The 57671-nt window shown below is 42.2% G+C and carries 64 protein-coding genes and 1 riboswitch (1 of these 65 running past the window's edge); of the genes, 22 read left to right on the plus strand and 42 right to left on the minus strand.

Annotated elements, in window-relative coordinates; translation table 11 throughout:
- Positions 1-210 precede the first annotated feature (210 nt).
- The 9 genes from KQI39_RS11620 to KQI39_RS11665 form a co-directional block, all read right to left on the minus strand.
- Positions 211-513: a hypothetical protein gene (locus KQI39_RS11620; RefSeq protein ID WP_216418524.1), complete on the minus strand. Its 303-nt coding sequence runs from the start codon at positions 511-513 to the stop codon at positions 211-213.
- 87 nt (positions 514-600) lie between these two features.
- A complete protein-coding gene (locus KQI39_RS11625; RefSeq protein WP_216418526.1) occupies positions 601-951 on the minus strand; it encodes a hypothetical protein in 351 nt (116 codons plus the stop codon).
- 81 nt (positions 952-1032) lie between these two features.
- Entirely contained in the window at positions 1033-2094 is a 1062-nt protein-coding gene (locus tag KQI39_RS11630; RefSeq protein WP_216418528.1) for a winged helix-turn-helix domain-containing protein, read from the minus strand.
- A gap of 32 nt (positions 2095-2126) precedes the next feature.
- Positions 2127-2345, minus strand: coding sequence for a hypothetical protein (locus KQI39_RS11635; RefSeq protein ID WP_015525872.1), 219 nt, complete (start codon positions 2343-2345; stop codon positions 2127-2129).
- Between the two features lie 22 nt (positions 2346-2367).
- Positions 2368-2526 (minus strand): hypothetical protein, encoded by a 159-nt coding sequence (locus tag KQI39_RS11640; protein WP_173775658.1) that lies wholly within the window; start codon positions 2524-2526, stop codon positions 2368-2370.
- 1742 nt (positions 2527-4268) lie between these two features.
- Entirely contained in the window at positions 4269-5480 is a 1212-nt protein-coding gene (locus KQI39_RS11650) for a hypothetical protein (protein WP_216418532.1), read from the minus strand.
- 213 nt (positions 5481-5693) lie between these two features.
- Positions 5694-6077 (minus strand): BRO-N domain-containing protein, encoded by a 384-nt coding sequence (locus KQI39_RS11655; protein WP_330654042.1) that lies wholly within the window; start codon positions 6075-6077, stop codon positions 5694-5696.
- A 1454-nt stretch (positions 6078-7531) separates the two neighbouring features.
- Positions 7532-8383, minus strand: coding sequence for an ArdC family protein (locus KQI39_RS11660; RefSeq protein WP_216418535.1), 852 nt, complete (start codon positions 8381-8383; stop codon positions 7532-7534).
- Positions 8384-8567: 184 nt separating this feature from the next.
- Positions 8568-8774 carry an antitoxin gene (locus KQI39_RS11665; protein ID WP_253293161.1) on the minus strand — a complete coding sequence of 69 codons (207 nt, stop codon included), beginning with the start codon at positions 8772-8774 and terminating at the stop codon, positions 8568-8570.
- 335 nt (positions 8775-9109) lie between these two features.
- Here KQI39_RS11665 and KQI39_RS11670 point away from each other — a divergent pair, with 335 nt between their 5' ends.
- The 12 genes from KQI39_RS11670 (at position 9110) to KQI39_RS11725 (ending at position 13523) form a co-directional block, all read left to right on the plus strand.
- Positions 9110-9388, plus strand: a complete 279-nt coding sequence (locus KQI39_RS11670) for a hypothetical protein (protein WP_216418536.1) — start codon at positions 9110-9112, stop codon at positions 9386-9388.
- A 45-nt stretch (positions 9389-9433) separates the two neighbouring features.
- Positions 9434-9622, plus strand: coding sequence for a hypothetical protein (locus KQI39_RS11675; protein WP_216418537.1), 189 nt, complete (start codon positions 9434-9436; stop codon positions 9620-9622).
- A 99-nt stretch (positions 9623-9721) separates the two neighbouring features.
- Complete coding sequence (locus KQI39_RS11680) at positions 9722-9859, plus strand: hypothetical protein (protein ID WP_216418538.1); 138 nt, start codon at positions 9722-9724, stop codon at positions 9857-9859.
- Between the two features lie 166 nt (positions 9860-10025).
- Positions 10026-10214 (plus strand): hypothetical protein, encoded by a 189-nt coding sequence (locus tag KQI39_RS11685; protein ID WP_173775663.1) that lies wholly within the window; start codon positions 10026-10028, stop codon positions 10212-10214.
- Positions 10215-10238: 24 nt separating this feature from the next.
- The gene (locus KQI39_RS11690; RefSeq protein ID WP_216418541.1) at positions 10239-10589 is read left to right on the plus strand and encodes a hypothetical protein; all 351 of its coding nucleotides are present in this window, start codon (positions 10239-10241) and stop codon (positions 10587-10589) included.
- Positions 10586-10759: a hypothetical protein gene (locus tag KQI39_RS11695; RefSeq protein WP_173760832.1), complete on the plus strand. Its 174-nt coding sequence runs from the start codon at positions 10586-10588 to the stop codon at positions 10757-10759. Before KQI39_RS11690 ends, KQI39_RS11695 begins: the two co-directional genes overlap by 4 nt.
- Before the next feature lie 3 nt (positions 10760-10762).
- Complete coding sequence (locus tag KQI39_RS11700) at positions 10763-11128, plus strand: hypothetical protein (protein ID WP_216418543.1); 366 nt, start codon at positions 10763-10765, stop codon at positions 11126-11128.
- A gap of 17 nt (positions 11129-11145) precedes the next feature.
- The gene (locus tag KQI39_RS11705) at positions 11146-11481 is read left to right on the plus strand and encodes a hypothetical protein (protein WP_216418545.1); all 336 of its coding nucleotides are present in this window, start codon (positions 11146-11148) and stop codon (positions 11479-11481) included.
- 4 nt (positions 11482-11485) lie between these two features.
- Positions 11486-11821 carry a hypothetical protein gene (locus KQI39_RS11710; protein WP_118608290.1) on the plus strand — a complete coding sequence of 112 codons (336 nt, stop codon included), beginning with the start codon at positions 11486-11488 and terminating at the stop codon, positions 11819-11821.
- An 81-nt stretch (positions 11822-11902) separates the two neighbouring features.
- Complete coding sequence (locus tag KQI39_RS11715) at positions 11903-12118, plus strand: hypothetical protein (RefSeq protein ID WP_216418547.1); 216 nt, start codon at positions 11903-11905, stop codon at positions 12116-12118.
- Positions 12119-12237: 119 nt separating this feature from the next.
- Complete coding sequence (locus KQI39_RS11720) at positions 12238-12945, plus strand: recombinase family protein (protein ID WP_216418549.1); 708 nt, start codon at positions 12238-12240, stop codon at positions 12943-12945.
- Between the two features lie 65 nt (positions 12946-13010).
- Positions 13011-13523, plus strand: coding sequence for a Uma2 family endonuclease (locus KQI39_RS11725; RefSeq protein WP_216418552.1), 513 nt, complete (start codon positions 13011-13013; stop codon positions 13521-13523).
- A gap of 892 nt (positions 13524-14415) precedes the next feature.
- Here the strand turns inward: KQI39_RS11725 and KQI39_RS11730 are convergent.
- Both KQI39_RS11730 and KQI39_RS11735 read right to left on the minus strand, forming a co-directional pair.
- Positions 14416-15876, minus strand: coding sequence for a peptidoglycan-binding domain-containing protein (locus tag KQI39_RS11730; RefSeq protein WP_216418554.1), 1461 nt, complete (start codon positions 15874-15876; stop codon positions 14416-14418).
- Between the two features lie 98 nt (positions 15877-15974).
- Positions 15975-16055, minus strand: a riboswitch (cyclic di-GMP riboswitch).
- A 135-nt stretch (positions 16056-16190) separates the two neighbouring features.
- Positions 16191-16406, minus strand: a complete 216-nt coding sequence (locus tag KQI39_RS11735) for a hypothetical protein (RefSeq protein WP_216418555.1) — start codon at positions 16404-16406, stop codon at positions 16191-16193.
- 150 nt (positions 16407-16556) lie between these two features.
- On the opposite strand from KQI39_RS11735, the gene KQI39_RS11740 reads away from it, so the two are divergent.
- Positions 16557-16784: a helix-turn-helix domain-containing protein gene (locus KQI39_RS11740; protein ID WP_216418558.1), complete on the plus strand. Its 228-nt coding sequence runs from the start codon at positions 16557-16559 to the stop codon at positions 16782-16784.
- Positions 16785-17285: 501 nt separating this feature from the next.
- Here KQI39_RS11740 and KQI39_RS11745 read toward each other — a convergent pair.
- The gene (locus KQI39_RS11745; RefSeq protein WP_021650856.1) at positions 17286-17516 is read right to left on the minus strand and encodes a helix-turn-helix domain-containing protein; all 231 of its coding nucleotides are present in this window, start codon (positions 17514-17516) and stop codon (positions 17286-17288) included.
- Positions 17517-17625: 109 nt separating this feature from the next.
- Between KQI39_RS11745 and KQI39_RS11750 the strand changes: the two genes are divergently transcribed.
- The 3 genes from KQI39_RS11750 to KQI39_RS11760 are packed head-to-tail and all read left to right on the plus strand — an operon-like array spanning position 17626 to position 19003.
- Complete coding sequence (locus KQI39_RS11750; RefSeq protein WP_216418560.1) at positions 17626-17889, plus strand: DUF6809 family protein; 264 nt, start codon at positions 17626-17628, stop codon at positions 17887-17889.
- A gap of 50 nt (positions 17890-17939) precedes the next feature.
- Entirely contained in the window at positions 17940-18362 is a 423-nt protein-coding gene (locus tag KQI39_RS11755; RefSeq protein ID WP_216418562.1) for a BRO-N domain-containing protein, read from the plus strand.
- Between the two features lie 14 nt (positions 18363-18376).
- Positions 18377-19003 carry a hypothetical protein gene (locus KQI39_RS11760; RefSeq protein WP_118064058.1) on the plus strand — a complete coding sequence of 209 codons (627 nt, stop codon included), beginning with the start codon at positions 18377-18379 and terminating at the stop codon, positions 19001-19003.
- A 692-nt stretch (positions 19004-19695) separates the two neighbouring features.
- On the opposite strand, the gene leuS is transcribed toward KQI39_RS11760, so the two are convergent.
- Positions 19696-22113, minus strand: a complete 2418-nt coding sequence (gene leuS, locus KQI39_RS11765) for a leucine--tRNA ligase (protein WP_216418564.1) — start codon at positions 22111-22113, stop codon at positions 19696-19698.
- Between the two features lie 249 nt (positions 22114-22362).
- On the opposite strand from leuS, the gene KQI39_RS11770 reads away from it, so the two are divergent.
- Positions 22363-23592, plus strand: coding sequence for a dicarboxylate/amino acid:cation symporter (locus tag KQI39_RS11770; RefSeq protein ID WP_216418567.1), 1230 nt, complete (start codon positions 22363-22365; stop codon positions 23590-23592).
- Positions 23593-23755: 163 nt separating this feature from the next.
- On the opposite strand, the gene KQI39_RS11775 is transcribed toward KQI39_RS11770, so the two are convergent.
- The 6 genes from KQI39_RS11775 to KQI39_RS11800 form a co-directional block, all read right to left on the minus strand.
- Complete coding sequence (locus KQI39_RS11775) at positions 23756-25747, minus strand: TIM-barrel domain-containing protein (protein WP_216418569.1); 1992 nt, start codon at positions 25745-25747, stop codon at positions 23756-23758.
- Between the two features lie 14 nt (positions 25748-25761).
- On the minus strand, positions 25762-27438 hold the full coding sequence (locus KQI39_RS11780) for a glycoside hydrolase family 13 protein (RefSeq protein ID WP_216418571.1): 1677 nt from the start codon (positions 27436-27438) through the stop codon (positions 25762-25764).
- Between the two features lie 219 nt (positions 27439-27657).
- A complete protein-coding gene (locus KQI39_RS11785; RefSeq protein ID WP_216418573.1) occupies positions 27658-28665 on the minus strand; it encodes a LacI family DNA-binding transcriptional regulator in 1008 nt (335 codons plus the stop codon).
- Positions 28662-28832: a hypothetical protein gene (locus KQI39_RS11790; protein WP_015525206.1), complete on the minus strand. Its 171-nt coding sequence runs from the start codon at positions 28830-28832 to the stop codon at positions 28662-28664. Before KQI39_RS11790 ends, KQI39_RS11785 begins: the two co-directional genes overlap by 4 nt.
- Before the next feature lie 159 nt (positions 28833-28991).
- Complete coding sequence (locus KQI39_RS11795; RefSeq protein ID WP_021978085.1) at positions 28992-31082, minus strand: elongation factor G; 2091 nt, start codon at positions 31080-31082, stop codon at positions 28992-28994.
- Positions 31083-31232: 150 nt separating this feature from the next.
- Positions 31233-31955, minus strand: coding sequence for a phosphatase (locus KQI39_RS11800; RefSeq protein ID WP_148446997.1), 723 nt, complete (start codon positions 31953-31955; stop codon positions 31233-31235).
- A gap of 230 nt (positions 31956-32185) precedes the next feature.
- Here KQI39_RS11800 and KQI39_RS11805 point away from each other — a divergent pair, with 230 nt between their 5' ends.
- The 3 genes from KQI39_RS11805 (at position 32186) to KQI39_RS11815 (ending at position 35817) form a co-directional block, all read left to right on the plus strand.
- A complete protein-coding gene (locus KQI39_RS11805; protein ID WP_216418575.1) occupies positions 32186-33277 on the plus strand; it encodes a prephenate dehydrogenase in 1092 nt (363 codons plus the stop codon).
- A 21-nt stretch (positions 33278-33298) separates the two neighbouring features.
- Complete coding sequence (gene aroA, locus KQI39_RS11810) at positions 33299-34573, plus strand: 3-phosphoshikimate 1-carboxyvinyltransferase (RefSeq protein ID WP_216418577.1); 1275 nt, start codon at positions 33299-33301, stop codon at positions 34571-34573.
- Between the two features lie 257 nt (positions 34574-34830).
- A complete protein-coding gene (locus KQI39_RS11815; RefSeq protein ID WP_216418579.1) occupies positions 34831-35817 on the plus strand; it encodes a 2-hydroxyacid dehydrogenase in 987 nt (328 codons plus the stop codon).
- Positions 35818-35904: 87 nt separating this feature from the next.
- Here the strand turns inward: KQI39_RS11815 and KQI39_RS11820 are convergent, their stop codons facing one another.
- Entirely contained in the window at positions 35905-36429 is a 525-nt protein-coding gene (locus KQI39_RS11820) for a ribonuclease domain-containing protein (protein ID WP_173771505.1), read from the minus strand.
- 3 nt (positions 36430-36432) lie between these two features.
- Positions 36433-37278 carry a deoxyribonuclease IV gene (locus KQI39_RS11825; RefSeq protein WP_216418581.1) on the minus strand — a complete coding sequence of 282 codons (846 nt, stop codon included), beginning with the start codon at positions 37276-37278 and terminating at the stop codon, positions 36433-36435.
- 171 nt (positions 37279-37449) lie between these two features.
- Between KQI39_RS11825 and KQI39_RS11830 the strand changes: the two genes are divergently transcribed.
- A complete protein-coding gene (locus KQI39_RS11830) occupies positions 37450-38964 on the plus strand; it encodes a CapA family protein (protein WP_216418583.1) in 1515 nt (504 codons plus the stop codon).
- A gap of 82 nt (positions 38965-39046) precedes the next feature.
- Here KQI39_RS11830 and queA read toward each other — a convergent pair whose 3' ends face one another.
- The 8 genes from queA to KQI39_RS11870 form a co-directional block, all read right to left on the minus strand.
- The gene (queA, locus tag KQI39_RS11835) at positions 39047-40072 is read right to left on the minus strand and encodes a tRNA preQ1(34) S-adenosylmethionine ribosyltransferase-isomerase QueA (protein WP_216418585.1); all 1026 of its coding nucleotides are present in this window, start codon (positions 40070-40072) and stop codon (positions 39047-39049) included.
- A gap of 2 nt (positions 40073-40074) precedes the next feature.
- Positions 40075-40827, minus strand: coding sequence for a tRNA (guanosine(37)-N1)-methyltransferase TrmD (gene trmD / locus KQI39_RS11840; RefSeq protein WP_021978094.1), 753 nt, complete (start codon positions 40825-40827; stop codon positions 40075-40077).
- On the minus strand, positions 40828-41334 hold the full coding sequence (rimM, locus tag KQI39_RS11845) for a ribosome maturation factor RimM (protein ID WP_148447009.1): 507 nt from the start codon (positions 41332-41334) through the stop codon (positions 40828-40830).
- 60 nt (positions 41335-41394) lie between these two features.
- On the minus strand, positions 41395-41625 hold the full coding sequence (locus tag KQI39_RS11850) for a KH domain-containing protein (protein ID WP_015525219.1): 231 nt from the start codon (positions 41623-41625) through the stop codon (positions 41395-41397).
- Positions 41626-41681: 56 nt separating this feature from the next.
- Entirely contained in the window at positions 41682-41927 is a 246-nt protein-coding gene (rpsP, locus tag KQI39_RS11855) for a 30S ribosomal protein S16 (RefSeq protein WP_015525220.1), read from the minus strand.
- A 45-nt stretch (positions 41928-41972) separates the two neighbouring features.
- Positions 41973-43325 (minus strand): signal recognition particle protein, encoded by a 1353-nt coding sequence (gene ffh / locus KQI39_RS11860; protein WP_118369243.1) that lies wholly within the window; start codon positions 43323-43325, stop codon positions 41973-41975.
- Between the two features lie 3 nt (positions 43326-43328).
- Positions 43329-43652 (minus strand): YlxM family DNA-binding protein, encoded by a 324-nt coding sequence (gene ylxM, locus KQI39_RS11865; RefSeq protein ID WP_021978097.1) that lies wholly within the window; start codon positions 43650-43652, stop codon positions 43329-43331.
- Positions 43653-43835: 183 nt separating this feature from the next.
- On the minus strand, positions 43836-44831 hold the full coding sequence (locus KQI39_RS11870) for a uroporphyrinogen decarboxylase family protein (protein ID WP_216418587.1): 996 nt from the start codon (positions 44829-44831) through the stop codon (positions 43836-43838).
- A 200-nt stretch (positions 44832-45031) separates the two neighbouring features.
- Here KQI39_RS11870 and KQI39_RS11875 point away from each other — a divergent pair, with 200 nt between their 5' ends.
- Positions 45032-46570 carry a PucR family transcriptional regulator gene (locus KQI39_RS11875; RefSeq protein WP_216418589.1) on the plus strand — a complete coding sequence of 513 codons (1539 nt, stop codon included), beginning with the start codon at positions 45032-45034 and terminating at the stop codon, positions 46568-46570.
- A 77-nt stretch (positions 46571-46647) separates the two neighbouring features.
- On the opposite strand, the gene mscL is transcribed toward KQI39_RS11875, so the two are convergent.
- From mscL to KQI39_RS11940, 13 genes are all read right to left on the minus strand, one after another.
- Positions 46648-47064 carry a large conductance mechanosensitive channel protein MscL gene (gene mscL, locus KQI39_RS11880; RefSeq protein ID WP_216418590.1) on the minus strand — a complete coding sequence of 139 codons (417 nt, stop codon included), beginning with the start codon at positions 47062-47064 and terminating at the stop codon, positions 46648-46650.
- Between the two features lie 171 nt (positions 47065-47235).
- A complete protein-coding gene (locus tag KQI39_RS11885; RefSeq protein ID WP_216418592.1) occupies positions 47236-48060 on the minus strand; it encodes a TrmH family RNA methyltransferase in 825 nt (274 codons plus the stop codon).
- A 130-nt stretch (positions 48061-48190) separates the two neighbouring features.
- Complete coding sequence (locus KQI39_RS11890; protein WP_216418595.1) at positions 48191-48997, minus strand: alpha/beta hydrolase; 807 nt, start codon at positions 48995-48997, stop codon at positions 48191-48193.
- Between the two features lie 173 nt (positions 48998-49170).
- Positions 49171-50979, minus strand: a complete 1809-nt coding sequence (locus KQI39_RS11895) for a Na/Pi cotransporter family protein (RefSeq protein WP_216418596.1) — start codon at positions 50977-50979, stop codon at positions 49171-49173.
- Between the two features lie 81 nt (positions 50980-51060).
- Complete coding sequence (locus KQI39_RS11900; RefSeq protein ID WP_148447033.1) at positions 51061-51261, minus strand: hypothetical protein; 201 nt, start codon at positions 51259-51261, stop codon at positions 51061-51063.
- Positions 51262-51389: 128 nt separating this feature from the next.
- Positions 51390-51581 carry a hypothetical protein gene (locus KQI39_RS11905; protein ID WP_216418599.1) on the minus strand — a complete coding sequence of 64 codons (192 nt, stop codon included), beginning with the start codon at positions 51579-51581 and terminating at the stop codon, positions 51390-51392.
- A 285-nt stretch (positions 51582-51866) separates the two neighbouring features.
- On the minus strand, positions 51867-52544 hold the full coding sequence (locus KQI39_RS11910; protein WP_216418601.1) for a hypothetical protein: 678 nt from the start codon (positions 52542-52544) through the stop codon (positions 51867-51869).
- Positions 52541-52984, minus strand: coding sequence for a hypothetical protein (locus tag KQI39_RS11915; protein WP_148447074.1), 444 nt, complete (start codon positions 52982-52984; stop codon positions 52541-52543). Before KQI39_RS11915 ends, KQI39_RS11910 begins: the two co-directional genes overlap by 4 nt.
- A 4-nt stretch (positions 52985-52988) precedes the next feature.
- Entirely contained in the window at positions 52989-53411 is a 423-nt protein-coding gene (locus KQI39_RS11920; RefSeq protein WP_174096138.1) for a MarR family winged helix-turn-helix transcriptional regulator, read from the minus strand.
- Between the two features lie 173 nt (positions 53412-53584).
- Positions 53585-55558, minus strand: a complete 1974-nt coding sequence (locus KQI39_RS11925; RefSeq protein ID WP_216418604.1) for a bifunctional metallophosphatase/5'-nucleotidase — start codon at positions 55556-55558, stop codon at positions 53585-53587.
- Between the two features lie 13 nt (positions 55559-55571).
- On the minus strand, positions 55572-55985 hold the full coding sequence (locus tag KQI39_RS11930; RefSeq protein ID WP_148447080.1) for an EamA family transporter: 414 nt from the start codon (positions 55983-55985) through the stop codon (positions 55572-55574).
- A 58-nt stretch (positions 55986-56043) separates the two neighbouring features.
- Positions 56044-57258 (minus strand): AI-2E family transporter, encoded by a 1215-nt coding sequence (locus tag KQI39_RS11935; RefSeq protein WP_330654040.1) that lies wholly within the window; start codon positions 57256-57258, stop codon positions 56044-56046.
- A gap of 2 nt (positions 57259-57260) precedes the next feature.
- Positions 57261-57671: the 3' end of a cation-translocating P-type ATPase gene (locus KQI39_RS11940; RefSeq protein WP_216418608.1), read on the minus strand. Its footprint extends 2208 nt past the window's final position; 411 of the gene's 2619 nt are visible here — the last part of the coding sequence; the start codon falls outside the window, past its right edge; its stop codon occupies positions 57261-57263.

The following is a 57671-nucleotide window of genomic DNA, read 5'->3' on the forward strand; positions in this document are numbered from 1 at the left end:
TGCGAGAGACACCTTCTTTCGTAAATGTTGCAAATGTTTGTTTTGGCACTTTCATTATACAACACATGGAATCGAGGTGTCTTTCTTTTATGCAAAATCACGAACTTGCTCATTTATAGTAATAAGAAGGACTGCCACCACAGACAGTCCCTCGATCATAAATTCATTATTAATATTCATTATAATTCAATCGTAATTAATCAAAAATTTTTATATCAGATCAATCAGGTTGCAAACACATCTCTTTATATCTTCTTTCTTCTCGTAGTGTTCCTGTTCTTCCAGATCTTTTTCCATATCTGCAACATCCAGATCGTAACTCAGTCCATCCAGAATCTTATATAAAGCATACGCGTCCATCTGTTCCGCAAGAACCTTACATACACGCTTACGGTCTGTCTCCGTAAATTCATCCCAACGGTTCACCATATCCTTAAAGATTTCATCGGTGGCCATCTCAAGATCAAAGTATTTGTCTGCAATTTCATCCATAGTCATTAATTTGTTTGTCATTATTCTATTCTCCTTTAATTCTTATATAAAATCTGTAAAATTATCAGTTAAAATCTATGTAAAAAAATCAGTCCTACAATCCCAAAATCAGGAAAACCTGCTGCCGAAAGATTCCTGTATGTGCCGGGGAACCTGATCCATCGTCCGTGACCAGAATCCTCCATTACCAAGCAGCCCTCCATCCTCAGCATAGTTATAAATAGTCTGTGTATCTCTTCCAGAAGGAGAATATCTGTGCCCGGTATTCAGCCGGATCTCCCCGGAAGATACAGAACCTCCGCCAGAAAACTCACTCTCAGGAGACATACGCAATGTCCCGGTACGTGTATATCTTCCTTCTGAAGAACTGTAAAACTGATCTGTATTCATAAATAAATCATCCATAGAAGCGTCAATTACTTCTGCTGTAGCTTCCGCAACCTCCTGTTGAAGTGCCAAAACCAAACCACTCCAAGACGTAAATGTGTTACCCATAGTGGCAATACCTCCAATCATATGTAAAAACAAAAACCTGATCCATTATGCTGCATCACCCGGATTAGAGTCAGAAATATCCGTATTATCCTGATTAATAGGAACAATAGTATCAGAATCCTTCGTATCTGAAGGATCTGTAATATCTGTAGAAACCAGATCAGCAGAAGAATCAGTCAATCCAGAATCCTCAAGCTTGATCCCACAAACATAAGCACAAGCTTTTTTAACAGGAATCTCACTACATCTATAGAAACCACCAGTAAATTCCTTAACCATAGAATCGTAAATCTCTTCATTACTAAGATCATGATTCTTAATATGCTTTGCATAAGTTTTTTGAATGATATCCGGCATAGAATCATCAGATACAATTCCCTTATATTCCAGCATTAATTCTGAAGGCAAGCGCAAGCGCGCAGCGTCAGCGGAGTTACCAGGAGCGTTAGCGACCATATCAAGCGAAGCGTCCGAAGCGTCAGCGTCCATGTTGACCGTAACGGTGTTCCGGCTACCTACGGAGTGGTACTGGTACCGTTCGGTACTATTAATATTATTATTAGTATTATAATTATAATTAGTATTAGTACCTGTACCGTACTGCCCGTCAGTGCTTGATTCTGGCACGTTTTCATACTCACTTTCGCTCTCATCTGTGACGGTACTGCCATCAGGTTTGTACTCAGTACCGCCTATGATAATGTTAAAGTCAAACACCTCTTTGTACTTGCCTTCCCTAAAGTTTTTCAATGCGGTACTAACGGTACTCTTACTACAGTGTACCGCCGATGCGATCTTACTTTGTGATATGCCCGGGTTGTCACGTACCAGTTCGATGATTGCCTTGGTACGCTCTGTATTTTCTCCGAAACCTCTGGATCTTCTCTTCTGTGATGAATCAATCGTTTCCAGAAGAGTTTCACCAATTAATAGCATAAGCTCATCATCCGTGATAGGCTTCTGATCTAAACCATAATCTATGATTGCCTCATAATAATCTGCTGCCATTTTATCTCCATATTTCTCACGGATTCTTTTACCTTGTGTACGGTATGTATTGAAAAATGTGAAGCATTTGCTTCTATCAAACTGCTTATTATCACTCATAATGATTCTTTCCTCCGACTCTCTTTTTATTCCTACTTATTCCGTATGTTATCTTTGTTTTTGATATGTTCATTTAACGCAGCGCATAATTCTGGTGTTGCTTCAAATATGAACACATTCAGGTTTGGCATACATCTGTTTGGTCTTATATTTATAACCGGGAACCCTTCATTCCTTAACATCCACGCAATCCTCTGGCTACGTACTGCCTTTGTTTTGCATTGAGTTTTCTGCTCTTTCTGATTTTTCATTGTTTTTACCTCTGCTTTCTGATTATTTCATTTTTTTCAGCTTTTTCATGTCATTCTGCACTAATGCCAGGATGTAATCCTTTAATGTCATGTTACGTAATGCAGAAAACATCTTGATTTCTCTGTGGAGATCTTGGTCAACCTCTATAGAGATTCTTCTTTTCTTACTCTCTTCTGCCATGATTTTCACTCTCCTTTCTGCACATATTGTTCTAATCTATGGTAAAAGTTATTTCCCTCATATAGCACACAAAACTGCATTGCCCGAAAAGCCTTATTTTATCAGGGTTTCAGGCCAATATTTTTTTCGAATTTCTGCATTTTTGTTCATATGAACTTTTGCTTCCCTCATATACCGGACGCTAAACGATCTGCAAAAAAGCCAGTAACCACAAGGGTTAAATGAAGAAAAAAATATTGAAAGCGTGTAAATTCCGCCGGGAAATCAAAAGTTGATTCCCTCATATACCGGACGAATTTACATCTGCGATATTCCTTGTCTTTTAAGGTTTTTTCAGTGATATTTTTTTTGAAACCGTGTCGATTTGCTCTGAAAAGTTTTTTCTCTCATATAGCGGAGTAAATTGCACTTCTGATTTTTCCTTATTCTACAATGCTTTTCTGAGAATATTTTTCCAGATATTCTTACTTTTTCTGGTTCAAAAGTTCAACATCCCTCATATAGCACACGCTAAACGATCTTTAATTTTTGGTATTTTATATGGAATTTTTTATGATTTTTTTTCTGAATCCGTGTAAATCTGATCTCAAAAGTTATTTCCCTCATATAGCACACGAATTTGCAACTCGAATTTTTAGTATTTTATATGGATTTTTTAGCGATATTTTTTTTTAATTGGTGCATTTTTCGACCACAAAAGTTCATTCCCTCATATAGCGGACGAATTTGCAATCACGATATTCCGCATAAACAAAGGACTTTCTGCTGATTTTCCAGAAAAATTTCTGCCAAATTGGTGCATTTTTATCCAACCCAGCTCCCCTGACACCCACTCCCAACTCACCCTTCGCAGCATCCCGACCTTACCCGTCACAGTGGCCTTCAGAGCGTCTGACAGCTCGTACAGAGCATCCTGTACACTTCTCCGAACAAGTCTCCATACAGCACCTCTGATCTGTTCCTGGCTGTGTACGTGAGCTATAGTCCTATACTCTGATTCATTCATAAAGTCATTGAATATTTCGGTCTGATTTTTTTATATAAGGAAGCTTCTCTGTTTTTCTCCGATCACGGCGTAGATACTTAATATGACTGACGCTGCATATCTCTGGCTTTCTCTGGTGAATTATGCGGTCACGGTGGTTGTGAGAGATGTTGGGGAAGCGGATAAAGGGGGCGTTGAAATGACTACCCCCGGTTCGTGTGAAAGTAGCTAACACCCTCGGGTACCAAAACGGTAGTCGAGATATTAACCGCCATGTTGATTCAGAGGATAAAACACTCACCCCGTTTCAGGGTGGGTGCTCTACAGGAATTCAAGATACAATAATTATCAACGAATCCTCTCTATCTTCTCTCATTCCACTGCTGCCGATCTGTCTCTCTGCCCTCCGTCCGAACCGCCTCTGATCCGCACCTTACCCCACCCTCATTCTCACCCTGATCTGCTGACTGTAGCTCACCTGATAGCTCTGGAATCCATCCTAACTGATCCGGTGGAGAAGTTATCGTCTGACATAGAACCCGGCTTACAGGTCTATAGGACGCTCACAGGGCAGCACTTATTTACAGATCAGAAAACACTGCTGCACTCTCAAATTTTTCTGCTCGTTTTTTTGAATCGAGTTTCTTCCTATATAATGTAATCATTCTGTAAAGTTGGAAGCACCCCCGGAGACGGTCGGACATAAAAAAAGAACGTACAAGATCTGTGTCTCTCATACGTTCTGTGAACATCAAAATTATTTTTTCTTCTCTTCTTTAGATTCTGATTCGCGTATTTTAGCAAGTGCCTTTTCTCTTGCTTTTTCTTTTGCAATCCTCTCGTTCCGCTTCTTTATGAACTCTATTATTTCTTCATCGTCAGCATATGCCTCTTCAATCTGAGTTCTCAGTTGCTCCATCTTTTCTTTATATTCCTGCATTAATATCATTTTCTTAAGCATCTGTCTGAAGTAATTGAGCAATATCAACTTTTCCACAGGGGCCAGCTTTTGACTATATTCTTTCAGATCCAGGCATCTTCTTCGTACTGACTGATAAATGGATTCCACCACAACTCTGCGGAACTTTCTTTGCAACTGCCACTTTTTGTTAGCGTTCTTCTTAAAGGTCATGATATAATCCATGTTAATCTCTATCCGGTTATATCTTCTAACTCCATACAAGTCTTTCTCTTCAATAAATCTGTCCGTGATTGCGTCTGTGATTTCAAAATATAGTCCTCTCTTAATTGCCTGAATCTCAGATCTACACTCATACTCTCGTAAACATTCTCCCATGTATTCCTGATAAATCGGCATCAATTCATTGGCTGGCATCAGAATCGTGTTCTGGCTATTCAAATGTCTGAGTATTCCTTTAGGTAATGTATTCTTCTCACAGCCAAGAAGTCTGCATAATCTTGTAACTGTTGCTGATCTCGCTGCGCTCAGACATATATCTTGAAAAAGATTCTTTATCTTGTTAACTCTAGGGTTCCAGAAATCACCATAAAAAACTCCTGAGAAATATCCGTATATATCGAACCCAAACTCTTTATACAGCAGAGCATTTGATACATAGATTTCATTCATGATTCCTCGTTCAAAATAATAATTCCGCTGTACACCTCCTACCAGAATATACTTGAAAAGATACTCAAATTCATCCAGTGGAAAACTGCTCGCTGTGCCATTATTTTTTCTTCCATCTGAGATTACAGGTTCTTTCAGTTGTTCCGTAAAGATGTAACTCTTTTTAGGTTTGTGTGTCTTTTTGTTCTCTGGATGATAAAATTTATAGGATTCTTCTAAGACTTTAATCTGCTTTATCTTCTGTGCTCCCGAAGATACATTCCATCCAAGTTCTCTGCAAATTTCCTGATATGTATACTCATGATTTAACTCCAACATATTTTCTCCTGTTTTTGTATGAATTGTATATGTATATACGTTCGCAAGCTCACTCTCCATTTCGCAGCAAGCTGCTCAATAATTGCATTAATTATACTATTAAATTTATGTATAATGTATATCAGAGATTTCCAAAATTGTCAACTTCATGCCCTATATAATAACCTATATCTATATATGGGCATGATTCTGACAAAATTGGAAAGTTGAAATATTGCGTTCTCTTATTGAAAAATCGACATAACGTATAGTAATCTCTAGTATATATCGGAACTATATGTTCTCACCCACATTCTGTCCTACAACATATCCGCCAGTTTTCCGAATACTCTTCAGGATCTTCTTGACTTCTTTCTTGAACTCCTTAGCCTTCGGTTTCCGGGACTGCATGAGAACCTCGTAGAGACCGTCTTCGGTAAGAAACCATGCTTCAGTTTTATAATTTGAACCGTTCGGAATAATTTTCCGAGTGGTTTTTTCATCTTCATCCACATTAGCAAGCATTTTATTTACAGAAGAAACATTATAATCAATCCACTCTGCAACATCTCGTGCCAGGAACAGCGGATCTTCCGGTGTACCAAATACACGGATGCGCTTGTCAAGGAAGGATTCCCGACCGTATTCCCATTTTGGGAAGTCGGTAAATATTCGTATATTGCACTTTCATTCTGCATATGCTATAATGCCAATAGGCAAAAAAGATATGACAATGTTCCATGTGAACAAAGAACGAACCCCCGGATGTATTAGTGGTACATTCGGGGGTTCTTCTCTTTTAATTTCAGTGGTTGAGCATCCACTAGGCTATTCGTTGTCCTTATCGTGCCTGTCTAACCATTTGCAGATGAGATGGCAAGTAACACCTGCCGCAACAGTCACTAAAAAAGATATGACTAATTCCATGCGTTCACCTCCTCCCGTTGCCGGGTTTCGGTTGGACAACATGGTTAGTATAACACAGAATATACGTTCTGAGAATGCTAGAATTGAGAATATGTGTGTTCTGTTATGTGCATTTTGGGGCTTTCATTTTTCAGGTCAGTATAAAAACATACCACATCCCGGTAATACACAAAATAACAAGCCCCTTCTAAGTTGAAAGCACCCCCTGTCACCTGCTGCCCCTCTCCCCTCCTGCTGATCTGGTTCCGTCTGATCCGGTTCCGGTTCTCTTGCTACTCTCTGATCTTTCTTAAATAAAAATCATCTCAGGCAGTCCCATAGCTATAGAATAAAGCGTTTCTGTCCTTCAGTCCGTCCCCCTGTAAAAGCACTGTATTTCCTGCAACTGTAGCCCCTAAAGACTGATAAACAAGCCTTTTCTTGCGCTTTCTGCTCTGCTGTGATCTCTGTACCTGCTGCCTGATCCTGCACCGGAAAAGCACTTGTTTTCCTACTGTTCTGTATTGCGTCTATGTTGCTGCTCTATGGTGAGTATATCGAACTGTAACGGCTCTGAGATCATCCGGCCTGTACTTGTTTGACTGCATCCGGTAACGTCCGTTCCTGCTCTATCAGCTCTCATAAAGTCCTTAACTGTGAGGTAAGTCTGATTTGCTGCACCTGTAATCTTGTGGCCTGCTCCGGTGGCTCTCCTGCTGCCTGATCTGGTGGCCTGTGTGTGATCTGCTGCAAGCTCCCTGTACCTGCTACAAGCTTTCTTTGTATCAGGTTCCGGTCTGCTGTGGCTCTCTGGCTTCTCTTCTTTCTTCTTTGCTTCTTCTGCTGTCTGTTGGCTTCTCTGTGCTCTCTGATCCTCTCAAAGCTCTTTAAGCCTTATATGCTATGCTCTTTTAGATATAAGCTTGTGACCTTCTCTATAGCTCTGATCCCTGTGATCTGGTGTCCTGTATTCCTTATACTATCCCTGTGCTTTCTATGGCTCCTGTGGTTTGTTGTCAACTTTGCCAACTTCGTTATATTCTTAACAGTGTATAGAAACATCTTACAAGCCTTGTGCTTTTCTCAGTCTGGAAGTGTAACCTGCTGCCGATCCAAAACCAAACCGGAACACAAACCACACCGGAGATCAGGAACGCAGCCAGACACAACCAAACGGAATACAACGAACTAAAAAAGGAGGATCACTGCTGACCCTCCTGTTTCTATTACTCTGCCATTATGTAATTAACTGCTTTTTCTGCCTTGCTGCTTGCTGATACTATAAACTTGTTGTCGTTCCTGAGAACCTTCAACCAACTCTGGATATACGCTGCACTGTTACGGAATGTCTTAGGCGTTTCAATTCCTAACATATTCATGAGGGACGCGCTTCCGATCTCTGCAACCAACTCTTCCTTGCTGTAAGTCTCTGATCCGAAAGCTGCAACTGCTCCGGTCTGTAATCTGTTTAATCTGTTCTTGTGTCCGGTGCTGTGTGTCAGCTCATGAAATGTTGTGCTGTAATATTCGTTAATGTTCTTATACTGCTGTTTCATTGGAACCACAACTCTGTCAAATGACGGGCTGTAATATGCCTGATTGCTTGCACACTCTTCGAAATCAATGTTTTCTCTTTTCACATAATCAGCTATTACTCTGTCCGCTTCTTCGATCGGTTTCACCTCTTCAAAAGGTTTCGCTAGTGGCTCAACACCTTCAACCTGTGAAATATGAAATACATTGTAATATCTCAGCATTGGGATCTTCCTGATTTCTTTTTCTCCGGTGTCTTTGTCTGTCTCTTCTTTTTCTAATATCTTCCAGAAAACAACGATCTCTGATTTCTCACCTTTACGAACATGTCCGCCAAGGTCAGCCCACTGTTTAAATGTTGCATATTCTCCGGTATGAAGCAGAAGCATCTGATTGATAAGGCTGTAAGGTTTCTTGCTGATCCGGTTAAATGCTCCGGTCTGTGTTCCTGTCCACGGTTTCTCCCATGGGATGTTACCTTTTTCAAGCTCTGCAATGATTCTTGCTGTTACCATTTCATAAACATTTGCTTTTCCTGCTACCATAATCTTTTTTCCTCCATATAGAAAGTGTTTTCTTTTTGTGTTCCGTGTTGCTTTGTTTTTTCTTGTGTTTCTTTGTTCTGTTTGATTATGGCTTTATTATATTTTATGGGTACCCATATTTCAAGACGTAATAATATATAAAAATGGTACCCATATTTTGTTTATTTTTATGGGTACCATACAATTATTGTTTTTCACGCTCAATTTTTTCGTCTATAGCTTCATTAATAAAAGCATTTAAGCTTTTGCCTGTACTTGCTACGAATTTTTTTATTTCTTCTTTCTTACCTTTTGGAACTCTTACTCTTAAATCTTCATATTTTGTTTTCCGATATTCTTCTAATGTCACTCTCTGACCGTCAATAATATACGGCTTCTTTTCTTCTGGCACTATGTCACCTCCGCAACTCTTACTTAAAATTTGTTTTCTTATTATAACACAGCAACGGGGAATTGTACAGTTTAGTGGTACCCATACATTTTGCACAAAATTTCGCCTTTTAATGGTACCCATATTTAGTAAATATTCCGTCTTGTTTTATGGGTACCCATATCATATAATAAACTCAACAACAAAACAACAGCAACACACAAGCAACCGGATAGCCGAAAGCTTCCAATACTTGAATCCATATACCTGTGATGCTTCGCAATGGTCAAGCAAATAGTCAGGAAGATGATTCAAGGGTTGCAACATAAGAGATCAATTCACAGGAGGATAAACATATGTGTAGAACAATGAACGAACTTGAGAAGGTTGTAGCTGATTACAGAGGACTAAAAGCTATGAAAGAACAGCTTGACGAAGAATTAAAAGCTGTGGAACGTGAGATCATCGGTTATCTGGATTCCAATGAGAAGCTTTCCGAAACTGGTAACGACTTCGCAGTAAAGATTTCCACCTGTGAACGCCGTACAGTTGATACCAAACGACTTGAGGCAGATCTCGGCAGCCTTGCAGAGTATCAGAGAGTTAGCCAGTACCGCAGATTATACGTTAAATAAGAAGCTGATCCTTCCGGTGGAGGTTAACCGGAGAAAGGTGAGAACATGAAACTTAAAGATTTAATCTTTGAAAGAATCGAACATTATGATCCTTATAATTCAAGAGCCAAAAATAATGGCATGGTATCAGAATGGGTTGCAAGAAATGAGTGGGGAAATGCAGTGGCTTTCGGTGATACTAAAGCTGAATGTGTACAGGATGCACGAAGATATGTAGCTATCCAGAATATTTGATTAACAAGTGGTCGCAGCCACTATAAATAGGGCTTTAAGCTGTGAGCGTTGACCGTCACAACGGCGGTCAGGTAGTCAGAGAACAAGGAGGACAAGAGCATGTTATACAGAGTATCTTTTAACGCTTCAAATGCCAGTTATTCCAGATGCTTTACAGACAGATCGAAAGCTGAGAAGTTTTACAATGATCTTCTTCATTCCGGTATCTACAGGAACATTTCTTTTCAGGAAGGATGATCTTACCGCTGACCTATCGGCGTTACGGGGGCTTCTATCAAACTGTTTATTGCTGTGCTATCGGCATGACGGGCAAAGCTATATTTTTCCTTCGATTTTCAAGGGGTAAAATTTTACCCCTTGAGGATCACAAGAAAATCACATCATTTCACAGGAGGACAAAACCATGAAACACACTGATCCACAGCCACAGCGACTTATGACTTATAGCCAGTGGTGCACAATCTTTAAGTACCGTCTGAAAAAGTACATACGAAGAAAGCTGTACAACGGCTTACAGTGGCTGCTGTTCATCCTTTTCATGGTCGGGATTCCTTATGGAATGATCGTACACTGGCTGTTTTTCGGCTATTAATCACAGATCAAGGAGGTTTTCACTATGACACACGGCACAAGAATAGACATCAATGCCATTAAAAGCGTATTGACACGTTGGATCACAGAGGGACACATCACACCGCTGGCAGCGTTCAATCGCTTTTGGGGCTACACATTCCACCTAATGCAAGAGGACGAGATCACTAATGATGAATACAATCAGGTACAGCTTGAGTACCTTCAGGAGATCATCGATCGTTTTCTCCCTGGCACCACATATCCGCAGGACGTTATTCCAACATTGGAAGCTATGGAGCCACTGCACAGATGGGACACTCTGTTGAATTTTATCTTCAATGAGATACCTGTGCAATACGACATTGAAGATCAGGAAGGAGAACACAAATCATGAAGATCAACATTCAGGCAACTGTTACATTTTACAAGGTGATCGTTCTCTCTGTAGGCTTATGCGAATCAGAGATCATGAACGAACGGCACTTTGCAGATTATGTAAGTGCAGCAGCTTATAAGGCAGCAGTCACCAAGAACGGACTTGTTGCAGTTATTGTGGAGGTGTAGATCATGAGCTGGATGTATTACAACAAAGAAACTGAAGAAACCTGTCTCCGTGGCTACATTTCAGAACTTTCCTGCTTCCATGCTGTAGTCATGGCGGAGCAAACATGGAAGATCATCAGTAAGACCAGTACAAAGTCCGGCAGCAGCAAGACCAGACAGAAACAGTTCTTTGAGGATCTTACTACTCTTCTGAATGCTCAGGAGGAAAAGCGTCCGGTTATGGAACATCAGAACGACTATATCCTGCACATTGAACTTTCCGCAGACGAAACCAATGCAGTTATCGGCTTGCAGAGAAAAGGTAACTATGAGTTTGTTTTCAGGAATGAGATCATTTCTCTTAAGAAAATCGGCAATCAGAATAAATAATCAGGAGGTACTACACTATGAGTTGGAAACACTACGATCCTAAAACCAAAATCTGTGAATACAGAAGCCTGCCCCGTGTACTTTGTGACTTTGATACCGTAGTCATGGACGAAGATACATGGAACGCTATTAAAAAAGCATCTCTTCCGACATTTCTGGATAACCTTAAAAAGCTTCTGGACAGCTACTCAGATGAAGAATTTATGCTGACAATCAGATACTTTTACATCCTGCACATTGATCTTGCAGAAGCTTCCAATACTGCACTGGTCAGTTTGCAGAGAAACCGTGGCTATGAATTTGTCTTTAAAGATATTTCTGTTTCATTTGCAGAAGAGAAAAAGGAGGTATAACACTATGGGATGGATACATTACAATACAGAAGCTGGACGTTGTGAAGCTTGCGTAACTTTACCAAGCGAACTTGAAGGTTTTCATGTTGTCATGAAGGATCACACATGGTATGACGTAATCCGTAATCCCTACGAACGCCAGCACCGTGTAAATAAATTTCTGGATGGTCTGAAGGATCTTCTTGATACACTTGCTGAAAAGGAACCGGATATCTATTATCACAAAGCCTACATCCTGCATATTGATCTTACAGAGGATGAAAAAACAGCTCTTGTGAGTATACAGAGAACTCGTGCTTACGCTTTCATCTGTAAAAACATTCCGATTCCATTTGTATAATCTTCTCTCCTGCTGCCGGGTTCACTCTCTGGCAGCAGGATTTCCAAGGCAATAGAATCCATCAGAAAGGCGGTATCAATTATGAGGAACTACGTACTTGCGGAAAACAGACCTTATACAGTTTGTCCCATCTGGAAAAAAGATCTCAGAAAGCTGATGATTGATTTCTGTATACCGGAGCCAACCATTGACCAGATCATTTCTCAGGCTGAACAGGAAGCGAAGCCAACAGAAACAGCTCGACAGGTTTATAACCGTGCATGGCAGAAATTCCGTAAACATCTGCTGACAAATTAGTGGTAAAAGTAAGGTAGTATGCAAAAAGTAGTAAAACCATTACCATTTCAGGCTCCAAGGCAGTCTTATTACAGTGTCATTTTAAGGGAGCCTTAAATTTACTACAGGAAGGGAACATCATGAACAGATATTTTGGTTACGCAAGAATCAGCACACCACAACAAAGCATTGAAAGGCAGATCAGGAATATCCTTGCTGCATATCCACAGTCTGAGATCATTCGAGAAGTTTTTACCGGAACGAAATTTCAGGGACGAAGAGAATTTGAAAAGCTCCTGAAGAAGCTCAACGCAGGTGATACCATTATCTTTGATTCTGTTTCCAGAATGTCCCGTGATGCAGAAGAAGGTTTTACCATGTATGAGGATCTTTTCAGCAAAGGAATTAATCTTGTATTCCTGAAGGAACCACACATAAACACAGAAACCTATAAAAGTGCGCTGCAAGGTGGCATCCCAGCCACAGGCACAGATATTGACTGTATTCTGGAAGGGATCAATAAATATTTGCTCCTGCTTGCCAAGGAACAAATCAGGCTTGCTTTTGAACAGTCAGAAAAAGAGGTTCAGGATCTCAGGCAGCGTACCAAAGAAGGAATGCAGACCGCAAGGCTTTCCGGTAAACAGATCGGACAGACTTCCGGTTCAAAGCTTGTAACAAAGAAATCCATTGCAGCAAAAGAAATTATCCTGAAGCATAACAAAACGTTCGGCGGATCACTCAACGATCTGGAAACTATTACTCAGGCTGGGATCACAAGAAAGACATTCTATAAATATAAGAAGGAACTGCTCTCTGAGATGATAGAGCAAACGAATCAGCGTTGAATGTTTTGCTGCAATCCGTTATAATGAGAGCAGGAACCTTACTTATTAAGAAGGGAGTGTGAAATATGGACTGGGATCTTAAAATAACAGACATGGCAGGAGCCACACCGGAGCATTCTGCTGTAATCGTAAATTTCGTTGCAGCAGTCAGACATCAGTTGAGGAACAGTACTTGCTATGTATACTCTGATAATGTTCAATACCGTTTCAAAGACGAAGAAGGTAACAACAAGATTGTTATTCCTGATGCTTCCATTAATTGTCGTACAAAATCAAGACGAGGTAATACATTTACAGATGCACCACGTTTTGTTATGGAAGTTCTCTCACCTTCAACAGAAAATTATGATCGTACTGAAAAAATGCAGCTCTATTGTCAGCAGGAAATCGAGGAATACTGGATTGTTGACTGGCGAAAAAAAACTGTTGAAATCTACGAATTGGACTATGATGGAGAGATTCCGAAATACTATCTCTGGAAAACTATCACAGAAAAAAATAAAGACGAGCTGCATCTGATCCACTTTCCCAATATCAAGATTACTTTTGACGAGTTGTTCGAGGAAATTGATTATTAACGGTTATAGCACTGACCATTTTTAGTTTGTTAAGTTTTTAACATAGTCATGTGCTGACTATGCTCCAAAATTAACGCTTTTCTGAAAAATAAAAGTTGGCGTAAACCCTTGTTCTATATAGGGAATCGCCAACTTTTTTATTGTGTCTCTGTTGAAATTCTAAATTGCTACAGGCTGCATATGGAATAACGCTGGATCATACTGATCCGTCCTGATTGTAAAAGGATAATGTAATCCGGTCTGAAAAAGCTTTTATCTGGCAGCAGGAATTGTTTACAGCGAGGAATAATACTGTAATCTTCTGCTATAATGACAGCGCAGATTATTGGTTATCGTACTCATATTCTGTGGATGTATACATATGAACGCTTGCTCATATGTTAAGAGTTTGTCAATCTCACCAATCCATCACCAACCAGGCACATCTCATTCCGCTCACCTAGCACATCCACCACAGCCCCGATTCAACAATATTCATCTCGGATTCTTCTATCTTCCAGTCCTCAGATTTTACTCCAACCGTCCGACCCGATCCAGCATCTCACCACCACAACTCGGTCCCTGATCCACCGCAGCTCTATCTCACACTCAACACAACCATTCTCCTAGATCTGATCTACACTTTCTACAGATCCGACCTTCTTTTCATCCTCTCTGAATCGCCCTCACCGAAGCAACAACAGCTGCACGATAACTCAAGCTTAATCCAACCTGCTGCCGTTTGCTCTTTCCGGTGATTTTCGGGTCGATTCTGCGTAATTTCTATGATTGAATTTTGCATCACTCAGAACGAATAAACAGAGTGTTTCTACGGATCTTCCGATAGATTACATGATAAAAATTTTGAGTGTGATAATCGAAATAATCTGTGTGATTGTTGGGGGATTATCCATTACATTTCGATAATCGCAGCATGTAACCAAGGAAGTGTAATGGATGCACCGCTTACAGCTTCATAGCTGTATGTACCTAAATCCGATCCATAAACAGTTACAATATCATCATCCAGAAGTCTATATCCTAACAGATCTTTATCATAGGTCACAAATACTACAGTATTGTAATCAGAGTTCATGGCAATTCGAGCATAACATGTGTCTCCGCTAACATCTGCCTGTAAAACTTTACCTTTGATTTTTACTTTCTGCCCTTTATAAGTATCTGGATTTCTGGCAAGCTGATCGTATGTATAATCTGAGCTATACTCAGCTTTTGATCCTTCAGCTTTAACAGCTTCCTGTACTTGCTCTACAATATTAAGTGACTGTAATAATTCGTCTGTTACAAGTCCATTTACAGTGATTCCCTTATCTGTCTGATACTTTGTTATAGCTTCTGTTGTTTTACCACCTGGCACACCATCTGGATTTCCACAATTATAACCTACATTATTCAATGTCTGCTGTACAATTCTAACCGTAGTAGCATCTTTATACTCTACTACTGGCTGAGTAGCAGGGGCTTCTGCTTCAGTAGCAGGTTCCGGCGTTGTTGCTTCTGGTGTTGGTGTTGCTTCTGTTGGTTTTGGCGTTGGTGTCTCTTTTGATTTTTTCTGTTCTTTTTTCTTTTCTTCTTTTTCCTGTTTAGTTTTTTCTTTCTCAAGTTTCTTTACTTTTTCTTCCAGCTCTTTTTTCTCATTTTCTAGCTTTTTGTTCTTTTCCTCTAACTCTTTTGTATTATCTTCCAATGCGGACAATCTCGCTTCAATATCTGAAGTATTATCCTTTTCTTCCTCATCAGAATCTGTTTCAACATTTTCAGAATCATCTGTTTCTGTCATATCATTATTATCTTCGCTTTCACTGTTTTCAGATTCAGTCGTATCATTATCTTCATCCGCAAGAGATTTAAAAGCTTCTCTCTTAATAGTCACATTTTTTTCAAATAAGCTTGTTCCATCATTTAATGTTCCTTTTACAGTAAAAGTCATCTCTTTAAAATCTGTTAAACCGGCTGTCTGCAAAGTCTCTAATTCAATTCTCCAAGATGTCCATGCCCACTCTCCTGCCTTATATTCTCCAGAATTGGGCTGTAATTCCAATGCTGAACCGTCTACCTTCACGTTGTCAAAAGTAATTGTAAAAATATTAGGATAATTATTTTCCAAATTAATTGTAAACTGAGCATCTGAAGCATCCTTTGTATATGTACAATCACCAAAATCAGCAGATAATTTCTTATCTTTGTATAACACCATGTCTGCTCCATTTTTTGATATTGTAATATCGTCATTCTCATTTTTTTCACTTGCTTCTTTTTTACTATCTGCCGCAAAACTTGTAATTGGCATACTTACTGACAGTGCTGAAACCATACATATCATTAATACTTGTTTTACAATTCTGTTCTTCATATCCGTTTCCTCCACATTCTTCAGTATATAAAAAAGACATTCCTCACATCAAAGAAAGAACGCCTTAATTATTCATATCACTACATATCAAATTCACATCACACAACTGGCTATCTTACTTCTGCTTAGACCCTATAGTTTTGCGCCACCGGATTTCTCCGGTTTTGCCCGTATTCAGTTTTACATGCATTTCACAAGATTTTCACATAGTTTTCACATTTCTCATTATACTCTTTCACAATTCAAAATGCACTAACCAATTCTGCCTGTTATTCTTTTCAACATATTGCACAATTAAGATTGCCGGGAATACATTATTCTGCTGCCATTAATCCTTCTCTCTGCAAACGTTCTTTAAGCTGCTGCCAACCTCGTTTGTCCCCTTCTGGATCTTTCGGTATATCAGGAATTTCACACTCTTCATACTCTGGAAATGACGGCTCGGCAAAATCACTAAACCATCCTTCAGCAATCAGCACTTGCAGCAGTCCTTCTCTTATCTCAGGATCATCCAAGTAACTCTTATCCATCCTCTCTCCTTCCACCACATCTCTCTACATATAATACTGATTCCGTGGTCAGTTTTCTCTTCATTTTTAATTTTAGAGTTTATTACTCTAAATGTCAATAGAGTTTATTACTCTAGGATAGAATAAGAAAAACATCCCGGAGGTGTCTGCATGAATTATCTGGCTCGGATTCGCAATCTTCGGGAAGATCATGATTATACTCAGACTTACGTTGCTTCTGTCCTGAATGTCGGGCAGCGAACATATGCTGATTATGAACTGGGGAAAACTCGTATTCCTCTGGATTCCATGATTAAGCTGGCGAAACTGTATAACGTAGATATGAATTATATCTGTGATCTGACCGATTGTAAGAACGTATTTCCATCAAAGAAGTAAAGCACTGTTCAGTTTTATATGCTGTCAGTGCTTTTTTACTATCAGATTATAGCATATTTCAGTTAATTGTATTGTAAATCGGTAATATTCTGAATTTATTTTTTTGTGTAAAAAAAGATACACTATACTTGTGTATCAAACGATCACTTTATCTTTACTTTTGGTTGCCGTACTGGGAACCGGTGTTCTTCTATATGACATGGCTTAATAATTCTCAACGTGGCATATCACGAGCGCAATATACACTACTATCTTCACGAGCACAAAGATAAAATACGTTTACTGATTATTTTCCAAGACTTTGTAAGGTACGCTTACAGCACATTTCTTCTGTAATCGCTTTAACCATAGCACCGTTGATTGGAGTTGTAAAGAAAATTTATATATTTCAGCAATTAGTCTAAAAATGAATCGTAAATTTCGGTAATTATTGCCAAATGCCAAAGATGGGGTTTTATGTACTTTAGCTCATTTTGTTCTAGGGGGTAAAATTTTATCCTCTTAATCTTCAAAAAATTCCTCATAGTCTACAGCAAATAATTTCTGCAATGCTTTAAGATCACTGGCTTTTATGTTTCTTCTGCCCGATTCAATATTAGCAAGGGTACTTCTGGACATACTGCTTCCCATCAACTGTAACTGACCTACGACTTCAGCCTGTGTCATGTTCTTTTTCATCCGTATGTTCTGGATATTTCTGCCTATTGGAACATCCTGTAAAATCCACTGCATAAGATATACTCCTGTGACTAATTAGTAACTTTTGTATTGAGTATATCTGGAAAACATGATATTATTGTCACTAGATAGAAACAATCGTATTGGAGAGGAATATAGCATTATGGATATCATAGATCAGCTTTACAACTCACATGTAAGTGCAGCCACACTGGACGCTCTGGACAAGTACCGTATACATAAGGATCAGGCTTTACATGGTTATCATGCTCTTAAAGAACAGCTGACAGACGATCAGGCTGCTGCTCTGGATCAGGTTATGGATGAGAACCTTAATCTTCTGGCAGACGAGTTGGAGCAGAATTTCAGAAACGGCTTCTGTCTTGGAGTAAAGATGATGTGTGAAGTGTTTGGAAAAGATATGTAAGTATGCTATAATTATAAAAAGCTGAGCTGTCGATTTGACGGTGCAGGTCAATGACCACACCGACCACCCCATCTTCTTCCGCTTCTCAGTGTGAGATCTTCAATCATCCAGAATTCGGAAATCTGCGCTGTATTGAGATTGATGGAGAGCCATGGTTTGTGGGTAAAGATGTAGCAACGGCGTTGGGATATAAGAATCCAAGACAGGGTATTGTTACCAATGTTGATGAAACAGATAAGGGAGTCCATTCAGTGGACACCCCCTCTGGAGTCCAGAAAATGACCATCATTAACGAATCCGGTCTCTACTCTCTTATCCTTAGCAGTAAACTTGAATCCGCGAAACGCTTCAAACGCTGGGTGACATCAGAAGTATTGCCGTGCATCAGAAAACATGGTGGATACTTAGAAAATTATTTTTGCCTTGTTCTCCTTCATCATTTGCAGTATTCTTATGGTATCAAGAATCATTGAAGGAGGAAACATCTATGAAAAAGAAGCTCAAAAAATCACTTATCATTCTTTTGTCTGTTATCATGATCTTCTCACTCCCGATCTCAGCATCAGCAGCCACCAGAAAAGACGTAACAAAAACATACCGCAAATCGGTTACTAAGATGTTAGAAGGATTTGACAGTTATTTTGCTTACTGTTGTGGTAGAAGGCAATATTTCAAATTCGATGATTACGCCAGAACAACCATGGTGACTATGAAAAATTACAATTTGTGGGAGAAAAATATTTCTTACGTAAAGAAAAAAATTCAGCCACAACTGAAGCTTTACTTCAATACTTCTACCGTAAAATTTACGAAATTTACAAAATATGGTATCCCTAGAAATCCTTCTTACTTGCTTTGTAATAAAAATGGTAAGATTGTTTATACTGGCGGTAACTGGGGCGAAGATTCTCCAAATGGTGTCGTAAAAAAGATCATAAAAACAGGTTCCAAGACATACGAAGTAACATATAATCTTTACTTTTATAATTGGATGACCAAGAAAAACTATGGGTATATGGGAACATACAAAATATATTTAAAAAAAGCCAATAACAAAAACGGCTTCATTATTACCAATATCAAACAAACTGTAAATAAAAAGAACTCTCTTTAGTCTTTTCACAGATGGGCAGATTCCTAAATTTGGGATCTGCTCTTTTTCGCCTTCTAATTCGTCCTATAAGCCATTTTTACTCTTCAGATGGAGAAACTCTCGTCTCATTACTTTCAATCCCTTTACAGAGCAAATACGTGCTCACAGGCCAGCTATATATACAAGTTCCGGGCAAAGATGTGAATAATGGATAAATGACAGATAAACGATACGAAAATTCTGTGTAAAAATTCAAAATAAAAAGTAAAAAAAGGCTCATGACTTGTCCATAAACTGTACTACTACAGCCTCGACTTATCATGAGCCTTGAAATTCGTCTCTCATATACTACGGCAGATGGGTTATTTGCTGAAAAGGTTCTATCGTATATGCAGGATTTTTTCTACGCCATTTTTTAATATTTTGACACCATTTTTACACCATTTTGGTGTCAAGTTACGTGAATTTATAACATGTTACATCAGATTTCAAACTTAAAGAATGGCTTAAATACGCGAAAAATCAGTATTTTAAACACTTTATTTTTCATTTAGGCAAATCTGTTAAAATGCCTAAATATTATTGGCATTTATTCTAAATAACATTAGTTATTTTTGTGCATACTTACTTCACGATGTTTATCCATATAAAAAACACCCTGGCAAAGGCAGAAATATCTTCCGCCCTGCTTCGGGTGTTTTTGATTTATCTTATTACTTTACTACGATATTGATGATCTTCTTCGGTACGTAAATCTCTTTGATGATATTTCCGGAAATCTTATCTGCAACTGCCTTCTTTCCTTCGGCAATCGCATCTTCTTTGGAGATTTCTGCCGGAATACTGATAACAGCCTTGGTCTTGCCGTTGATCTGAACCGGAACCTCGATCTCATCATCCTTCATAAGCTCCTCATCGTGAGCCGGCCACTGTGCATGGAAAATGGAATCCTCATGACCAAGCTTCTCCCAGATCTCCTCTGCAATATGAGGAACAAACGGTGCAAGAAGAATGGTAACTGTCTCGATGGTTTCTTTGTCAACAGCGCCGTCGTTCTGCTTTGCGATAGCGATCAGCTTGTTTGTGTATTCCATAAATCCGGACACTACGGTATTCAGGCTGAAGGCCTCAAGTCTGCTGGTGATATCGTATACCATCTTATGACGGGTCTTCTCCATCTCTTTGGTAGCCGGGATATCTTTCTCAATGCTGTCAAGAGCCAGATTCCAGAAACGTTTCAGGAATCTGGATACACCATCGATTCCTCTGTCATCCCATTCTGCATCCAGTTCCGGCGGTCCTACGAACAGCTCATACATACGTAAGGAATCACATCCGTAATCATTTACAAGATCATCCGGTGAAATAACATTTCCTTTGGATTTACTCATCTTGATTCCGTTTTTACCTGTAATCATACCCTGGTTGAACAGCTTGACAAACGGCTCATCGAAATCAATAGCTCCGATATCATACAGGAACTTGGTGTAGAATCTGGAGTACAGAAGATGAAGAACCGCATGCTCTACACCACCGATGTACATATCTACCGGCAGATACTTGTCTGCTTTCTCTTTGGATACCAGTTCGTTGTTGTTCTTGTTATCTACATAACGGAGGAAATACCAGGAAGATCCTGCCCACTGAGGCATGGTATTTGTCTCACGTTTTGCAGGTGCACCACAGCATGGGCATGTGGTATTTACCCACTCGTCGATGGCAGCAAGCGGTGACTCTCCGGTTCCTGTCGGCTGGTAGCTTTCTACCTCCGGAAGTCTTAACGGAAGCTGATCCTCCGGTACCGGTACCGCACCGCATTTCGGGCAGTGTACGATCGGGATCGGCTCACCCCAGTAACGCTGGCGGGAAAATACCCAGTCTCTCAGTTTGTAGTTGACAGTCTTACGTCCGATACCCAGCTTCTCGATGATATGCGGTGCTTCCTTCTTCAGTACGGAAGATTCCATTCCATTCCACTCACCGGAGTTGATCATTGTTCCGGAAGCCTCTGTGTAAGCTTCTGTCATGTTCTCGATCTCTTTGCCATCTTTAGCGATAACCTGGATGATCGGAATGTCAAATTTCTTGGCGAACTCAAAGTCACGGTCATCATGAGCCGGTACACACATGATGGCACCTGTACCATAATCTGCAAGTACATAGTCAGAAAGCCAGATCGGAAGTTTCTCTCCGTTCAGCGGATTGATCGCATAAGTACCTGTGAACACGCCTGTTTTCTCTTTATCCTGGAGACGGTCTACATTGGACTTCATGGAAGCATCAAAGATATATTTCTCTACGGCTTCTCTTGTCTCGTCTGTAGCAAGAGATTTCGCAAGCGCATGCTCCGGTGCAAGTACCATAAAGGTTGCTCCGTGAAGAGTATCCGGTCTTGTTGTATAGACGGTGATCTTCTCATCTCTTCCTTCAACCGGGAAATCTACCTCTGCACCGTAGGATTTACCGATCCAGTCTGTCTGCATCTTCTTAACTTTTTCCGGCCAGTCCAGTTTGTCCAGGTCATTTAAAAGTCTGTCTGCATATTTTGTGATGCGGAGCATCCACTGACGAAGGTTCTTCTTGGTAACCGGTGTACCGCAACGCTCACAGCATCCGTTTACAACCTCTTCGTTTGCAAGACCTGTTTTACAGGAAGGACACCAGTTGATTGGGAACTCCTTCTCATATGCAAGGCCTTCTTTGAACATTTTTACAAAGATCCACTGTGTCCATTTATAGAAATCAGGGTCTGTTGTATTTACTTCCATATCCCAGTCATAGATTGCTGCGATATCGTTGATCTGACGTTTGATGTTCTTGATGTTTGCTGCTGTGGATACTGCCGGATGAACGCCCATCTTGATGGCATAGTTCTCAGCCGGAAGTCCAAAAGCGTCCCATCCCATCGGATGGATCAGGTAATAACCCTGAAGCATTTTATAACGGCTCCATACATCAGAGATAACATAACCTCTCCAGTGTCCTACGTGAAGACCGTTTCCGGACGGATACGGGAACATATCCAGGCAGTAATATTTCGGTTTCTTGCCGTCATTGACATTTACCGGCTTCTTTTCCCAGTTTGTGCGCCATTTCGCTTCGATGGCTCTATGGTTATAAGGTGCAGCCATTTTTTTATTCCTCCTGACAAATTACTCAGTATTAATACTTTAATGCTTTCACACACTGCTTTTAATTTTAACTACTTATGATGTATTTGTCAAACAGAAATCCAAAAACAGCTCTTTTCCATCAAAATACGCATAATCCGGCAGATTTGGCCCTGTTTTGTTGACGCTTCTTTTTCCACATGATATAATTTTTTTTATGTATTTTCCTATATTATACATACCACACATATTTTAGGAGGGAACACGTAAATGAAATCTTTTTATTCCTGGTACCGGAAGCATATTACCGGTGCGATCTTCACAGGACTGATCCTGGGTATCCTCACAGGACTTTTCCTGGCCGGACGGTTTGAACCCGTCCTCACTGTAACCAGCCTGATCGGAAGTATCTACATGAACGCCCTGAACATGATGATCTTTCCGATGGTCTTCTGCTCCATTGTCATTGGAATCTGTTCCATCGGAAACGCACGTACTACCGGTAAGATCACAGCTGCATCCATGATCTATTTCCTCTGCACAACGGCACTTGCCAGCCTGTGTGGACTGATCATCCCTCGCCTTATTCACCTCGGTGAAGGCGTAAAATTCGAGATGGCAACCTCAGATATCCAGGCTACTGAGATGAGCAGCATCCTGGACACACTGAAAAACCTGATCCCGTCCAACCCCATCGCTGCATTTGCCAACGGAAACATGCTTCAGGTTCTGGTATTTGCCCTGATCATCGGTTTCACACTGATCGCCGTTGGTGAAAAGGGAACTCCGTTCCTGAATCTGATCGATTCCGTCAACGAAGTCTGCCTGAAGATCATCACAACGATCATGTATTTTACCCCCATCGGTGTTTTCTGTACCATCGTACCGGTTGTGGAAGCCAACGGAACCGAGACTATTATTTCCCTTGCAACACAGCTTGTGATCCTGTATGCGGCATTCTTCGGTTTCGCTATCGTGGTGTACGGCCTGTCTGTAAAGATCATCGGAAAACAGAGCCCGTTTAAATTCCTGAAAGCGATCATGCCTGCAGCGCTGAACGCCTTCGGTACCTGTTCAAGCTCCGCTACTATTCCGCTCAGCAAACAGTGTATGGAAGAAGAAATGGGCGTATCCAACCAGATCACCAGCATCGCCATTCCTCTTGGTGCTACCGTTAACATGGATGCTGTATCTATCCTGATGTCCTTTATGATCATGTTCTTTGCAAACGCCTGCGGGATCCATGTAAGTATTTCTCTTATGATCATTATCCTTCTTGCAAACGTACTGCTTTCCGTTGGTACTCCTGGTGTTCCCGGCGGTGCTATCGCATCCTTCGCAGCGCTGGCAACTATGGCCGGACTTCCTGCAGGAGTTCTTGGTGTTTATATCAGCATCAATACCCTCTGTGATATGGGTGCCACCTGTGTCAATGTTATCGGTGATATGGCATGCTGCTCTGTACTGAAAAATGTTATCAGGATTGAGGAAGAAGCATAAACAAATCTTTCTGAAGTGTTATTTAAACAGAATGCGAATTACTTTACATAAAATATTTTATGTAAATCAATAATAGTAAAAGCCGTAAGATATATGTTTAAGAAACTTTTACATATACTTACGGCTTTTCTGTTTATCAGCTGTTCACATCCTGCTGTCTGCTTTATTTTTTCAGAACACGGTAATATTCTTCTCTGTCGTAATCCTTATGGATTCCATCGTCCTCATATAAGGTATACTCCGCACCTTCATATCCGAGAAGCTGCATATTATCTGTATCCAGAGCTGCCACACATTCTGCTGCTTCTGCAACCGGAATACATTTTCCCTTCCGGATAAACAGTGGGATCTCATTCAGTGCCACTTCCACATAATGTACACCTTTTTCCAGGATCTCCTCTGCAATGGTTCCGTCCGGAAGGAATTTCACAAACTTCATCTCCTCCGGAAGATATACGTAACGGCCTCTTGCGTTCTGCTCATAAACCGGAGCGATCATGATCTCATTTCCAAGGAGCAGCTGGTCCTCCACATGTACGGCAATCTTATCCTCCGGATAAACAAAGCCCAACGGCCGGAAATACATATCATCGTTCAGAGCTGCCTTCATATATTCACTGTAAAGATATGGGATAAGACGATATCTCACACCGATCACATGACGGAAATCTTCCACATTTTCAAACTGATAACACTCCTGCTCCCTGGTACCGATCGCTGTATGGTCACGCATCAGCGGTGTGAATACTCCAAGTGCCAGGAAACGGAGCAGCAGCTCTCTTGTGGTATCAGCGCCAAATCCCCCCAGATCTGCTCCTGCATACAGGAAACCACACATATTCAGAGAAGGCATCATCTTCAGGTTCAGGAGAATATGCGCCCACCAGGATTTATTGTCACCGGTCCAGATTCCACCATAGCGGTGCATACCAATGTAAGAAGATCTGGAGAACATCAGGAAACGTTTCTCCGGATCGATCCGTTCAAAAGCTTCCCCCGCTGCCCTGGTCATATTGTAGCCAAACAGGTTGTGCACTTTGTCATGGCGGATCTTTTTACCATCTACATTATGATAAAATCTCCGGTAATCTTCCGGATTGTTGGCAGCATCACGAAGGGCACTCTGCATCTTCCAGATATGGATCTTTCCCTCTGTATCTTTTGCAAATTCCCCGGCAAGCTCTTTGACCTCTTTCATTCCCTCTGTGGAATAAAAAATTGCCGGCTCGTTCATATCGTTCCAGAAACCGTCGATTCCCTTCTCAATCAGGAAACGGTATTTGTCACCGAACCATTTTCTGGCATCTTTGTTCAATACATCCGGAAAATGAGTATCTCCCGGCCATACAGCAGCCACAAAATCACTGCCATCCTCTCTCTGGCAGAAGTAACGGTTTTTGACACCTTCCTCATAAACATCGTATCCCGGCTCTACCTTGACACCGGCATCGATGATCGGGATCAGACGGATATCCTGATCCTTCAGTTCCTTTACAAACTCCGGGAAATCCTGAAAATTCTCTTCACTTAATGTAAAGTCCTTATAAGACTGCATATAATCGATATCCATATAGATCATATCAATAGGAATATGATTTTCACGATATCCGGCTGCAACCTTACGGAAATCTTCTTTTGTAGTATAGCCCCATCTGCTCTGGCCGAATCCAAAGGCAAATTTCGGCGGGATATAGCTTCTTCCGATCACATGGCGGAACTGCTTTACAATATCATAGGGACTCTCCCCCTCGATCACATAAAGCTTCAGGTCTGCATTTTCGCAGGTTACCTTCATGGTATCCATTCTGGTATAGCCAATGTCAAAGGTGATCGCTGCCGGATAATCAAAAAACATTCCAAAGGTTTCTTTTCCGGACACAATGATAAGATTATGTGCACCGTACAGGGAATGTTTATCCTCTGTATGCTCTGGATCATCGGTACAGTTACTGGTATAAATGAATCCTCTCTTGTTGATACCGCGGTTGGATTCTCCCAGTCCGTAAACGATATCCTCTTCATCCATGATATAAGTAAAAGAAAATCCATCTTCTGTGCAGATTTCTCCATATCCTGGCTTTCCTTCTGCTGTTTCAAGGGTTTCTGTCAGTGCCTCAGTTTCAAAGGGCTCTCCATATACATATTTTTTTATCATTTTTCACTCTCCTGTTACAGATTTCTGTAAAGAACAAATGCCTCATAAGGTTTCAGGATCACTTTCTTCCCAAAATCCTTTCTTCCAAGATTGGTGATCAGGCATTCTGCATTTTTCTGAAATTCTTCCGGGATTTCCATTTCTGCCACATGCTCACTGAAATTGCAGACTGTAAGAAGCTTCTCTCCCTCAAGGGTTCTGGTATATGCAAAAATCTGATCATGATCTCTGTAAAGTGCCTCAAATGCACCGTAAACGATCACCGGTTTTTCTTTTCTTAAACGGATCAGCTTCTGATAATAATGGAAAATGGAATCCGGATCCGAAAGCTGCTGCTTCGCATTGATCTCCTTATAATTGGAGTTTACCCTGATCCATGGCGTTCCCTCCGTAAAGCCAGCCTGATGGGAATCCGCCCACTGCATCGGTGTTCTGGCATTGTCACGTCCTCTCAGCATCAGGCACTTCATCATATATTCCGGTGTATAAATACCTGCTTCTGTGTATTCATGGAAATACTGAATGCTCTCGATATCACGGTAATCCTTAAGGTCTGTAAAATAAGCATTGGTCATTCCAAGCTCTTCTCCCTGATAAACATAAGGAGTTCCCTGCATCATATGAAGGCAGGTTGCCAGCATCTTGGCTGAAGTTTCCCTGTATGCAGGATTATCATTTCCAAATCTGGAAACACTTCTTGGCTGGTCATGATTTCCCAGAAACAGACTGTTCCATGCTTTTCCTGCAAGCTCTTCCTGCCATTTGATCATAACTTTTTTAAATTCCTGGAAATCGTATTTCTCGGTAGTCCATTTGCCATGGTCTGATCCCTGGCCCTCTACATGCTCAAACTGGAACACCATGTTCAGCTCATTTCTGTCCTCACCTGCGTATTTCTGTGCCTCTTCGATAGTCACACCAGATGTTTCTCCAACCGTCATCACATCATATCGGGATAAAACCTCTCTGTTCATTTCCTGGAGAAACTCATGGATCCTAGGGCCATGGACGCAGTAAGGACCGAAATCACCGTATAATCCTCCGTTCATTTCTCCATCCGGATATGACTGATCCTTGGAGATCATGCTGATCACGTCCATTCGGAAACCGTCGATTCCTTTTTCACACCAGAAATTCATCATATCGTAAACTTCCTGACGGACCTTTTCATTTTCCCAGTTCAGATCCGGCTGCTTTCTGGAAAACAGGTGAAGGTAATACATCTCTGTCTGAGGATCATACTCCCATGCAGGTCCTCCAAATACGCTTCCCCAGTTATTCGGTTCCTTTCCATTGACAGGATCCCTCCAGATATAGTAATCCCTGTAAGGATTGTCTTTGGATTTTCTGCTTTCAACAAACCAGTTGTGTTCATCGGAAGTATGGTTTACGACCAGATCCATGAGGATCTTAATATCCCGTTTATGCGCTTCCTTAAGAAGCTTTTCATAATCCTCCATGGTTCCATATTCATTATAGATCCTGCGGTAATCGGAAATATCATAGCCATTGTCATCCTGCGGAGATTCCAGCATGGGGGAGATCCAGAGAACATTTACTCCCAGCTCCTTCAGATAGTCCAGTTTTTCTATAATTCCGGGAATATCACCAATTCCGTCTCCGTTGCTGTCGTTAAAACTTCTCGGGTAGATCTGATATACCACGCTTTCTTTCCACCAGTTTTTTTTCATGGTAAATGGCCTCCTTTTTCTGTTTGATCCTGAAATCAGCATATCCTATCCACCCTTTAAAATCAACAGGTTTCTCGTGAAACTTAAATTACTGCCAAACTTTTCTGTTTTTTTTATGCAGTTTTAACAATAAAGCACTACTATCCGGTGAAAAAATTCCCACCGCATTCCGGGGATGCGCCTGAAAAAGTCATCACAATATAAAAAAAAGAGATCCTGCTACTCTTTTACAGAATCTCTTTTCACAAGCCAGACCGGACTTTTTACATTTTTTTCGGCAGGTTCTTTTCCTTCTGCCATAAGGAGCAGTTTTCTGAGAGCCAGAACTGCTTTCTGATGGATATCCTGATGGATGGTCGTCAGCTTCGGCCTGACGATCTGTGCGTAAAAATTATCATCAAATCCGGTAATGGAAATCTGCTCCGGAATCCGGATTCCCTGATCTGTAAAAAAATTGATGGCTTCCACCGCTGTGTAATCCGATGAGAAAGCCAGTGCTTTTGTCTCCAGAAAATGAGGCAGCAGCTCTTCATATTTTTTCAGTCTGCGCCGGGGTTCCTGGGGAACCACCACATAGCGGGAGCGGCTGCAGAAGCCGCCATTTTTTTCCATAGCCTGTTTGAATCCAAGCCATCTGGCATAATCACTGTCCTGCTCTGTTTCCGCAACAAAAAGTGCCCGGTGGTATCCACAGGAATGCAGATATTCCCCGATCTGATATCCACCGGAATAATCATCCACTCCTACATTCTGAAAGCTATATCCACCCTTCGGATAGGCATCGATCAATACCATTTTTTTATTCAGCTTTCTGGAAAGCTGATGATACTGTTCTTCATTATACCCTATAATGATAAGACCCTCCACATTCCAACGGGATGCCATATCTACCACATTATCGATCCGTTCACCGCCAATGAGCATAATATAATAGCCTCTGTTTTCTGCTTCGACCTGCAGCGTTCCGGTGATCTCTCCCACAAAAGAATCCTGCAGAGACTGCATACCATGAATGAAGGAAAAACCAAGAACCACTCCAATGATCCTTGAGCCGTGTCCGGATAGCATCACAGATCCCATGTGGGGAACATAATTCTGCTCCTTCAGGATCGCCGTGATCCGGTCAATGGTGCTCTGTGAAACCCGTTTTGTATTTCCATTGATCACATTGGATACGGTTGTACGACTGACACCTGCCATATCCGCGATATCCTGCAGCCTTATCATTTCATTGAATACTGCATCAGCTCATAATGAAGCTCACAGCCCTCATAGATTTCTGCCGGAAGTAATGCTCTGGCAACTACTTTCAGTTCCTCCTCCGGCTGATCCACACGCTTCAAATGTGCATAATCTCCGTCAATCTGTTCCACGATATAATCACATACTAACATTTTTTGTCCTCTCTCTTTTCTTTTTTGCTCATACTTCAATAACCTGTATGAGCGCAATTCGTTTCTCTGACTGCTTATTCACGAATGCATCTAAAAACAGGCTACAGCAAATGCTGCAGCCTGTCAACTCTTTATTCTGCCCTCAAAAAATATCTCTGTTTATTCGTCAGCACTGTCAACCTTACTTGCACGTGCTGCGATCTCTTTCTCCTGGATATCACTCGGAGCCTGCTCATAGCGTGCAAACTCATAGGAGAAATCTCCGCTTCCACCAGTCATGGAACGAAGGACTGTGGAATAACCATAAATCTCAAGCAGCGGAACATCTGCCTCAATGATGGTATTGCCCTCGTGATCCGGATTCATTCCAAGAACACGGCCACGTCTCTTGTTCAGATCTCCCATAACATCACCGGTATATTTATCCGGAACTGTAACCTTCATGGAGATGATCGGCTCAAGAAGTACCGGAGACGCTTCCATAAAGCCCTTCTTGAAGGCAAGGATCGTTGCCATCTTAAATGCCATCTCAGAAGAATCTACCGGATGATAAGATCCATCATAAAGGGTTGCTTTCACACCAACTACCGGATATGCAGCCAGAGGGCCTTTCAGAACGCATTCCTGAAGACCTTTTTCAACTGCAGGGAAGTAATTCTTCGGAACTGCACCACCTACAACTACCTGCTCAAATACATAAGGTGTTTCCAGATCGCCGGATGGCTCAAAGCGCATCTTAACATGACCATACTGTCCGTGTCCGCCGGACTGTTTCTTATGTTTGCCTTCTACATCTGACTTCTTGCGAAGTGTCTCACGGAACGGAACCTTCGGTTTGGAAAGTTCCACATCTACTTTATAGCGTTCTTTCAGCTTGCTGACAACGATATCCAGATGCTGATCGCCCATACCATAGATCAGGCTCTGACGGTTGGCACTGTCATTGACAACTTTAAGAGTTCTGTCCTCTGTCATCATCTTGGCGAGAGACTGTGCGATCTTATCCTCATCGCCCTTCTTCACTGCCTTAAATCTCTTATATGTATATGGTGTGGAAAGTACAGCCTTCGGATAAAGGATCGGGTTTGCCTTGGTCGCAAGGCTGTCACCGGTCTGTACGCTTCCAAGTTTGGCAATGGCACCGATATCACCTGCAAAAAGTTCCGGAACTTCGATCGGTTTGGAACCTTCCAGAACATAGAGTTTATTTACACGCTCTTCTGTTCCCTTCTCTACATTAAGAAGTGTATCATCGGATTTCAGCACACCGGAGCATACCTTGATCAGAGAATATTTACCAAGGAACGGATCTGCGATAGTCTTAAATACATAAGCGGATTTCGCCTTGGCAAAGTCATAATTCGCCTCAAAGATCTCGTTGGTCTTCTGTGCGATACCGTTGCAGGAACGTCCGCTCGGGCTCGGAAAATAACCGCAGATATCATCCAGAAGATTGGATACACCGCGAAGATTCACCGGTGAACCCATGCATACCGGAACAATGCTTCCATCCTGTACGTTGGTTGCAATAGCTGCTGAAACCTCTGCTACGGAGAAAGTATCTCCCTCAAAATAACGGTCCATAAACTCTTCACTTGTCTCTGCAACAGACTCCATCAGAGTTTCATGATATTTCTCAAGATATTCGGTCAGATAGTCCGGAACCGGGCATTCTTCCTTACCAGCCTTGTCAATGTATCTTCTTCCGGCCTGTTTCACAACATTGACATAACCTACAAACTTACCATCCTCACGGATTGGGAAATGAAGAGGAGCGATTCTCTTGCCGTACAGCTCTGTCAGCTCTTCCACGACCTCACGATAGCTGACATCATCCACGTCCATATCGGTAACAAAAATCATTCGCGGAAGTTTATATTTCTCGCAGAGATTCCATGCTTTCTGTGTTCCAACCTGAACACCGGCCTTACCGGAAACAACGATGATCGCTGCATCTGCTGCACTGACTGCCTCCTCAACTTCTCCCACAAAATCGAAATATCCGGGAGTATCCAGTACATTTACCTTCATCTTATCCCATGGTACCGGAATCAAAGAAGTTGTGATGGAAAAATGTCTCTTTATTTCTTCCTTGTCATAATCGCTGACAGTATTGCCATCCTCAACACGTCCGAGTCGGTTTGTCATACCTGCCAGATAAGCCATTGCCTCAGCCAGTGTTGTTTTACCTGCGCCACCATGACCTAATAGGACTACATTTCTGATTCGGTCTGTTCTGAAAACGTCCATATGTAATACCTCCCTGTTTGTCTTACTTAATATGTTCACATTTTACTAAATTTCCATGCAAATTTCAAGTATTTTATTCAATTTTGACAACTTTTTTTCAGAAAGTTTTCAGTTATACCGTCAATTGATACAGAACAACCTGTCCTCCTGTCAGAATTTCCGATTTACATACTTTTTCACAGCATCCACGGAATGGTTCAGTACCAGTTCTTCCGGAAAATCCAGTTTTGTGAGAAGCTCTCTGGCAAGATCAAATTCCCCGATCAGAAGGTCAAAATGAGCATCGCTGTCCATGATTACAGGTACCTGATATTTTTTGCAGTAGTTCAGCATAATGGTATCGTTCTCTACTGCATTCTCGCGGGTACAATCCGGGTCCATGGAGTGGTTGTTAAGCTCCAGAACTTTACCGTATTCTTTCGCTCCCTGTACAAGTGCTTCATAGTCGATATCGTATCTTCCGTCATCCGGATGTCCGATGATATTGACGTATGGATTTTTCATAACATTAAGATAAGCCTCTGTATTCTCCTGCCTGCTGCCCGGTTTGATACATGGCACATGAAGGCTAGCAATAACCACGTCCAGCTTTTCCAGGGTATTCTGCGCCAGATCCACGGTTCCTGCCGCATCCAGGATATTTACCTCCGAGCCCAGAAGCAGCTGGATCCCGTACATCTCACGGGGCACTACTTTTATATTCTGAAAGTAGAATTTGTGGCAGGTTCCCGGCATCTTCGGTGCATGTTCTGTAATTCCAAGAAGCTCAAGCCCTTTATCGGAAGCCGCCTTCGCCATCTCGCGAAGGGTACAGTATGCATGCCCGCTGGCTACAGTATGTGTGTGCAGATCCATTACTGACTGATATTTCATAATAAATTCTCCTCTGTATCTTACGTTGTTTTTTCTTATTATACGTCCGAAATCCCTGATTTCTCAAGCCCTTTTCTATTACTGTTTATTGTTTGCTGCTGCTCATTGGCAATATTTCTGTTTCCTCTAACATTTGTTGACATTTTTCGTACTTTCTTTTACAATATAGTCGTGATTTACACTATTAAAGAATAAAAGTAAAAAGTAACCGGAAAGGACTCTGAAGTACTATGAAAACCATAGGTTTTATCGGCCTTGGGCTGATCGGCGGCTCCATTGCCAGAACCATACGAAAATTTCACCCGGATTATCGCCTGCTTGCCTTTGACAAAGACAGAGACGCTCTGGCAGAGGCAGTCAGTTTAAATGTGATCGACGGGATCTGCGATATTGAAGACGAACGATTATACAACTGTGATTATCTTTTCCTCTGTGCCCCTGTAGAATTTAATGTGGAGTACATGGAAAAGATCAAGGATTCTCTTGGAGAAAACTGTATCCTCACAGATGTGGGCAGTGTAAAAAGCATCATCCACGAAAAAGTAACCGAACTTGGCCTGGAAGGAAAATTTATCGGCGGCCACCCAATGGCAGGGTCCGAGCGCAGCGGTTTTTCCAATTCCAGTGATCATCTTCTGGAAAATGCTTACTATATAATTACCCCCGGAGGAGAAGTTGCTCTGGAGAGGATTTCCGATTTCACAGAACTGGTCTCCTCGCTTGGTGCGATCCCTCTTGTTCTCACTGCGGAAGAACATGATTTTATCACAGCAGGAGTCAGCCACCTTCCTCATATCGTAGCCTCCGCTCTTGTGAATCTTGTAAACCTTCTGGACAACGATGCCCAGTATATGAAAATGATCGCAGCCGGTGGTTTCCGAGACATCACACGTATCGCCTCTTCCTCACCGATCATGTGGGAGCAGATCTGCCTGGAAAACCAGAAAAACATTTCCACAGTTCTGGATGAATTTATCCGTATGCTGATCCAGATCCGCTGTTCCATTGACAACAAAGAGGCTGACAATATTTTTGACATGTTCGCAAGTTCCAAGGATTACCGCGACTCCATTGACATTGTGGATAACAGCCTGATCCCACGCTCCTATGTCCTTTATATCGATGTGGCAGATGAGGCCGGCGCCATTGCAACCATCGCAACCATCCTTGCAACAGAAAAAGTCAACATCAAAAATATCGGCATCATCCACAACCGTGAATTTGAAGACGGCGTTCTGAAGATCGAATTTTATACAGATGCCGCTCTGGAGCAGGCAAAAGTGCTTCTTACCAAACGCAATTACAAAATCTGCGAACGCTGATATATAAACGAGGTATTTATTATGGAAATCAAAAAAGCAAAAAAATTATCCGGTTCTCTTGCCATACCCGGAGATAAATCCATTTCCCACAGAGCCATTATGTTCGGCTCTCTTGCAGAAGGCACTACCAGGATCACAAACTTTCTGGAAGGTGCTGATTGTCTCTCCACCATTTCCTGCTTCCAGAAAATGGGCATTGACATTAAAAATACAAACGGAGAGATCCTGGTCCACGGAAAAGGCCTCCATGGCCTCAGTGCTCCAACAAAGACTCTTGATGTAGGCAACAGCGGTACTACCACCCGTCTCATTTCCGGAATCCTGGCAGGCCAGGATTTTGTATCAGAGCTTACCGGCGATGCTTCCATCCAGAAACGTCCCATGAAACGGATCATGACTCCGCTTTCCCAGATGGGTGCAGATATCGTCAGCATCAACGGAAACGGATGTGCACCCCTTAAGATCTCCGGAAAAAAACTTCATGCCATCCATTACAATTCTCCGGTAGCTTCTGCCCAGGTAAAATCCTGCGTACTTCTTGCAGGAATGTACTCGGACGGCATCATCCGTGTAACAGAGCCGGTTCTCTCCAGAAACCACACAGAGATCATGCTGAATTACTTTGGTGCCGATGTAACATCAGAGGGAACAACTGCATCCATCAAACCGAATCCGTCTCTTTACGGACGTGAGATCCTGGTTCCTGGAGATATCTCTTCTGCTGCCTACTTTATCGCAGCCGGCCTCCTTGTTCCCAACAGCGAGATCCTTCTGAAAAATGTGGGAATCAACCCGACCCGTGACGGTATCCTCCGTGTATGTAAAGCCATGGGCGCAGATATCACCCTTCTCAATGAAACCACAGAAGGCGAGCCTACTGCAGATCTTCTGATCCGTTCTTCTGCTCTTCACGGAACCACCGTAGAAGGTGCTATCATTCCTACCCTGATTGATGAACTTCCGATGATCGCGGTTATGGCAGCTTTTGCAGAAGGAACCACTATTATCCGGGATGCCCAGGAACTCCGTGTCAAAGAATCCGACCGTATCCAGGTTATGACAGAAAACCTCCAGAAAATGGGGGCAGATATCCAGGCAACAGAAGATGGTATGATCATTCACGGCGGAAAGCCTCTCCATGGTGCAGAGATCGATTCTCATCTGGATCATCGTGTAGCCATGTCCTTTGCAGTAGCAGGACTTCTCTCGGAAGGAACACTTTCCATCAAAAACGGAGAATGTGTCAATATCTCCTATCCGGAATTCTATTCCGATCTATACAGTCTGGCAGAATAATTATCAGATATACAGACAGAGAGCATTTTTGTGCACGATTCATTGCATCTGTTCCATCAGATAGCAATGCATAAAAATGCTCTCTGTTTTTTGTATTTTTTTATATTTCGTATATTTTTTATTTATTATGGGTATTATAATTTCAAAACAAAATCATTTTTTTGATAAACTTTATCTATTTCCCCACTTTCCAAATTCCTACTATTATGGTATTATTTGTCCGGAAAATAAAATATTTCCAGAGAGGAGCAACGATTATGAAAATTTTGTTTTATGATACCAAGAGCTACGACAGAGAATTTTTTGAGAAGCTGCTTCCGTCCTATCCAGGTATTGAGATTAAATTCATTGAAGCAAATATCCATGAAGAAACCGCAGCTCTTGCCCACGGCTACGATGCTATCTGTGCATTTGTAAATGCAGATCTTGGCGCACCGGTCATCGAAGAACTTCACCGCCAGGGTGTAAAACTGATCCTGATGCGTTGTGCAGGATATAACAACGTTGATCTGGAAACTGCTGCCAAATGCGGAATCCAGGTAGCACGTGTTCCAGGTTATTCTCCGGAAGCAGTTGCCGAACACGCCATGGCACTTGCCCTTACCGCCAACCGCCACACCCACAAAGCATATATCAAATGCCGCGAAAACAACTTCGCACTAAACGGTCTCATGGGCGTAAACTTTTATCAGAAAACTGCCGGCATCATCGGTACCGGAAAGATCGGCCAGGCAATGGCAAAGATCTGCCGTGGCTTTGGTATGAAAGTAATCGCTTATGATCTTTTCCCAAATAAAAATCTTGACTTTCTGGAATATGTTTCACTGGACGAACTTCTTGCCGCCAGTGATCTGATCAGCCTCCACTGTCCGATGACTCCGGAAACTGAACATCTGATCAATTCCGAGACCATCGCAAAAATGAAAGATGGCGTAATCCTTGTAAACACCTCCAGAGGTGGACTGATCAAAACTGACGACCTGATCGCAGGTATCCGTGACCATAAATTCTTTGCCGTTGGTCTGGATGTTTACGAAGAAGAATCCGCTTATGTATATGAAGATATGTCCAGCAGCATTCTTCCTACTTCCACGATCCAGCGTCTTCTGTCCTTCCCGAATGTTACCATGACTTCCCATCAGGGATTTTTCACGGTAGAAGCACTGACCAATATTGCCGAGACAACTCTGGAAAATGCAAAAGCGTTTATGGATGGAGCTGAAATGAAAAATCTGGTTCACTGATAAAGTTCCATTTTCACAAAAAAATCCGAGTACAGAATTAAGCAAAGCGAATATCCGCAAGCAATTCTGTACCCGGATTTTTATTTTTTAATAGATTTCTTCAAAAGATTTTCCGTCATCTTCTGTATAATACACACGTTTTCCATCCTGTGTAAATATTATCTTCTGTTTTTCTTCAGAATCCAGGCTGCACTGCTGATAGGTAATTCCATCTTCTACCGGAAGCATTTTATCTGCATTATCGTAACTTTTTGCAGAAAGGTTTGACGGCGCATGCCCATACTCATAAATATACTGGGCAACTTCATCTTTATCTGTGTATGTCCCTTTTTCATCCAGCTTACTCTGCGTTTCTTCGTTACTGTCTGTACTTTCCGCATCTGCTTTCTCTGTGGAATCTTCCTGCTGCTGTGACTGCTCCAGTTCCGCATCATCTTCCACTATCATTTCATCGTCACTGTTTTCGTCCATGTCCTCCAGTTCATCATCTGTTAATGGTTCCAGATCATCCTGAAAGGCTGATTCGTCATATTTGGCTTTCTCCTTGCATCCTCCCAGCATCAAAACAGCAGCACCTGTCATTACCAAAAGAAAAATTCTGAATTTCTTCATGAATCAAGCTCCTTTCACTGTATACTGTTCTCTTAAAAGTGCAATCTCTCTTTTCCATCCCTCATCATCATTAGGCGTCTCCAAAATAAAGGGGATTCCTTTCAGTGCCGGATGGCACACCACATTAACCAGCGCATCCAGACCAATTTCTCCCTCGCCAATTTTTGCATGACGGTCTTTATGGCTTCCCAGGCCATTCATGCTGTCATTAAGATGAACGGCTTTTAATCTGGAAAGGCCGATCACCTGGTCAAATTCCGTCAGTACTCCATCCAGATCATGGACAATGTCATACCCGCCGTCCCAGACATGACATGTATCCAGGCAGACTCCCAGTTTGTGATTTTTTTCCACACGGTCAATGATCTCTCTTAGTTCCTGAAACGTTGCGCCCACCTCAGAGCCCTTGCCGGACATGGTTTCCAGAAGAACTGTGGTACTTTGTTGTTCGTTAAGAACATCGTTGAGAATTTCCGCAATTTTTGCAATTCCAGTTTCTGTTCCCTGTCCTACATGGCTACCCGGATGAAAGTTATAATAATTCCCCGGAGTATATTCCATGCGTTTCAGATCATCCGCCATAATCTCCCGGGCAAAATCTCTCAGATTTTCTTTTGCCGCGCAGGCATTCATTGTATACGGCGCATGAGCTACAAGCTTACCGAAATGATTTTCTTCTGCAAGTTCCAGAAATTTCTGCACATCTGCCGGATCAATCTCTTTCGCCTTACCGCCTCTTGGATTTCTGGTAAAAAAGGCAAACGTATTTCCTCCATTTTTTACCATCTGACGTCCCATGGCTGCATAGCCTTTGGATGAACTTGTATGATTTCCGATATATAATACCATTTTTTTATGATCTCCCTGTATTTTTTATTTGCGTTAACTTAAAGCCACGCTTGCATTACTTTGTACATTATAGCAAAAACTCTTTTTTCTGCAAAGTCCAGCATTCATTCTTTACATTACTTCCAATTCTTCCTATAATAAATGTATCTTTACATATGAAGGAGAAAAAGTATGGCAAATGATAATCGAAAGCCGCCACACAGACATGATCCGGAACTGGCGCGAAAAGAAGCACTTAAGGCCAAACAGGCACGCACACATCGTTCCGATCCGAAAGAAAGCGGCCATCGCCAAAGCACTTCACGGGTAAACAAACGCCCGTCCACACACAGCTCTGCCTCATCACGCAGAAAAACCATCAAAAAAAATTCCAGATATCAGCAAGTACGCCGTCAGAAAATGATGCTTACAGGAGGAGGAATTCTGCTCTTACTTCTTGTAATTATTTTTTCTGCCCGAGCCTGTATCTCTTCCAGAAAAGCGGCCGAAGCTGCGGCCCTCCAAAAAGCGCAGGAAGAAGCAGCGGCCAAAAAAGCCGAAGAAGCAGCGAAAGCGGCTGAGAAAGATCCTGTTTCACTGACCATCAGTGTTGTGGGTGACTGCACCCTTGGTACAGACGAAACCTTCGACTATGACACAAGTCTGAACGCCTACTACGACAACAACGGAAAAGATTACTTTTTCCAGAATGTAAAAAGTATTTTTGCAGCAGATGATCTGACTATTGCCAATTTCGAGGGAACACTCACAGATTCGAATGCCCGTGAAGATAAAACATTTGCATTTAAGGCACCTGCTGAATATGCCCAGATCCTAACCAGCGGTTCCATAGAAGCTGTAAATACTGCCAACAATCACAGCCATGATTACGGAGACCAGAGTTACACAGATACCCTGACTGCTCTGGATAATGAAGGGATCACCCATTTCGGCTACGATGATACTGCAGTTATGGACATCAAGGGAGTTAAAGTCGGACTTGTTGGAATTTATGAACTGAATGACCATCTTGGCCGCGAACAGCAGCTGAAAGATAATATTGCAAAAGTCAAAACTGACGGAGCAGAACTTGTTATTGTAATCTTCCACTGGGGCAATGAGACCGAAACCGTTCCAGATACCAATCAGATGACTCTCGGCCGTCTGGCTATCGACGAGGGTGCTGACCTTGTATGCGGACATCATCCACATGTACTTCAGGGAATTGAAACTTACAAAGGTAAAAATATCGTTTACAGCCTCGGAAACTTCTGCTTTGGCGGAAACAGTTCACCAAGTGATATGGACACCATGATCTTCCAGCAGACCTTTACCATCACTTCCGACGGTGTACAGGCCGATAATGTAACCAACATCATTCCCTGCTCCATTTCTTCCGCAGATGGTTATAACAATTATCAGCCAACTCCCGCTACCGGCGATGAAGCTGCCAGAATCAAGGCCAAAATCGATGAACGCAGTGCAGCGATTCCATCCGCTGATTCTACAGCCAAATCATCCGGCGATACAGGCAGTTCTGATACTGTTTCTGCAGATGAGGCATCCGGAAACACTGACACTTCTGATGAATCTAATACAAGCTCGGATTTTTCCGATGAATCTGACAGTTCGGATTATGATGCTTCAGATGAAGAAGATTACAGTTCCGACGAAGAAGCAGATTTCTCAGATAACAGCGAAGAATAGGTAAAATAAAAACCCTGGCAGATACCGCATGATCCATGCGAAAATCTGTCAGGATTTTTTAATGAAAGATAATTGTGTTTTGTTATTCGATCATCATGGCATCCCCAAAACTGAAGAATCGGTATCTTTCCTTCACCGCTTCCTCATAGGCAGCCATAATATGTTCTTTTCCTGCAAGGGCAGAAACCAGCATCAGCAACGTAGACTCCGGAAGATGAAAATTGGTGATCAGTCCGTCGATGGCTTTGAATTTATAGCCTGGATAGATAAAGATCTCTGTCCAGCCACTTCCGGCTTTTACGATTCCGTCTTCTCCGGTTGCGGACTCCAGGGTACGGCAGCTGGTAGTTCCCACGGAAATCACTCTTCCACCGTTTTTCTTTGTGTCATTGATCAGTTTCGCCTGATCTTCCTCCACAATATAAAATTCCGAATGCATATGATGTTTCTCCACATCATCCACTTTTACCGGACGGAACGTTCCAAGGCCTACATGCAAAGTTACATGGGCAATATTCACGCCCATTTCTTTTACCTTCTCAAGAAGTTCCGGTGTGAAATGCAGTCCTGCTGTCGGTGCGGCGGCAGATCCTTCATTTTTTGCATATACAGTCTGATAACGGTTTTTGTCTTTCAGCTTGTGGGTAATATACGGCGGCAGCGGCATTTCTCCCAGCTGATCCAGGATTTCCTCAAAGATTCCCTCATAATGGAACTGGATCAGGCGGTTTCCCTCATCTACGATATCGATGATCTCGCCCTTTAAAATGCCATCACCAAAAGTAATTTTAGCACCAGGACGGGCTTTTTTACCAGGTTTTACAAGGCACTCCCAGATATCATTCTCACGACGCTTCAGAAGCAGGATCTCGATCAGTGCTCCTGTCTCCTCCTTATGTCCGTAAAGACGTGCCGGAATAACTTTGGTGTCATTGATCACAAGGCAGTCTCCCCTATGCAGGTAATCCAGTATATCGGTAAAATGACGATGCTCGATACTTCCGTCTTTCAGGGACAGATGCATCAGTCTGGAAGAACTTCTGTCCTCCAGCGGGTCCTGAGCAATCAGTTCCTGCGGCAGGTCATAATAAAAATCTGATGTTTTCATAATTATTTTTCCACTTCCTCTTTCCACTGTTTGCGAAGTCTGCGGACCTCGTTCCACTCTTTGTTTGTAAGATCGGCCTTTGGCAGCAGATCCGGTCTCCATTTGGCAGTACGGATAATAGACTGCTCTCTTCTCCATTTATCCACATTTGCATGATGTCCGGAAAGCAGCACCTCCGGAACTTTTTTTCCATGCCATTCTTCCGGGCGGCTGTACTGAGGATATTCCAGAAGATTTCCGGAAAAAGATTCCGTCTCTCCGGATTCCTGATTGTTTAAAACACCTGGTACCATTCTGGAAATGGAATCCATCATAACCATAGCCGGAAGTTCCCCGCCTGTAAGTACATAATCACCAATAGAAACATAGTCTGTCACAATTTCTTCCAGAACACGCTCATCAATTCCCTCATAATGACCGCAGAGAAAAACCAGGTCTTCTTCCAGTGCGAACTCTTTCGCCATATTCTGGTTGAAAGTTTTTCCCTGAGGAGTCAGAAAGATCACACGGGGTTTTCTTCCGATACGTTCTACAATGGACTCGTAGGACAGATATACGGGTTCTGCCTGCATCAGCATTCCGGCACCGCCACCATACGGATAATCATCTACCTTCTGGTGTTTGTTGAAGGCAAAATCCCGGATATTGATTGCTTCCAGTGATAACAGTCCTTTTGTAATGGCACGGCCTGTAATACTTGTGTTCATTCCGTTCTCGATCATTTCCGGAAACAGTGTAAGTACATGATAATTCATTTAAACAAGCCCTTTCATCAAATGTACAGTCATAGTATTTTTTTCCACATCTACATCAAGAACACAGTCATGGATCGCAGGAAGCAGAATTTCTTCTCCATCCACACGGTCTACGATGTAAACATCATTGGCACCAGTCTCCATCACATCACGGAGTACTCCGAATTTCTCCCCATTCTCCAGAAGTACATCCATTCCGATCAGATCTGCCACATAATATTCATCCTCGCCAAGCTCCTGTGCCTCTTCACGTGGGATCCAGAGATCACGGCCTTTATACATTTCAATATCATTGATATTATCAACGCCTTCAAACTTCAGGATCGCAAGATTCTTAAAAAATTTCACATTCTGAATATTCAGTCTGCGAAGTTCTTTTCCTGTATCCAGAAGCACATATTCAATATCAAGAAAACGCTCTGCATCATCCGTTGTTGGAAAAACCTTCACCTCACCACGGACGCCATGCGTTGTTGTAATAACTCCTACTTTTAATAAATCTTCCATTTTTGCTCCCTTTCAGAGTAAAAACAGGAGCCATGGAATCCACAGCTCCTGTCTCATTTTTCATTGCAGAATATCTACAATCACTTTTTTGCTGCTTTTTGAAGAAGCCGCTTTCACAACAGTACGGATTGCCTTGGCAATTCTTCCCTGTCTTCCAATAACCTTGCCCATATCGGCCGGTCCGACTTTCAGCTCAACAACAATCGCGTCGTCTTTCTCAGTCTCAGTAACGACTACCTCATCCGGATTTTCAACAAGAGATTTTGCAATTACTTCTACAAGTTGTTTCATTACATACCTCCTTGCTCTGCCCTTACGGGGCCCACAGATCTTAAATCTGTCAGGTATTATTTCTCGATTCCGGCAAGTTTAAGAAGCTTAGCAACTACTTCTGTAGGCTGAGCACCAGCTGCAAGCCATTTCTTAGCTGCCTCTTCGTCGATTTTGTATACGCTTGGGTCGAGGTTCGGATCATATGTTCCGATCTCTGCGATACATCTTCCGTCACGTTTGCAGCGGGAATCTGCTACTACGATTCTATAGAAAGGTGCTTTTTTCTGTCCCATTCTTCTTAATCTGATCTTAACTGCCATTTTTGTTTTCCTCCAATTATCTTTCTAAAAATTTATTGTTGTTTATTAAAAGGGAAGCTTAAAGCCGCCTCTTTTTCCCATATTCATCTTGCCGCCCGTTAAGCCCGGCATCTGTTTCATCATTTTCTTGCTCTGCTCAAACTGCTTCACAAGACGGTTTACTTCTGTGATATCCACGCCTGCACCTCTGGCGATGCGGTTCTTACGGGATATGTTCAGAATGTTCGGATTGCTTCTCTCCTGAGGTGTCATGGAAAGGATGATGGACTTGGTACGGTCCATAGCTTTCTCATCAATCATACCCTCAATATCCTTCATCTTGCCGCCCATTCCAGGAAGCATGTTCAGGATACTGGAAATACCACCCATTTTGTTCATCTGCTCCATGCTGGTAAGATAGTCATTGAAGTCGAAGTCCATTTTCTTCAGCTTCTTCTGCATCTCCTGAGCCTGCTCCTGATCTACAGATGCTTCCACCTTCTCGATCAGACTCATTACATCGCCCATGCCAAGGATTCTGGAAGCCATACGTTCCGGATAAAACTGTTCCAAATCCGAAAGCTTCTCTCCCATACCAACATAGAAGATCGGTTTGCCGGTTACGGCTTTAATGGAAAGTGCAGCTCCACCTCGTGTATCACCGTCCATCTTGGTCAGGATCACACCGTCAATGCCGACTTTATCAGAAAAGTTCTGCGCTACATTTACCGCATCCTGTCCTGTCATGGCATCAACTACAAGCACTGTGGCATCCACATTCACATTTGCTTTGATATTCTCAAGCTCCTGCATCATATCCTCATCAATGTGAAGACGTCCTGCGGTATCGATCAGCACAACATTCTGCTGATTGGATTTCGCATGCTCGATAGCTGCTTTTGCAATATCCACGGGATTCTGCTTATCTCCCATGGAAAAGACCTCAACGCCCTGCTTCTCACCATTTACCTGCAACTGTGTGATCGCTGCGGGACGGTAAACATCACAGGCTACAAGCAGTGGTCTCTTTCCCTTGGATTTCAGTTTGCCTGCCAGTTTGGCAACCGTTGTTGTCTTACCTGCACCCTGGAGGCCGACCATCATAAGAACGGTAAGATCCATTCCCGGTTTGATCGGAAGTTCTGTTGTCTCGCTTCCCATCAGATTGACCAGCTCGTCATTTACGATCTTGATCACCATCTGTCCCGGATTCAGACCATTCATAACATCCTGTCCGATAGCCTTTTCCTGAACGGATTTCGTAAACTGCTTAACGACCTTGAAGTTAACATCCGCTTCCAGAAGCGCCATCTTAACTTCTTTCAGCGCTACCTTGACATCAGCCTCTGTAAGACGTCCTTTGCCTTTCAGCTTCTTAAATACATTCTGCAGTTTATCTGTTAAACTCTCAAATGCCATTGATCATAACTCCTCTAATATCACATTGGAAATCGCCGCAATATCTTCGGCGTGGTACTTGTCAGCCAGTTCATGGATCTTCATAACCTGACTGCGGATGTTCAGGAATTTCTCGACCAGATGGAGTTTCTCTTCGTATTCTTCCAACGTCCGGTTGCACCGTCTGATCATATCATGCACACCCTGTCTGCTGATGCCAAGTTCCTCGGCAACCTCACTCAAGGAATAATCCTCAAATACCACACTGGTGTACACCTGCCGCTGCCTCTCTGTCAGAAGCTCTCCATAAAAATCAAATAAAAAAGTCTGCTCTACAAATTTCTCCATCTGTAATCACCTTGGCTATCATACACGATTCCGCCATGTCTGTCAAGGCTTTTTGCTTTACAAATTTATTTTTTCCAAAATTTCACAGAAAAAAGGCCGGGAAAGCGCTTTTCTGCTGGGTTTTGCAGGCTTTTCCGACCTTTATTTATTTTCTTCCTATTATATAGGCCAATCTGAATTCGATCAGAACATTTCTTTCGTCATTTTATCAATTTCCTGATCTACTGCTTCATAAACACCCGGGATGCAGGAAAAATTCAGGCCATGTGTGGTACATGGAATAAAATGAAGCTTACCACAGTCTCTGCAAAGCTGATCGGTTGCTTCTTCAATCATTTCCTGATTCCAGTCAAAACGATCCACTTTGCCATTGTCAATGCCACCCATAAATGTGATATCTTTTCCATATTCTTTGATCAGTTTCGGAAGATCATTGACAGACATACATCCCTGCCATACATCAATTCCCATTTCGATCATTGTTGGAACCAGTGTTGCGCTGTAGCTGTCATTATGATGAATGATCAGTTCCACACCATGGTCATGGTAGTAGCCATAAATACGTTTGTAGGAATCCATAAAGAATTCGCGGAACATATCCACACTGATAAATGTAGACTTCTGCGTTCCCCAGTCATCATGATGGAATACAACATCTGGTTTCATATAGGTACAGATCTGCTCTGCCCATTTCAGTTCCCACTCTGTAATATATTCGATCAGTTCATGCATGGCTTCCGGTTCTTCGTAAAAATTCATCATAGTATTCTGAATTTCACAGAGATAATGGCACATCTCAAAAACTCCCGGTGCGATCAGTGTGGCAACCATTGTTTCATTCCTATCAATTCCGGCAATGGTCTCCTGGCATGCTTTCCAGTCTTCTGCTGTGTAATTGATATCCGGTGCTTTTACATATTTTTTCCATTCTGTGATATCCGGGCATACCAGATGTTCGGGATCATGAAGTGGAAACGCTCCTGGCGTTCCTACCGGCCAGGAATTATAATATCCCCAGCCACATTTTACTGTTGGTGCACCAGGTCCTTCCGGCATCATCGGATACTGCTGCTGATAGGGAGTATTCAGAACAAAGGTCAGTCCCTCATACTGTTTTACAAAACGATCCGGATTTCCTCCACGGATTACTTCCATCATATTCTGTCTTTTTGTTAACATAAAAACACCTCCGCTACGTTATTATGCAGGAAAACCTTTTTTCCGCACTTGTTTTGCTACACCCCAATATAAAAGGCTTATTTCTGCACTTGTTTTTTCTTTATGATTCTATTATACTGAAAATCAGAAGAATCACAATTCCACATAATATGGTGATTATTCCTATTTTTTCCTATAAAATATAGGAAGGAGGATTTTCTTTGAAACTCAGCGCAAAACTTATCTGCTATCATTTGCAGCAATCATTTCCTATGGATACCTCCAGGCTGGATACAGAACCCACATTGCTATGTCCTGCCTGTTACGAAAAAAACACACCGCTTCAGGAAGGACGTGTTTATCTTATTACAAATCCTGATTTTCAACCGACTTTTCATCATCCCAAAAATATCCTGTTCCTGATGATCGGAAAAACTTACCGGAATTACGAATTAACCCAGCCAAACATGTGTGTCATTCCTGAAGATTTTTCTGCCAATACCATTTTTAACAAACTCCAGGAAATTTTTATCCTTTATGACCGGTGGAATCAGTCTCTGATGAATTCCCGTCTTCAGAACGCTTCTATTCAGGAACTTCTGGATCTTACCGCTTCCATTATTCCCAATCCAATGATGCTGATCGGTATGGATTTTACTATCATTGCCTCCAGAGGCTGGGATCTGGGTGATCTTTCCAATTCCGTTCTGGGTTCCAACGAAAATTCCTGGGCTGTTGTTGACAGTCTGAAACAGGATCCCCATTATGAGGAAGCTTTTTATAAAACCGGCTACTTTTATTATCCCGGAAATGGCCTTACGGTTCCTTCTCTCTGCGTAAACATTTCCAATAATGATAAGGCTGTATACCGACTGATGTTTTCCGGAGGCGAAGTTCCTCTGGATGATACATTTGGTTTTATCCTGGAGTACCTTTCCCAGATGATATCTCATGCCCTTTCCACCGGTATCATGCACAACCGGGATAAAGCGTTTCCTCTGCACCAGATTTTTGTATCTATCCTGACTGATCCAGGAGCTGATTACGTAAAAGTCAGCCAGCAGCTGACAAATGTAGGATGGCTTTCTTCCCATATGTATCAATGCATCCTGATCCAGACCGGACTGATCGACCAGAAAAATCTGACCCTCAATGCCATCTGCAATTATCTGGAAAATACGATCCCGGCCAGTTGTGCTACCGAATACAAAGGCAATGCTGTGCTTTTTATCAATCTGGACCTATGTACCATGACTGTCCATGAAATTTCTGATAAGATCGAGGGTTTTATCAAAAACAGCATGTTAAGTGCCGGATACAGCCGGAAGATGCTTGGACATTTTAATTTCCACCGGCAATACACACAAGCTTCTGTCTCTTTACAGGTTGGCAAACGCAAAAATCCTGCAGAAAGTATCCACTATTTTAACTCCATCGCTCTGCCCTATATCCTGGAACAGGCTACCAGAAAACTTCCAGCTTACATGATCTGCCACGAAAAGCTTCTGTCACTGAAATACAAAGATGAGGCAAAACAATCTCATCTCTATGACACACTGCGTTGTTTTCTGGAACACAACCAGAACATTGCCCATACTGCCAGCGCTTTATTTATCCACAGAACCACTCTTCTTTACCGTCTGGATAAGATCAAAGCATTTCTGGATTCGGATCTCACAGACAGAGATGAAATCCTGTATCTGCTGCTTTCTTTTCATTTGATGGATATGGAAGAAGAAAATCAGAACACAAACGCATAAAAAAACGGGAAATCTCATGCATACCATAATATGCTTCCTGATTTCCCGTTTTTTCTATGTAAAGCGGATATTCTCTTTTATAATTCTTCCTTTTCTGCTTCGTTCAGAATTGAAGTACAGTGTGGACATCTTGTAGCCGCGATGTCGATCTCACTTCTGCAGAACGGACATACCTTCGTAGTTGGTGCAGGCTCTTCCTCTTTTTTTGCTCCGATGGAAGTGATCTTGTTAACTGTCTTCAGAAGGCAGAACAGGATAAATGCCATGATCACAAAATTGATCACTGAGGAGACAAAGGATGAAGCAAATCCGGATACATCCTTCAGTGTATACGTTGCTCCTCCTGTAAGCACATTCAGGATCGGATTGATAAAGTTATCGGTCAGTGATGTTACGATACCTGAGAAAGCACCTCCGATAATCACACCAATAGCCATGTCCATGACATTGCCCCGCAATGCAAAGGCTTTGAATTCCTCCAGAAACTTTTTCATTTGTGATTCCTCCCTCTTTTTTCGAAAATCCTATGACACTTTGGTTCCGTTTTGGATTTTCGCTGTTTTTCAGGAAAATTATAACACCGGCATTTCTTAATTTCCATAGATATTCCAGACAAAATCTCACATCTTATAAAAGAATACGTTCTTCCTGCCCGGCACATTTTTTTAATGTTTCCCCAATTGCCAGAATGCCACCGCACTGGCTGCAGCCACATTCAATGAATCTACTCCATGGGCCATGGGAATGCATACCGTATAGTCACAGTCCGCAATGGTCTCTGAGGCAAGTCCATCTCCTTCCGTCCCAAGAACAATTGCCAGTTTTTCTTCCGTCATTAAATGAGGATCATCAATATCAAAAGAATCCTCTTTCAGCGCCATGGCTGCTGTTTTAAATCCCATTGTTTTCAGAGACCGGATTCCTTCCGTCTTCCACTCTGTCTTTTCATCAAAAAATGTCCATGGGATCTGAAATACGGTTCCCATGCTGACACGGATCGCACGGCGGTATAAAGGATTGCTGCATCCCGGAGTTAACAACACCGCATCCATACCAAGAGCTGCCGCAGAACGAAAAATCGCGCCGATATTAGTAGGATTTACCACATTTTCCAGAACCGCGATCCTGCGGGCATTTTTGCAGATCTCATCAATCCCCGGAAGTGCCGGCCGGTGCATGGCACAGAGCATCCCTCTTGTCAGCTTGAAACCGGTCAGCTGCGTCAGCACATCAAATTCTGCCGTATAAACCGGAATTTCACCACAGCGGCGGATCAGCTCTTTTGCTTCTCCCTCAATATGCTTATGTTCCACCAGAAAAGAAATCGGCCGGCACCCGGAATCCAATGCTCTCTCAATAACTTTCGGGCTCTCCGCAATAAAAATTCCTTTCTCAGGCTCTGCCCGGTTCAGAAGCTGAATCTCAGAAATCCTGGCATATACATCCAGCTCCGGTGCGTTAAAATCTGTGATTTCTATGATATTTGACATGGTTGTTTTCTCCTGTTCTCTCTTCCTGTTTCTATCCTGTTTATTGTAACAGAAACTCTTTGTAAAAGAAAGCCAGGTGTTATTGAATCCACCTGGCTCTGCTGCTACATATAAAACAGTCTGTTTATTTTCAGATCCTTACTTCCATCCACCGGATCATATCTCCAATTACTTCATCTTTGCAATACTCATTCAGGATCTCATGGAAAAGTCCGCCATAGATTTTCATCTGCTTATCTTCGGAACCTGCTTCTTTAAAGAAATCATAGGTATCCTGTACACTTACCAGACCGTCTTTCTCACCATGAGTCATAAGGACCGGAGAATGAAACTCTGCTTTTTTCTCCTTGAACCAGTCAAGTCCGTCACAGATCGCATAGCATAAACCCGCTGTAAAAGACTGTTTATTATATGGATCTTTTCCGTACCAGTCTACCACTTCCTGCACAGAGCATACACCGGATCCCAGCTGGTTGGTAAGGCGCGTATGTACATCCATTCCTCCCGGCACTCCACGGATCAGATTTCCGTTATCTGCAGTCAGCGCACCGCTGGTAATGATTCCCCGGAGCTTTTTATCCGGATATTTGGCTCCATACAGAGAAACGGTAAATCCTCCCATGCTGTGTCCGAGAAGGAACACCGGGATATCCGGATTTTCTTCAATAGCCATATCCACCACTACATTGGTGTCATCCAGAAGTTCATTGAAATCCGAATAAAAAGTCTCCTCTCCTTCAGAGCGTCCATGTCCTCTGTGGTCAAAACGGTAGGTACCAATTCCCGCCTCATGAAGCTTCTCTGCAAAATAATCGTACCTGCCCTGATGCTCACAGAGACCGTGAACGATTACGATCACAGCCTTATTGTCTGCTGCCGTTTCCTTTTTCAGATACAGTTTCGTTCCGTCAAACGATGTGATCATACTTTCACCCATAGTAAAAACCTCCTTTTTCTTGCTGCAAGATACGCATCCCCATTATACGCCTCGCTGTCTGATAGATTTATCATACCATGAAATCTGTATTTTGATAACCCCTGATTCTATTCGTAACAGGAACAAAAACGCCCGTTTCGAATTAAATTGAAACGGGCGTTTTTCGTAAATTTTTATTCTACCTCTTCCGGCTCCATGCTGAGCACATGGCCTTCTTGATTTCCGATATCGTATTTCTGTCCGTATTCCTTAAAATACTGATAATACTCCACACTGTTTGTAGGATAGATCTTGGAATCATGGATATGAAGATCTGAACCGGTCTCTCCACTCTTCATCAGCGCAACCATGGCACTTGCACAGTGAGTTGCAATACGGCAGAAACTGTTCAGGATATCACTGAATACTGTTCCTTCCTCCAGTCCGCATTTGCCCTGGCTCAGACGTTCTGCATGGCGCATCTTCAGCACATCACAGAGTCCTGTGATCACAGCTCCCAGAGGTGCTACTCTCTGTGCCATTTCCTTATCATCTTTCATAAAAGCATTGCAGGTTATATTGATATCCTCACGAACTGCTTCCATAACAACATTCAGTTCATCCCAGGCTTCCTGAGAAAAATTCGTGTGATTATCATGCATCTCACTGGACATATGTGCAATATAAGAAGCATGATCACCAATACGCTCAAAGTCATTGATCGTATGCAGATACAGTGAAGTCTGTCTTGTCTGTGCGGAATTCATCTCTCTCTTGGTCAGCTGAATCAGATATTCTCCAAGACGGCTTTCATACTTGTCGATCAGATCCTCTTTTCGCTGAACCTTATCATATTTATCCTGCTGATAATCATTCAGAAGGTTCATGGCTCTGTTGACGTTTTTACGAAGTTTCTTGGACATTCCGTTCATTACACGGTGACACTGTGCAATAGCAAGAGCCGGATAATTCAAAAGACGCTCCTCAAGAAGATCAAAGTCTACCTCATCTTCCAAATCTTCCTTGTTATCCTTCACAAGCCAGCATACCAGCTTCTCGATCTTTGGAATAAACGGGAACAGCACAATAACTGTCGCCAGACGGAAGACTGTGTTCAGAAGGGCGATCGCTACCGGTGTCATCGTCATATCCATAAATGTAAAATGTACAAATGCATTTACTGTATAGAAGATCACTGACCAGAGGATCAAACCAAAAAGGTCATTGATCAGATACACAAGAGCAGTTCTCTTACCATTCTTATTGGCTCCAATCGCAGAAATAAGGACCGGACATGCAGCACCGACACCAATACCAAGAACGATCGGAAACGCACTCGCAAATGTCAAGATTCCGGTTACAGACAGCGCCTGAAGTACACCGACTGTTGCAGATGCACTCTGCAGTACTGCGGTAAATGCAATACCAACAAGGATACCTGCGATCGGATTGGAAAACATGGTCAGCATCTTAATGAATACCGGACTTTCACGAAGAGGAGATACCGCTCCACTCATCATCTGCATACCTGTCATCAGAATCGCAAAACCAAGCATGATATTTCCTACATTCTTATGTAAGGTTCGCTTACAGAACATACGGAAAATAATACCAATAACTGCCACAACAGCTGAAATTGTTGCTGTGGAAAGAATACTTGCAATACCATTGGATCCTTCAATATAAGAAAGACATAAGATCCAGCCTGTAATACTGGTTCCGATATTTGCTCCCATGATGATACCTATCGCCTGTTTCAGTTTCATCATACCGGAGTTTACAAAACCGATTACCATAACAGTCGTCGCAGAAGACGACTGGATCACACTGGTAACACCAGTACCAAGTGCGACACCCTTCAGTGGAGTATTGGTCATCTTATAGAGAAACGCTTCCAGCTTATTACCGGCTGCCAGCTTCAGACCATCGCCCATTAAGGACATTCCAAATAAAAATAATGATACTCCACATAACAAAGATAAGATCATTGAAAAAATTGCCATAATTTTCTCCTTTGTCATACTCGCTTCCTGTCAGCATCTGTCAGGAGCCGTGTTATCCCGAAAATGCAATTTTACATTTCCTTAATCCGGATTTTTCTTATTTTTAACATTTTCCCATTTATTATGCCACATCAATTCCCAGATTACAACAAAAGATTTACACCCAAAATAAAAAATTTTAAAGACTGGCCTTGTGTTTCCAAAAGTCAATCCTTTATATGAGTATTTTTGAGCAGTTTTGCACAAAAATTTCTCTGCTTTTTGTTTTATAATCTTCTTCAAGTGCATTAACTTCCTTAAGTGTGCTAGAAACTTTCATATCATTTTTCCTTGTATATAAAACAAAAAACGGCTTCATGATATCCCGTTCTGATATCATAAAGCTGTTTTTTTGTACTGAAATTATTCAGTTAAAACAAATTATTTTGTAGTGCCTCTTTCGCATCTGCGATAATAGCAAAATAGCAGAGATCTTCCTGAGCAACTTTACTTCCCTTTCTTCCATTGATTCTCTCTTTCTTGATGCCTGCCGGTGCCGCTCGCAGATCTTTCCTGGTAGGTCCTTCCGCAGAAAGAAGAACAAAGCGAAAGGACGTACACATTTCAGGAATCTTAAAGTTTCTTTTTAATCTTTAATTTCATAATTTCTGCTTATTATTCAGGCTTTCGATTTTTCTGATCGTATGGCCCTGGTTTCCTACGCTTATTTTTCTTCCCTGCTTCTTCTTTTCCTATTTCTCTTTAAAATCTGTTGCTTCTCTAAGACTGATTTTCTCTTAAGTTGACGCTATGTTTACCACATTGGTACCTGACCCCCAGTGGTGAAAATACGCTGCAGACATCCGATGCCTGATCCATGGTCAGGCGGTTACTTAATGCACGCTGTGCTAAAACAGAAGCTGAAGTCCCATTGCAATGATCCACATATATGCACAGGTCTTCGGGATCATCAGTAATCCGACCTTAGGCTTTGTTTTGCTGAATAAGGTTACCGGAAGATAACATCCAAAGGAAATGATGATCGCAGCAACCATTCTTGTCATGTGATACCCATTCGCATTTCCGGAGATCGCATACAGAATGATCACACCGATACCAGTAACTGCAAAAACTGCATTTCTCAGGATGGATAATTTCATATTTCCATTATCTGTACACCAGTTATTCTGAGGAAGGAAGCATACCACGATCCTGATGATCGCAGAGATCCAGATCATTGCTTCCACTGCAGCCGGTGCGTTCAGCTCCGGGAAGGTAAGCTTCCATACATACAGTAAAATAATATAAAATACAGTCATCGTGATCGAAGATACCTGTAATCCGATTCCCAGCTGTCTCCTGATCTTCTCACTGCTTCCATGGACAGCTCTGATGATCCTTGGCACCAGATGGAACGCATCTCCGCCACAAAGTGTCAATGTCAGTACTCCGTAAAGGATAAACAAAGGGTTTCCCTTCGAAAATACAAAGAAAAGAATTCCTGCGATCAGATCAAAGATCAAATATCCTGCGTCAAATATTGCCTCCATAATGTCCGGCATGTTTTTCTTACTGCTTTCTCTCATGCTTCCTGCTCCTTTGTGATCAATTGTTTATAACAAAAATAATTTCTGGTAAATACAACTCCCGCCAGGGCCAGTGCACAGCCGAGACCGGAATAGAAAAAAGCAACGAAGATATCAGGGAATATTCCCGCTGCCCTGAAACCAATCCCTCCGCTCATCATGCAAGTCATGATCAGATATGCTTTCAGATCAAAAAAATGCCAGAACGGACGGTGACTCTCATATCCCAGGATCCTTTTGGTATGCTTTTTGCTCATCTTATAAAACATCATGCCAAACAAAAAAAATACAACGACCGAAAACAGATACAGATACCACTTCCGATCGATCACCCGGTATGATAATATCCCAAGTCTGGCAACGTTAAATCCGGCGATCAGCCATACAATACCCGCGATCAGCAAAAGAGTCCTTTTCTTTACATGAAATCTCTTTTTCATCCTCTCACCTCATATATTTATCCGCATTTTCGCAGATCTTATGAAACACCTCTTTACAAATACGCTTCTCTTCCCCTGTCAGTCCATCCAAAGCGATCTTTGCAAATTCCTTCTGTGCTTTTATTCCATCTTCAATGATCAGATCTGCCTTATCTAATAAAACGATCTCGATATGCTTCTTATTGTCCGCACTCTGGATCCTTTCAATCAGACCTCTGCTCTCCAGATTTTTCAGAGAAGAGGACACGTGGGATTTCGTCGACTTACGGACCTTAACGATCTCAGCCGCAGTATTATGCTGCGGATTGTTGTGCAAAAACATAAGGATATCATATTCCATATGCGTCAGCTGATATTTCTCGCATACACTCCCTGTGACTTTTTCATAACAGCTTGTTATCGTTTTATGCTGATCCCAGAAAAACATAACCTTCCTCCATATCTATTTGTTCTATTTAGAACGATTGTATAGCATTGCTCCATATTTGTTAATCATAAAATATCTTCTTTCAACATTTATATAGAGCTGCCACAAAATAAAAGCTGCCGCTTTGCGATCTATCAACCACTAAAGCGACAGCTTTCTTCTAAGCCGTATATTTATTTAGGATTTTTCTTTCCTTTTCTGACTCTGATCCTGCGGATCATCCTTCGGATCAGAAATACCACAAACACAATGATCACAATAAAGATCAGACAAATACCTGCGATCATTGCCGAAAACTTATTGGGCTGCTTCACCAGATCAATGATATTTCTGCTGTCCTCCACAACCTTACGTCCATGTGTCGTCTCATAATATTCCGGCACATTGGCAATTCCATCGCCATCTGTATCTTTAAAGGACTGCATATATCTTGCGATCGCATCCCAGGCCTTTAACTCCCTGTCACCTTCCATGATCGCCTGATCTTCCAGATTTTCAATAGGATTTCCATCCCTGTCCTTCGGTTCAAGAGACAGCAGTCCATAGGACATTTTCATCACTGAACCAAGCATCTGGCCGGTATACAGATCTGTCACGACATGATACAGCTTATCATCCTGGATCTCGATCTGTTCTCCGTCTGTCCTGGTGAGATAACAATCTGTCACCTTATTCAGGATCATCCGATGTGGATTGTATGCAAAATTCAATCCACTGCAATATAACCTTGCCGTTGTCATAAAATCCGAAACAGAAGCGTCCACCTCCGCTGCCAGCTTCAGCTCCTTTCCGGTCAGGTATGCACTGATCAGCGGATATCCGGCAACACCGTCCTTTCCGATCCCCAGTGAAAAGGAATTAAAAACATCCTCTACTGTGATATCTCCCTTTGTGTATGTATTCCGCACGGTTCCGCTTGGAACAACGGCTACATCAACCGGATCACCATCATAATACTCGGAATTCTCCACTGCATATATGTATGCATCGGACATGATATCACCAAGATTCAGTTCTTCATGCTTCGTGCCCATTTCTTCCAGACTGTTGAATTCAACATCATTTTCAGCAAGAACCTCTTCCCTTGTATAGCCAAAATCGGAAAGATAATTCTTATCTACCGTATCCATCAGGGCATCAATCTGTTCCTGTGTCGCCTGATCCGGTTTTATCTCCTCAGAAACAGGAATCAGCTCATAGGATGTCAGCTCCCAACGTCCATACTGCTTCTGTGTCATGGAAAGTGAGCCGAGATTTCTTCCGTATTCGCCGCAGGATACGATATATGTGTTCCCATGCTGAATTGCCTCTTTCAGCTCTGAGTGCGTATGTCCGCTGATGATCAGATCGATATCCGGCACCTCTTTTGCAAGGATCTCATCCTCCGATTTGTTTTCATCCTCCCAAGTTCCTCCATGGGACACACAGGCGATCATATCCACTTTTTCATTTTTTCTGATCTCTTCGACCGTCTGTTTTACGGCCTCAACCGGATCCTTGAACTTTAATTCACAGGTCGGTGCACATTCCAGGGCATCCTTACCGAACACGCCGACTACTGCAGCCTTTACATCTCCCTTTTGAACTACTACATAATCCTTCACACCGTAGTCTTCAAATGCCGACCGGATCTGCTTCTGACCATCACTTAGTCCATCCTGCTCCATGCTGTCCCAATCCACATTGCACACCACCAGTGCCGGCACTGTCCCACCGGAATCCTTCGCAGCCTCCAGCATATTTGCCAGTCCCTTTGAGCGATAATCATATTCATGATTTCCCAGAGTCGTCACATCATACCCCAGATATCCCAGCATCCGAAGCTCTGCCGCCTCCGTATCGTATACGGTCTGGATCAGTGTTCCCATGGAAAAATCACCGCCATCCAGCACCAGGGTGTCCGGATCTTCCTGCTTCTTTTCATCGATCAGGGTTTTGATCCTGGCAAATCCGCCAACCTCTTTTTGCTCCCCATCTACAATGGTTGAAAAGCTGTTCAAATGCGAATGTGTATCATGGCTGAACAAAACATCGATCTGTTTTGTCTCTGCCGCTTCCACCGGAGTAATCCATGCAAGAGGAAGCAGCAACGCAGCAATAAGCATGAGTGCCAGAAGTCTTGCTGAAATTTTCTTCCGTTTTTTCATAGCTCTCTCCTTTTCATAAAACCATCAGCAATGTTCCTGCACCGATCAAAGCACATCCAAGCAGAGATCTTGCTGTAAATTTCTCGTGCAGAAAAACAAAAGCCAGTACCAGTGTGATCACGACACTCAGCTTGTCTATCGGCACAACCTTCGATGCATCTCCTATCTGCAGAGCACGATAATAGCATAACCACGAAGCACCCGTTGCCAGACCTGAAAGGATCAGAAACAGCCAGCTTTTTTTGCTGATCGCTGCGATCCCTCCCTGGGTATTTGTGAGGAAAACCATTCCCCACGCCATAACCAGCACCACCATCGTTCGAATCGCTGTTGCAAGATTCGAATTAACACCGGCAATACCTATCTTGGCCAGTATGGAGGTCAGCGCCGCAAATACAGCAGACAGTAAGGCAAACACAAACCACATAGTAACTCCCCCTTAAATATAAGATTTTTCTTAACTATCCCAATACAAGTCCATCATATCATTTCCCCTCTGATATGTCACTATTTACAATTTTCTCCTCCGTATATTCCTCTATTTCTGTCTTTGTCACCTGTTTGATATGCTTTTTTTTCAGGCGCAGATATACGAATTCCCGAAAAATAGTATAGAACACGGAAAGCAGTGGAATGAAAACAAGCATACCTACAATTCCCATAAGGTTTCCGCCGATCGTAACTGCTGCAAGAACCCAGATCGACGGAAGCCCTACGGATTCACCCACAACATGAGGATAGATCAGATTTCCCTCGATCTGCTGCAGCACCAGGAATACTATAATAAATAAGATCGCCTGATTCGGGCTTACCATAAAGATCAAAAAGCTTCCCACCGCACATCCGATGAAAGCCCCGAAAATCGGGATCAATGCCGTAAACGCAATCAAAACTCCGATCAGAAGTGCATACGGCATCCTCAAAATACTCAATATCACAACAAACATACAGCCGAGGATCACGGCTTCCAGACACTGACCTGCAAGAAAATTTGCAAATGTCCGATAAGTCAGAGAACAGACTTTAAGAAAAGCATCTGCTTTTTTCCTTGGAAGAAAAGCGAAAAATACTTTTCGGATCTGCACATGCAACTTCTCCTTCTGAAAAAGGACATAGCAGGCAAATGAAAAAGCAATAAAAAAGGTTGCCAATCCACTGACTATGGAACCCACTGCTGACATTGTGGTGTTCATCATATTTCCTGCACCGTTTCCAAGAAGGCTTATCCCCCACTTGATCGCCTGATCCGGATTAAACTGTACTTGATCTACCAGCTTCATGATTTCCTGGTTATTATGGGAAAATTCCCGGATCCAGCTTTGCATCTGCGGAATAAAATCAGCGATACTCATCATCAGAGTTCCCATTGTCCGCGTAAGCTGCGGGATCACACCAAACATCACCAGTACGATCACGCCAACTGCAAATATGATCGTAAGGAGCAGACTTATCGGTCTTGCCAGTTTTACGACTATCTTATTTTCCTTTTTTGTCCTTCCAAAAATTTTCTTTTCCAAAAAGCTCATCGGCACGTTGGTCACAAATGCGATCGCTCCGCCAAGTACAAAGGGAAATGCGATTCCCCATATTGCTTTCAGCACATCGAGTACCACATCAAACTTCCACAGAGCGACCACAAGAAATGCTGTAAATACAATAAGCTCCCGGATTTTTTTTACAGATATCTTACTTATATCCACTATCATTCTCCTCTTTTTCTTAATTCCATGCGTATCCATTTAAGCAGCTGAATGATCGGAAGACTTGCAAACGCATACAGATATACACAGCCAAGCTGCATCAGATCCAGAGTCTCTACTTTAAACAGGAGATGAAGACCAGGAACCGTCAGTACAACGGTAATGAGTACTGCACCAAGTGCAAATGCTCCCTGAAGCCATTTATTATTAAAGAAACGTTTTGTAAAGATAACCGGATGATCCGATTTGCAGTTAAATCCATGGAACAAACGTGCCAGGCAAAGTGTTCCGAAGGCATAGGTACTTCCAAGCAGTGCACCATTCTGATGATATCCTGTCAAAAATCCGATCATCGTCATCGTACTGATCACCAGGCCTTCCAGACCGATTTTACCAAGAAAATCCTTTGTCAG

This window comes from Blautia sp. MSJ-36 (assembly GCF_018917985.1).
In the GTDB taxonomy this organism is placed as follows: domain Bacteria; phylum Bacillota; class Clostridia; order Lachnospirales; family Lachnospiraceae; genus Blautia_A.

Excerpts from the sequence above, each read along its gene's own strand:
- KQI39_RS11620 (WP_216418524.1), bottom strand. The coding sequence starts at position 513 with ATGACAAACAAATTAATGACTATGGATGAAATTGCAGACAAATACTTT.
- ylxM (WP_021978097.1), bottom strand. The coding sequence starts at position 43,652 with ATGGAGAAATTTGTAGAGCAGACTTTTTTATTTGATTTTTATGGAGAG.
- KQI39_RS11725 (WP_216418552.1), top strand. The coding sequence starts at position 13,011 with ATGGACTGGGATCTTAAAATAACAGACATGGCAGGAGCCACACCGGAG.
- KQI39_RS11805 (WP_216418575.1), top strand. The coding sequence starts at position 32,186 with ATGAAAACCATAGGTTTTATCGGCCTTGGGCTGATCGGCGGCTCCATT.
- KQI39_RS11800 (WP_148446997.1), bottom strand. The coding sequence starts at position 31,955 with ATGAAATATCAGTCAGTAATGGATCTGCACACACATACTGTAGCCAGC.
- KQI39_RS11815 (WP_216418579.1), top strand. The coding sequence starts at position 34,831 with ATGAAAATTTTGTTTTATGATACCAAGAGCTACGACAGAGAATTTTTT.
- KQI39_RS11770 (WP_216418567.1), top strand. The coding sequence starts at position 22,363 with ATGAAATCTTTTTATTCCTGGTACCGGAAGCATATTACCGGTGCGATC.
- KQI39_RS11870 (WP_216418587.1), bottom strand. The coding sequence starts at position 44,831 with ATGTTAACAAAAAGACAGAATATGATGGAAGTAATCCGTGGAGGAAAT.
- KQI39_RS11695 (WP_173760832.1), top strand. The coding sequence starts at position 10,586 with ATGAAGATCAACATTCAGGCAACTGTTACATTTTACAAGGTGATCGTT.
- KQI39_RS11785 (WP_216418573.1), bottom strand. The coding sequence starts at position 28,665 with ATGATAAGGCTGCAGGATATCGCGGATATGGCAGGTGTCAGTCGTACA.
- KQI39_RS11640 (WP_173775658.1), bottom strand. The coding sequence starts at position 2,526 with ATGGCAGAAGAGAGTAAGAAAAGAAGAATCTCTATAGAGGTTGACCAA.
- KQI39_RS11795 (WP_021978085.1), bottom strand. The coding sequence starts at position 31,082 with ATGGACGTTTTCAGAACAGACCGAATCAGAAATGTAGTCCTATTAGGT.
- KQI39_RS11895 (WP_216418596.1), bottom strand. The coding sequence starts at position 50,979 with ATGGCAATTTTTTCAATGATCTTATCTTTGTTATGTGGAGTATCATTA.
- KQI39_RS11930 (WP_148447080.1), bottom strand. The coding sequence starts at position 55,985 with ATGTGGTTTGTGTTTGCCTTACTGTCTGCTGTATTTGCGGCGCTGACC.
- KQI39_RS11710 (WP_118608290.1), top strand. The coding sequence starts at position 11,486 with ATGGGATGGATACATTACAATACAGAAGCTGGACGTTGTGAAGCTTGC.
- KQI39_RS11920 (WP_174096138.1), bottom strand. The coding sequence starts at position 53,411 with ATGTTTTTCTGGGATCAGCATAAAACGATAACAAGCTGTTATGAAAAA.
- KQI39_RS11720 (WP_216418549.1), top strand. The coding sequence starts at position 12,238 with ATGAACAGATATTTTGGTTACGCAAGAATCAGCACACCACAACAAAGC.
- rimM (WP_148447009.1), bottom strand. The coding sequence starts at position 41,334 with ATGGAAGATTTATTAAAAGTAGGAGTTATTACAACAACGCATGGCGTC.
- KQI39_RS11755 (WP_216418562.1), top strand. The coding sequence starts at position 17,940 with ATGACCACACCGACCACCCCATCTTCTTCCGCTTCTCAGTGTGAGATC.
- mscL (WP_216418590.1), bottom strand. The coding sequence starts at position 47,064 with ATGAAAAAGTTTCTGGAGGAATTCAAAGCCTTTGCATTGCGGGGCAAT.
- KQI39_RS11675 (WP_216418537.1), top strand. The coding sequence starts at position 9,434 with ATGAAACTTAAAGATTTAATCTTTGAAAGAATCGAACATTATGATCCT.
- KQI39_RS11630 (WP_216418528.1), bottom strand. The coding sequence starts at position 2,094 with ATGAGTGATAATAAGCAGTTTGATAGAAGCAAATGCTTCACATTTTTC.
- KQI39_RS11775 (WP_216418569.1), bottom strand. The coding sequence starts at position 25,747 with ATGATAAAAAAATATGTATATGGAGAGCCCTTTGAAACTGAGGCACTG.
- KQI39_RS11685 (WP_173775663.1), top strand. The coding sequence starts at position 10,026 with ATGAAACACACTGATCCACAGCCACAGCGACTTATGACTTATAGCCAG.
- KQI39_RS11730 (WP_216418554.1), bottom strand. The coding sequence starts at position 15,876 with ATGAAGAACAGAATTGTAAAACAAGTATTAATGATATGTATGGTTTCA.
- KQI39_RS11910 (WP_216418601.1), bottom strand. The coding sequence starts at position 52,544 with ATGAGAGAAAGCAGTAAGAAAAACATGCCGGACATTATGGAGGCAATA.
- KQI39_RS11715 (WP_216418547.1), top strand. The coding sequence starts at position 11,903 with ATGAGGAACTACGTACTTGCGGAAAACAGACCTTATACAGTTTGTCCC.
- KQI39_RS11735 (WP_216418555.1), bottom strand. The coding sequence starts at position 16,406 with ATGGATAAGAGTTACTTGGATGATCCTGAGATAAGAGAAGGACTGCTG.
- KQI39_RS11890 (WP_216418595.1), bottom strand. The coding sequence starts at position 48,997 with ATGGGTGAAAGTATGATCACATCGTTTGACGGAACGAAACTGTATCTG.
- KQI39_RS11745 (WP_021650856.1), bottom strand. The coding sequence starts at position 17,516 with ATGCAGTGGATTTTACAGGATGTTCCAATAGGCAGAAATATCCAGAAC.
- aroA (WP_216418577.1), top strand. The coding sequence starts at position 33,299 with ATGGAAATCAAAAAAGCAAAAAAATTATCCGGTTCTCTTGCCATACCC.
- KQI39_RS11700 (WP_216418543.1), top strand. The coding sequence starts at position 10,763 with ATGAGCTGGATGTATTACAACAAAGAAACTGAAGAAACCTGTCTCCGT.
- KQI39_RS11790 (WP_015525206.1), bottom strand. The coding sequence starts at position 28,832 with ATGTTAGTATGTGATTATATCGTGGAACAGATTGACGGAGATTATGCA.
- KQI39_RS11915 (WP_148447074.1), bottom strand. The coding sequence starts at position 52,984 with ATGAAAAAGAGATTTCATGTAAAGAAAAGGACTCTTTTGCTGATCGCG.
- KQI39_RS11680 (WP_216418538.1), top strand. The coding sequence starts at position 9,722 with ATGTTATACAGAGTATCTTTTAACGCTTCAAATGCCAGTTATTCCAGA.
- KQI39_RS11670 (WP_216418536.1), top strand. The coding sequence starts at position 9,110 with ATGTGTAGAACAATGAACGAACTTGAGAAGGTTGTAGCTGATTACAGA.
- KQI39_RS11885 (WP_216418592.1), bottom strand. The coding sequence starts at position 48,060 with ATGTCAAATATCATAGAAATCACAGATTTTAACGCACCGGAGCTGGAT.
- KQI39_RS11650 (WP_216418532.1), bottom strand. The coding sequence starts at position 5,480 with ATGGAGAGTGAGCTTGCGAACGTATATACATATACAATTCATACAAAA.
- KQI39_RS11830 (WP_216418583.1), top strand. The coding sequence starts at position 37,450 with ATGGCAAATGATAATCGAAAGCCGCCACACAGACATGATCCGGAACTG.
- KQI39_RS11850 (WP_015525219.1), bottom strand. The coding sequence starts at position 41,625 with ATGAAACAACTTGTAGAAGTAATTGCAAAATCTCTTGTTGAAAATCCG.
- KQI39_RS11690 (WP_216418541.1), top strand. The coding sequence starts at position 10,239 with ATGACACACGGCACAAGAATAGACATCAATGCCATTAAAAGCGTATTG.
- KQI39_RS11825 (WP_216418581.1), bottom strand. The coding sequence starts at position 37,278 with ATGGTATTATATATCGGAAATCATACAAGTTCATCCAAAGGCTATGCA.
- KQI39_RS11705 (WP_216418545.1), top strand. The coding sequence starts at position 11,146 with ATGAGTTGGAAACACTACGATCCTAAAACCAAAATCTGTGAATACAGA.
- KQI39_RS11905 (WP_216418599.1), bottom strand. The coding sequence starts at position 51,581 with ATGTGTACGTCCTTTCGCTTTGTTCTTCTTTCTGCGGAAGGACCTACC.
- leuS (WP_216418564.1), bottom strand. The coding sequence starts at position 22,113 with ATGGCTGCACCTTATAACCATAGAGCCATCGAAGCGAAATGGCGCACA.
- ffh (WP_118369243.1), bottom strand. The coding sequence starts at position 43,325 with ATGGCATTTGAGAGTTTAACAGATAAACTGCAGAATGTATTTAAGAAG.
- KQI39_RS11925 (WP_216418604.1), bottom strand. The coding sequence starts at position 55,558 with ATGAAAAAACGGAAGAAAATTTCAGCAAGACTTCTGGCACTCATGCTT.
- rpsP (WP_015525220.1), bottom strand. The coding sequence starts at position 41,927 with ATGGCAGTTAAGATCAGATTAAGAAGAATGGGACAGAAAAAAGCACCT.
- KQI39_RS11780 (WP_216418571.1), bottom strand. The coding sequence starts at position 27,438 with ATGAAAAAAAACTGGTGGAAAGAAAGCGTGGTATATCAGATCTACCCG.
- KQI39_RS11760 (WP_118064058.1), top strand. The coding sequence starts at position 18,377 with ATGAAAAAGAAGCTCAAAAAATCACTTATCATTCTTTTGTCTGTTATC.
- trmD (WP_021978094.1), bottom strand. The coding sequence starts at position 40,827 with ATGAATTATCATGTACTTACACTGTTTCCGGAAATGATCGAGAACGGA.
- KQI39_RS11635 (WP_015525872.1), bottom strand. The coding sequence starts at position 2,345 with ATGAAAAATCAGAAAGAGCAGAAAACTCAATGCAAAACAAAGGCAGTA.
- KQI39_RS11660 (WP_216418535.1), bottom strand. The coding sequence starts at position 8,383 with ATGGTAGCAGGAAAAGCAAATGTTTATGAAATGGTAACAGCAAGAATC.
- queA (WP_216418585.1), bottom strand. The coding sequence starts at position 40,072 with ATGAAAACATCAGATTTTTATTATGACCTGCCGCAGGAACTGATTGCT.
- KQI39_RS11750 (WP_216418560.1), top strand. The coding sequence starts at position 17,626 with ATGGATATCATAGATCAGCTTTACAACTCACATGTAAGTGCAGCCACA.
- KQI39_RS11740 (WP_216418558.1), top strand. The coding sequence starts at position 16,557 with ATGAATTATCTGGCTCGGATTCGCAATCTTCGGGAAGATCATGATTAT.
- KQI39_RS11820 (WP_173771505.1), bottom strand. The coding sequence starts at position 36,429 with ATGAAGAAATTCAGAATTTTTCTTTTGGTAATGACAGGTGCTGCTGTT.